We start from the raw sequence: 57,671 nt of genomic DNA on the forward strand, positions 1-57,671 counted from the left end.
AGGGAGGATAGAGCCCTATTCTCCCCGTACTTTTTTTCGATATTTTTTAAAACGAATTGTTCGTTTTGAAATGCCATGCTTTCACCTTCTACTTAATAATGCCTAATTCCTTTGCAACCTTTTCTATAGCAGCATAATTTTCATTTTTTGTTTCGATAAATTTATCTGTGGCAAATAAGTCAAGAATGTCCTTTTGCTCTTCATTCATTGAAAGAAGTGCTTCTTTTAGTTTATCTTTAGTACCTTCCCCGTATACTTCATCGACATTGCCTACAACCCAATGATAATCATAGTACGGTGGTGTTGTATAAAAAACTTTTACTTTATTCACATCAACTTTGCCTTCTGCTACAGCTGTTTCCCAAACTGCTTCATTTAACGCACCTGTTTGGAAAGCACCAGATTCAACTAATTTATATGTTTTATCATGTGATCCAGAATAGTTAGGCATACCATCAAGGTCTTGATTAGGATTTATTCCTGCTTCTTCCATAAAGTAACGTGGCATTAAATGACCAGATGTTGAACTCTCACTTCCAAACGTGAAGCTTAAACCTTTTAAATCGTCTAAGCTATCGATTTGTAGATCATTTTGAGCAATAAATACTGAATGGAATTGTTCATCACGTGGTCTTTGAACGATTGCTTCAGCCTCTGGTACAACATTTCGAACCTGAACACCAGTTAGTCCGCCAAACCAGCCTAATTGAATTTCGCCACGCTGAAAAGCGGTGATTAGTGCGGCATAATCAACGGATGGTACATATTCAACCTCAAGTCCCGTTTTTTCACTAAGATATTCCGCCATCGCACCAAAGCTTCTATTTAAATCTGAGGCATTTTGATCAGGGATTGCTCCAATTTTTAATACTTGTTTTTTGGCTGCAGTATTTGCTTCCGGAGTAGTTTTGCCTTCTTCATTTTTATCGCTGCCACCGTTTCCACCACATGCAGTTAAAGCTATCATTAATAATATGGAAAAAATAGCAAGTAATGTTTTTTTCATAGTTATTCGCTCCTCTATAAAAATAATTCATGGTGAATATCAAAAATTATTATAGAAGGAAGAAAAGAAAACGTAAAGTAATTAAACTTATAAGAATAGTATTAATATTTTTAAGTAGCACTTATAAATTTTAAATATAATGTTAGCTGTTACCTAAATTTTGATATAATTTCTGGTAAGTATTAAGATTGAAAAATCAATAGTTGGAGGAAAAAAAATGAACTTAAAAAAATGGCGCATTCAATTTGGAGTTTTATTAGTAGTATTTTCTTTAGTAGCATTGACCGCTTGTGGTCAACCAAAATTTGAAGCTACCTATGATTGGCCTATGGCGGATTTCTCTTTTACTAATCAAGATAATCAACAACTTGGCCTGTCAGATTTAAAAGGAAAGGTCTGGCTTGCGAACTTTGTTTTTACTAATTGTGATACTGTATGTCCGCCAATGACAGCCAATATGGCGAAGCTTCAAAAACAAATGGCCGATGAAAAAATCAATGCGGAAATAGTATCTTTTAGTGTGGATCCAACAAGAGATACTCCTGAAACATTAAAAGAATTTGCAAGTAAATTTCAAGCTGACCATTCAAACTGGAACTTTCTAACTGGGTATACAGAAGAGGAAATAAAAGCAATCGCCAAATCATCATTTAAAACATTAGCAGAAGCAGAACCAGGTACAGATCAATTCATTCACAGTACAAAAATCTTTTTAATTAATCAAGAAGGCATTGTCGTAAAAGGTTATAATGGACTAGAAGTTCCTTATGAGGAAATTATTTCTGACTTAAAAGCTATAACGAAATAATAAACAGTAGTAAATTTATTCACTGTTAGTAATATGATAAACCTTTATTTTATAACTAGTTTCCAAATGGAAGCTAGTTTTTTTATTTTCATAGAAAAATATTTTTTCAAGTAAATTTGATCAAATATTGAAGAGATTCTTGAAAAAATTTCGTCTTTTTTGTGAAGGAGATGTGAAAGAAATGTGAAATCTTGTCAATTTTTGATATTGTGTGATATTTATCACATGTTTTTTGTTTCTTTGGAATTAAGATAGGGTCGTAATCTTAACAAACATCCTGAAAGGGGGGGACAAGATGAAAAATGCAATTATAATCTTTTTTGTTTTCGCATTAGTGGGATTTGGTGGTGGCTATTTATTTAGTCAATCGGGTTCACAAGAACAAGCTACAGCACCAGATAATGCGGCAACCGAACAAACTCAAAATACAGCCGATGATGAAAAAGTGGAAGCACCTGCACCAGCTGTATCTCCAGAAGGAGAGATTTTCAATCAGAAAGGTTGCCTTGCTTGCCACTCTGTAGAAAATCTTGGTTTACAAGGTGGAGCTACAGGTCCTGACTTATCACAAGCATATGTGAATGTTGAAGGAAAGCATGGAAAACCAATTAATGAATTCTTAAAAGAACCAACATCAGCGGTAATGTCATCAGTGATCGGTGGTAACCCATTGACAGATGATGAAATAAATAAAGTTGTTGAAGCTTTAAAAATTGCTAGTGAAAAATAATAGGAGGTGCGTTTAATGAAAAAAGGTATTATCCCTGCCATAACTGGTTTAGTTGCCGGTGTATTGGCATCAACTGTTTTCTTCGCACAGACGGAAGTCGGTCCAAGACCGGTTGCCAACACATCTTCAACAGTAAAATCAAATGCTGAAAAGGTTTATGTGCCATTTGGTGAAAAAGACGAATATTATTTATTCGCATCTGGTGGTCACTCAGGACAATTGTTTGTTTACGGTGTACCATCAATGAGACATATTCGTACAGTACCTATCTTCTCTCAAGATTCAGCAACAGGATATGGCTGGTCTGAGGAATCGAAAAAGCTTATGGGGAACTATACATGGGGTGACTTCCACCATCCAGCGTTCTCAGAAACAAAAGGTGAATATGACGGTAAATATATGTTTGCAACTGACGTAGCAAATAGCCGTGCTGCAGTAATGGATCTTAAAACATTTACTGTAAAAGATATTATTGAAGTACCAAATACGAGTGGACCACACTGTGCGGCATTCGTTACTGATAATTCAGAGTATATCTTCTTACCAACACGTTTCTCTGTGCCGCTAGGCAGTGCTTATGCGTCATTAGACGAATACAGCCAAAAATATTATGGAGTTATGAGTGCTGTTCAATTTGATGAGCAAAAACAAAAACTCGGAGTTTCTTGGCAAGTTGCACTTCCACCATGGAGCTATGACTTATCAGATGCTGGTAAAGGTCCTTCACATGGTTGGGGTGTAATCACAACTTATAATACGGAAGAAGCAACAACTACAATGGAAATCAATGCGTCTCAAGCAGACCGTGACTTTATTGTGCTCTTCAACTGGCAGGAACTTGAAAAGATGGTTGCAGAGGGAAATTATGAAGAAGTTAATGGTGAAAAAATTGTCTTCCCTGATAAGAACAAAGGTGGAATCTACTTAGTACCAGTTGCTAAATCTCCACACGGAGTTGACGTAACACCAGATGGAACAAGATTTATCGCTTCAGGTAAACTTGCACCATCAATGACAGTATTTTCATTTGAAAAAGCATTTAAAGCTATCGAAAATAAAGATTTTTCTGGCGAAAAATATGGTATGCCTGTATTAAACTATGATTCTGTAATGGAACGCGAAGTAAACCCTGAAAATGCTCTTGGTCCGCTTCATACACAATTCGATGATAAAGGAATGGCTTACACAACAATGTTCATTTCTTCTGAAATCGTTAAGTGGGATCCTAACACAGGGGAAACATTAGACCGTGTACCTGTTCAATATTCACCAGGTCACTCAGTTGCTGCGGAAGGTGACTCAGCTTCACCAGATGGTAAGTATATTATTGCATTGAATAAGATTGCGAAGGATTCTTACTTATCTGTTGGTCCTTCACACCCTGAATCCATGCAGTTAATCGACTTAACTGGACCTAAGATGGAAATTATTCAATCTGCGCCAGTTAACCCAGAGCCACACTATGCACAAATGATTAAAGCAGATAAGATTAAAACAATTACAGTCTATGATAAAGATCCATCAAATCCTGATGCAGTATATAGCCAGGATCAAACAAGAATTGAACGTAACGGTAAAAAAGTGGATGTCTACGGTATTGCAATGCGTTCAAGATTTATCTTTGATGCAAAATCTGAGCGTCCAGACGTTATTGAAGTAAATGAAGGCGACGAAGTAACGATTCATTTAACAAATATCGACTTTGACCAAGATATTACACACGGCTTTGCTATTAACAAATATGATCTAAACTTCGAAGTACAGCCTGGACAAACAGAAACAATTAAATTTAAAGCTGACAAAGCTGGAACATATCCACTATATTGTACAAACTTCTGTTCAGCGCTACACCAAGAAATGAATGGTTATTTATTAGTTAAACCAAAAAATTAAACAGATAAGGGAGTACTTTATAGTACTCCCCTCTTTTTAAAATAAGTTATGGGGTGATGGGTATGTCTAAGAAGCTATCTGTACCTTCTATGGCATTATTAATTATTGCAGCAGGATTATTTGTTACTTCTATCTTCTTTCCGTGGTGGGGAATGAAATTTTTTGCGCCACAATATCCAGAGGGGCTCGATATTATTGTGTATCCATATAAATTAGAAGATGCAAACGATGTATCGATCATTAATGGTTTAAATCACTACATCGGCATGAAAGAATTTAGTGAAGAAAACTTTCCTGAATTAAGCTATTTATCTTACATTATCGGCGGATTAGCCTTATTAACATTAGTTGTTGGGATTTTACGTAACAAAAAATTATTAATGGGATTAATTGGTTTATTCGTCATCGGCGGCGCTTTAGGTGTTTATGATATTCATCGCTGGCTGAAAAGCTATGGAACAAATTTGGACCCAATGGCTCCAATTGATGTACCACCATTTGTTCCACCAATCATTGGAGAGAATACAATTGCTAATTTTGTAACTCATAGTTATTTTACAACAGGGTTTTTTATGATTGGGATTGCATTTATTCTAATGATTATTCCATTATGGAAGGATAGAGCGCAATGAAAATCCAAGCCTTTGTCATTGTTGGATTTTTATTCTTTTTACTTGGAAGCAATGCCGGTTATGCCGAAGAATCGCTTCAAGATCTAATTGATCAAACCCCTGAGAATGGTACGCTTCAACTTGAAGATAAAACCTATGAAGGGAATATTGTTATTTCTTCACCAATTACCATCATTGGCACGAAAGAAACCGTTATAAAAGGCGAGGGGAAAGGGAATGTCATCACTGTAAAAGCTTCTAATGTTACCTTGAAAAACTTTTCGGTTATAAATAGCGGACATGATCGAAATTCAGGGGAGGAATATGCAGGCATTAAGCTTATGAAAGATGGGAACATTGTTGATCAAATAAAAATCACCGATTGTTTTCATGGTGTTTATTTAAGCCAATCCCATCACAATAAAGTTAGTAATGTGACGGTTATTGGCAAAGAAAATGGTGAGATCGGTGGACAAGGGAATGGCATTCAACTTTATTATTCTCATCAAAATGAATTGGTAAATAATTATATTGAAGGAACACGTGATGGAATTTTCTTTGATTATTCCCATGAGAATATTTCAAAAGGAAATGAAATACAGCATACTAGATATGGGTTGCATTATATGTACTCAGATAGAAACAAATTTACAAAAAATAGATTCAGCTATAATATTGGTGGAGCAGCCATCATGGAATCTAGGGGAACGATTTTAGAAAACAACCAATTTATCTTAAATCAAGGAACACGTTCATACGGACTCTTGATGCAATCAACGAATGACACAGTTATAACTAAAAATCTCTTTTTTCAAAATCAACGAGGCATCTATTTTGACCAATCTCAAAAAGCGATTGTCAAAGATAATGAATTTTTACAAAACCAGATAGGTGTTGAAGTGTGGGCATCTTCTGCAGACCAAGTATTCAGCGGCAACAGATTTTCAAATAATATCGCTACCGTGCTGACATTTGGCGGGAAAGATAATAATCAATGGTCTGAAAATGGCAAAGGAAACTATTGGGGGAATTCTATTTCAGTGCTTGACCTCGATCAAAATGGAATCGGTGATTACCCTGTTGAATATAAATCCTCGCTTTATCAATTGGTAGAGGATAATGAATTAGCATATTTATTTTTAAAAAGTCCGGCGATAAAAGTTTATGAAAAAATGAATGAAGTGTTAAATAAAAAAGAAGTCATGGTTACCGATCAATTTCCTTTAGTGGAAAAGGGAACAATAAACGAAAATAATAATCTCTATATTATTATTTTGCTATTAATGGTTATATTAGGTAGTGTTTACTGGAAAAGAAAAAGGAGAAGAGCGTAATGAATTATATTTGGAAGGAATGGAAGGAGCAATCGAGGGGTAAAGGGATTTGGCTAGCACTTCTTATGGTCATTCTTTTATCAATTTTTATTTTACTAGAGGCACGTACATTACCGTCTGAGCATGGTTTTACTGTTTTTCTTCTTTCTTTATATGAAATGAATATCTTTATTTTACCGTTATTAAGTATTTTTATTGCATCCTTTTCGATCATACAAGAAAAAGAGTTAAAAACGTTAATGATCTTAACGACGAAAAAGGAATCGTTTTTAAGCTTTTTATTTAAAAAGAGTATAGCTGTTCAATCTGTCATTTTAGGCGTTTTTATTGCTTGGTACTTTGTGTTTGCGGTAGTTATGAAATTTTTCTTCTATTTTAATGTTAGTCATTTTATGGCTTTTCTAATGTCAGTGATATTTTTAATTATCATTTTTAATCAGATTGGCTTATTCTTGGGCAGTATTTGCAATACTAGAATGCAGTTGATCGGTGCTAATATTTTTACATGGTTTTTATTTGTGTACCTAGCAGATTTATTATTTTTATATCTTCTGCCATCCGTAACCTATGATAATGTACAACTATTTTCAGTCTTTTTCTTTTTAGATCCGATTCATGCCATTCCGTTCTATTTGGAAACATCATTAGGAGTATTTTCGACAGATCACATGTCTCGCCTAATGGAAAAAATGGTTTGGGCGTCTCCTGTCATGTTTATTGTTATTGATGTCATTGTCTGGGTGGCTCTTTCTTTCGTATTCAGTATTTTATTAAAAGGAAAGGGTGATAGAGTATGATCGAAATCCGTGATGTATCACATTCCTATCAGAAAAAAAAGGTTTTAGATTCAGTTAGTCTCATTGTCGAAAAAAATGAATTATGTGCATTAGTCGGCAGAAATGGTGCTGGGAAATCTACGCTGATTCATTTAATGCTGGATCTTTTGCCTTTAAAAACTGGGACGATTCAGTTGAATGGAATTCCGGTACAAAAGCCGGGTTGGAAAAAGACCGTTTCCTATTTACCTGAGAAATTTCAGCTTTATCCGAATTTAACTGGTGAAGAAAATTTGCGTTTCTTTGCTTCTTTAGAAGATGGTACAGTTGATGAGGACAAATTAGAGGAAAAGCTAAAGCTTGTTAGGTTGTGGGAAGATCGGAAGGAGCAAGTTTCCGGCTATTCCAAGGGGATGCTGCAGCGTCTTGGACTTGGGATTATGCTTTATTTTGATACAGAGCTATTAATACTAGATGAACCGACAAGTGGTTTGGATCCAATCGGCCGCATTGAGATTTTATCAATCTTAAAATCATTAGAAAATAAAACGATCTTGCTTTCTTCACACCATATTGATGAAATCAACCAAATTTGCTCCCATGTAGCCTATTTAAAAGATGGGAAAATGGAAAAATACACGGTAGAAGAATTTGAAACCAAAATCTTAAATGAAGGAGTTCTTGCATGAAAAAAATAGTAACGTTTTTAATGGGATTGTTTGTACTAGCGGGTTGTAGTGGCGGCGGAAATTATAATGTTGAGGTTGCCGAAGCACCGGTTTATAAACCAGATCACACTCCAGCGGCCGTTTCGTTTAAAATTTCAGAGGGAGAAAAAGCAGCTGAAGGTTTAGAGGTTAAGGCCTTATTTGAAATGGAAAAGATGGACCATGGTTCAATTGAAGTAACCCTACAAGATGAAGGGGAAGGTCTTTATGGTGGTGAAGTCGCGCTGCCTATGGGTGGAGACTGGCAGGCTTTATTAACGATAAAAAATGGAAATAAAACAGCGGAACAGCTTGTGAAATTTACGGTTGAAGAACCTGTTGCGACGGTGACAACATTACCGGAAGGTGTAGTTGCTACAGTAAACGGGGAAGAAATTAGTGATGAAGATATTAAATTTTATGAGGCTATTAATACGATTCAAATTGAAATGTATCGTGAAGCTGACAAAGCTAAATATCAAGGTAAAGAGTTAGAGGAAGCTATGAAGTACTGGGATGCCCAGGTCGCAGCGGCTAAAAACAAAAATACATTATTAACTCAAGTTATTCGTCTGCGAGCTATGGCCTTATTAGCAGAAGAAAAGGGTCACAAAGCCTCTTCTGATGAAATTCAAGCAAAATTAAATGAAACGAAAAATTCATACAGAAATAGCGAAGTAGCCGGGAAGTTGATCAAAGAATATGGGGAAGAAAAGTTTTGGTCTATCCAAGAAAAACAACAGAAATCGATCGTGCTAGTGTCAAAGGTTCAGCAGGATGTAATGAATAATGTGAAAGAAGCAAATCCTAAAGCGGAATCAAAAGAGATTAATATGTTAGCAGAAAAGAAATATGAAGAACTATTAGTTTCACAAGTTGGAACATTAGATATTAAATTGAATAAATCATAATCGGAAGCAGGTGATTCGACTTGCTTCCGATTTTTTTTGTGCCTGTCCCCACTTGCCAGTTGGTACAGTTTTATAAACGTTCATAATTAATAAAGAAAATTGTGAGATTTATCACGATATAAATACTGTGTAAACAGTAAAATTACAGAGAATTAGCCTATTTGAAACGGGGGAATAGACGAATGCAGTATTTTTTTGCACCAGGGACTTGGCTCATTAATAAGTTTAAGTATTCAGGGAAATTTTTCATTCTAGGTGTAATTGTTCTTATTCCGTTAGTATTACTTTCTTATTTTTTGTTTTCAGAAATAAATAATAGTATAGAGGCGGCAGAGGAAGCTGTCGATGGTGCAAAGTATAATAATGAATTAAAGACATTTTTACAATATATGCAGCAGCATCGTGGTACGGCGAATGGCTATTTAAATGGTGACCAATCCTTTAAAGAAAAACTAATTGAGATTCAAAAGAAAATAGATGATACGATAACAACTATTGACAATATTGATCAAGAGGTTGGAAGTAGGCTTAAAACTACCAAGGCATGGACTGATATTAAGAATAAGTGGATCAGTGTCTCCAAAAATGTATATAATATGAAGGCGCCTGAAAGCTTTGCTCTTCATACCGAGATTACATATGAAACAATGGAATTAATAAAAGATGTCGCTGATTCTTCAAAGCTTAAAGTTGTACCTCAGTTAGATGCAAGCTATTTAATGGAGTCAGTTGTAAATGAATTACCGCTTTTAACTGAAAATATGGGCCAGGCACGTGGAAAAGGTGCAGGTGCTGCTGCAAAAGGGGTATTGACTGATGAAGAAAAACTACAGTTTTCTTCATTTATAAGTTCGATCCGTAGTAATTCAGATAACTTTATAAGAGCATATAGTATTATCCTTAATGAAAATCCAGAGGTCGGAAATAAACTTAAGGAAAAGGTTGATTTCTCCCAGCAATCAATTTCAGAATTTCTTGATATCTTTGAAAATAGGATTATTAAGAAGGTCGATATTGAATCTGGACAGTTTTTTGATATCGGAACAAAGGCTATTGATGCAAGCTTCGCTTTATACGAAATAGAAACAAATATGTTAAATCAGCTTCTATTGGATCAGGTTTCGCAGTTAGAAATGGAAAAGTTGACTCTGACAATAATCGTTTCTGTTCTATTTTTATTAGCAGCCTATTTATGTATTTCATTTTTTATGTCTGTTAAGGATGCCGTTACTAATTTAGTAAAAACAACAAGTGAAATGGCTAATGGGAATTTGACAGTTAGAACAAATATTAAATCCCAGGATGAATTACTTGTTATCGGTGAAGCCTTTAATGGGATGGCTGACTCTTTTTCAATGATGATAAAGAAGAGTCAAGCGGCGGTAGAACAATTGGCAAGTTCATCTGAACAGCTTTCAGCAAGTGCTGATGAGACTGAACAGACCGCCATGCAAATTGCCGACACAATTAACGGTGTTGCAGCTGGAGCGACCAAGCAATCTGATCATACCGGTGCCATTCTTGAGATGATTAAAAATATGAAAGCACAGGTTGATATTGGAAACGCCAAAGTGGAACAATCATTCATTCAAGCCAAGGAATCTTCGCAATTTGCTAGTGTTGGTAATGCCGCGATTTCAGAAGCGATAAGCCACCTTGGCGATGTTACTCGAACTGTACAATTTGCGACAGATTCGATTCAAAAGCTTGGAAAACGATCAAATGAAATTGGCGGCATCATTAGCGTCATTACTAATATTGCTGATCAAACTAATTTGTTGGCATTAAATGCGGCAATCGAAGCTGCAAGAGCCGGTGAGCAAGGAAAAGGCTTTGCCGTAGTTGCTGAAGAAGTAAGGAAATTAGCAGAACAATCTAGTACGGCAGCCCGTCAAATCATAGAGTTAATTGAGTCCATCCAGTCTGAAACATCCGTAACAGTAAGAACGATGGAAAGTAATTTAACCGCTGTCCAAGGTCAAGTGAATATCATTCAAAAGGGCGGCGAATCTTTAAAAGAGATTGTTCGAAACGTTGAAAAAACGGAAATGAGTGTCCAGGAGCTTCAACAAGTTTTAGTGCAGCTTGAGGAAAATGCCGATGAGGTCCTAAAATCTGTTCAAGTAGTAGCAGCTGTAATCGAAGATACGGCCGCATCTGCGGAAGAAGTAGCTGCCTCTGCTGAAGAGCAATCTGCAACAGTGGAGGAAATGTCAGCTAGTTCCCTCGCATTGGCTAAATTAGCGGAGGAACTGCAGAGTGAAATTAATAGATTTACAGTGTAAGGAGTGGGGCAAATGTTGACAAAACAATTAATGGTTGAGGTAGATTGTCCATCCACCTCAACATCTTTACCAATATTACATCATTTAAGTAGGGAAGCATTACAAAATTTAGAAGAAGAGGATCAAATAAAAAAATGCTTTGCGATCAATGAAGGTTTAATTAATGCAATACAGTATTCAGATCGAACTAATGCTTCTATTTCATTTTCAATCATTAAAACAGAAGAGTATACAGATTTTATTATTAAAAACTATGGTGCACAGATTTCCGATATAGTATTAGAGAATCTCTCTACCCAAACATTTGATGATGTATTATGGGAGGAAAGCGGCAGAGGTCTATTAATCATTAACGAAATTGCAGATGAATGGTCATTTAGTAGGGATGAGCAGGGCCGAAACATATTGAAAATAAGAATGCGGGATGAATTATATGATTGAAAATAATAGTGTTGAGATTCGGTCGGAAATCCTTCATGGGTTTCAAAGGATCATGTTTTCAGGAGAGCTGGTATACGGTCAAACTGAAAAAATTCGCGAAGAAATATTTTCACTTCTAGTCGATTGTGACGGCTACATTTTGGATTTACAAAATGTAAAGACGATAGACAGTACAGGATTTGGCATTTTAGTAAGCATTGCTAAAAAGCTAAAGAATCAAAATCGGAATCGAATGGTAGTTGTAATTAACAAACCTTCGATCCTGCAACTATTTAAAATTACTAAACTCACATTAATATTTCCGGTCGTGGAAACAAAGGAAGAAGCCGTTGCACTGTTATCAAAGGATTTGGATACACCGTCGGGACTATCCATCGATGATTATTAAAAGAAACTGAATAGAGGGGACAGGCACTGCTGGTGACGCAACTGGCGCACCTACTGGAGGGTGGTGTCTGTCCCCATAGTCCGTTACGAAAACTTGATCTTATACTCGCAATCCTCATCACCGTTTACATTGCACTTCACTTCGCGAACATGAATTTCGCCCTCATAAATCGAGGATAACGCACCTTCTAAAATAGCTCCTTCTAGGTCGCAAACCATATTTCCTTCGTGGACGGGAAGGCCTTCACAGAAGCAGTCCTCAATAGCAATATGAATTTCATTATCGTTTTGCGAAAGTATTCGCGGAATGCCTATTCTCAATTGTTCAAACAACTCCAAGACTTCTTCGATTGAGGAAACCTGCATGCTTTCGCCAATTTTTCGACCCACCGTCATTGTTGTATTTTTCCCTTTCATCGGTAAACCTTGATACATGCCGATTAATCTTACAGAGCGAAATAGCTCTAACGGCACAGATTCTCCTAATATGTTTCGTTTAATTTTTTTCATATCTTCAAAGGTAAATAAATTCATCGTATTCATTTCGATCATTCAACTCCATTCTCTCACTGATAATCATTATCACAAAGCTTTAAAATAAAATCCTTGATTTAAATCAATTACTTCTATGAATTAGCGTAGTATCATAATCCATATAGCGGGATGGAACCGGAGGTGAGGGGTCTTTGCATCTTTATAAAGAAGCACTTCAACAATTACAGGATGGCGTACTGATCACAAATATGGACGGAACGATTCAATTTGCCAATTCAACTTTCCTTAAAAGGAGTGGCTATAGCGAGAGCGAAATTCTCAATCAAAAAGCCAATTGGTTGTTTAGCTATACCATTAATGCAACAAGGCAATGGCAAGGAGAGATCGAGCTAAAACTAAAAAATAACGGCACAAAAACACAATGGGTCAATGTGAGTCCAATCAAAGATGAAAATGGAATCACGCAACATACCGTTATTATGTTTTCAAACTATGAAAAAAGTGAGTTTGATCCATTAACGAAATTGCCTAATCGCTATTTATTACAAAAACAGCTGAAAAAGATTCTAGTCAATTCGCAAAAGAATGATAAGATCTTTGCTGTTTTATATATGGATCTTGATCGTTTCAAATTTGTAAATGATACATTAGGCCATTCTTATGGGGATTTATTATTGCAACAGGCCTCTGAAAGACTGAAAAACAGCATCGGAGAGAAACATATCTTAGCTCGAATGGGTGGAGACGAATTTGTTTGTGTTTTGCAAAATTTGCAGAATGAAGCAGATGCTGAAAATGTCGCCAAAAGTATCGTTTCTGGTTTTTCTCAACCTTTTACATTACATGATATTGAGATTCATATATCGACAAGTATTGGAATCAGTCTTTTTCCATACGATGGGGACGATGATGAAACTCTTCTTACAAACGCTGATTCAGCCATGTACAGGGCCAAGAAAAAGGGGAGAAATCAGTATGAAAAAGCAAATGTTGAGGTTAATGCCGGTTGCTTCGAGCGGCTTATTATTGAAAATAACCTCCGTAAAGCATTGGAGAAAAACGAATTATCGCTAAACTTCCAGCCGCAATTAGATATAAGAAAAGAAAAAGTGATCGGCTTTGAGGCCTTATTAAGATGGAATCATCCTGATCTGGGAAATATTCCACCTTCAGATTTTATTCCAATTGCTGAAGAAACAGGACTTATTCTTCCGATTGGAGACTGGGTTTTAAAAAATGCTTGTTTGAAATTAAAGGAATGGGAAAAAGCAGGGTTTTACTCACTGCGTATTGCCGTTAATTTGTCAGCCCAACAATTTTTGCAAAAAAATATGGTTGAAAAAATTAAAGCCATTATCAAAGAAACTTCCATTGAACCGGAATGTCTGGAGCTGGAAATCACTGAAGGAGTTGTGATCCATGATATTGATTCAGCTATTTCAGTACTGCAGCAGTTGAAGGAGGTCGGCGTTCAAATTTCGATTGATGACTTTGGAACAGGCTATTCCTCTTTAAATTATTTAAAAGAATTACCGGTTAATACGCTGAAAATTGATCGCTCATTTATCTTCGATATTGATACAAATCCAAGCAGCAAGGCGCTGACAGCAGCGATTACGACAATGGCCCATGATCTTAAACTTAATGTAGTGGCAGAAGGGGTCGAAACATATAAACAATTATCCTATGTAAAAAAATCATCATGTGATGTGATTCAAGGCTACTATTTTAGTAGACCATTACCATCCGATCATGTTGTTAACTTTTTAATAAATACTAGACAGGCGGTGCAGAAAGATGCTTGATGTTAAATTAGAAGGAAACAAAGCCATTATTGATGTACGTGAAAATATTAAAAGAGGGGAACATCCACGCGGTGAAATATTGGACTACGTAAAACAGACCCCTGCAGGGACCATTTTCGAAATTCATTTACCACTTTATGCGCAACCGTTAATCAATGCATTAAGTGCTCTTGGTATGAATGCGATTATTAACGAATTAGGGCCAGAGCATTATCGAATTATGGCGGTAAAAATTAACGAAGAAGCATAATCTTAAGCATTGATGCAATAATCACAAACCAGCTAAATCTTTTAGTGTATCCAAATTGAGCACCTGAATCACTCTGCGCTGCTTTACTGCAATAATTTCTTGTTCCGCAAACGATAGTAATTTGCGGCTCAGAGTTTCAGGTGTTGTTCCTATCAATGAAGCTAAATCCTTTTTTGGGATCGGTAACATAAACTCGTTATTCCTAACCTCAACCTTTTCGAAAAATAGCAGAATGACCCTCGCTAACCGTTTCTCAACCTCCATAAGGCTCAGTAGACTCATCCACTCATCAGCCAAAAACAAGCGATTATTTAAAGCGTTAATGAAGTGAAGCGCCATCGTCGGATTTTTGCCAAGCGTATCTAAAAAGGCTGCTTTTTCAATCGAGCAAATTGTTGTTTGTTCAAGTGCTTCTGCATTAGCATAATGGTTACTATTTTGCAGCAAGGCAAATTGTCCAAAAAAATCCCCGGGAAATAGGAGACGAATAATTTGCTCCTTCCCCTCTTCGTTCAGTTTTGAAAGCTTGATTAAACCTTCATGGACAACAAAAAGAGAGTCAGAATGCTCCCCTTCACGAAAAATATAGTCGCCCTTTTTATAACAACTGCTATTTGTCACAGATTGTATAGTTGCCAGCTCTTCATGATCCAACCCCTGAAAAACCGGAACAATGCGTAAACAAGATGATTGATGATTACAATTTTGAGTATAGTACATTGTGATATACCTTCCTTGAAAGTTAATGAAGTTGATTTTTGCCAACCATCATATGAAAGGAATCTTTAAATCCAATGAAAATTAATTTAAACTTGATTAAGGCCGTTAAAAATAAAAGTTCTAAGCTGCTTCGAAGTCCTAATTCTATCCTTGACTTTTCTTCTTCAATCAATTCGAAATAAATATCTTCAATCTTCTCGTTATTAAAAAAGTTTCTATCTTTCTTTTTCACCTTCAAGATACTTTCAATCTGAGAAACTAATTCGCGATTTGTTAATTTTCTAATCATCAAGAACATCACCTCGAAATTGAACATTTATTATAAATCCAATTATAGCGAACAATAGTGAATGATGGAGTTAATATTGTCACACAATTTGTAAAAAATAAAAGATAATAACGAAAAAAATTTTTACAAATCTAAGTATATTAATTTTATTGTTCTTAATATTCAATCACAATTTAATTGATAAATGAGTCCACGCTAATGGGTATAAACAATGGCACAATTCTTGCATATTTAGAAATAAAAGAACTAACCATAAAAAGGGGAGTTAAGTAATGAATATACCATTTCACCCGTTATTAGAAGGGGCAATAGAGCTACATGTTCATAGTGCCCCAAGTTTGTTCCCAAGAAAGCAAACGGATTGGGAGTTAATAGAGGATATAAAAGAAGCAAAAATGTCAGGCGTTGTGTTAAAAGCGCATGAGGCTCAAACTGTCGATAGAGCTGCGTTAATACGTGAAAAAGAACCACAACTTCGTGTATATGGAGGTATCGTATGTAATCACTTTACAGGTGGTCTGTCGCCAGCAACAGTTGATACCGCAATCCGGTTGGGGGCTAAAATCATTTGGATGCCAACATTTTCTGCGGAAGAACATCAACGTTACTTTGGGAAAAAGAAAACAAAGTTTTTTAATAGCAAAAAAAGTCTGAAACATAGTTACGGACTTGAAATATGGGATGAAAATAGGAGTATTCTTCCGGAGGTTCATGAAATATTAGATTTAATTGCGGAGGCAAATATAATCCTTGCAACAGGACATCTGGCGGCAAAGGAAGTTGATGTGTTAGTAGATGCTGCAATTGAACATAAGGTTGAAAAAATTTTAATCCAGCACACTGATCTAGGAATAGCACGTATTCCGCATGAATTGGAAAAGAAATTTGTAAAAAAAGGTTGTATTTTAGAAAAATGTTACTTAGCTTGTAGTGATGATTTTAATGATATTAGAACAGAGGAGATGGCAGAGACGATAAAAATTCTCGGTGCGGATTCTTGTGTGATGGTAACGGACTATGGACAAAGTCATAATATCCCTCCCGTTAGAGCCTTAAGTCGATTTGTGGATGATATGCTTCAGGCCGGTTTGTCAGATAAAGAGATTACTAAAATGATAGTAAGCAATCCAAAACAATTACTTGGACTCTAAAATGCTTCATAGGGGAGTGGAGGAAAATTGAATAAACAAATATTCCAAGCGATTAAAGAATTTATACCTGAAAATAGACTGTTTACTAAATTAGAGGATTTATATTCTTATAGTTATGATGCTTCATTCGGACAATATTTACCTGATCTGGCGGTTCAACCAATTGATGCAGAAGAAATCAGCAAAATTGTTAAACTAGCAAATACATTCCTTGTCCCAGTTTATCCACGGGGCTCGGCAACTTCCTTAAGTGGTGGTTCTCTACCTGTTGAAGGTGGAATCATCCTTGACATGTCCCAAATGAGTAAAAAACTTGTGATTGATAAAGAAAATTTACTAGCCATAGCATCACCTGGAGTGATAACAGCCAATATCCATCAAGAGGCCGAAAAAGTTGGATTATTTTATCCCCCGGATCCCAGTAGCTCCCATGTATCAACGATTGGCGGGAATTTGCTTGAAAATTCAAGTGGGCCTAAGGGGTTAAAATATGGAACAACAAAGGAATATGTAATCGGTCTCGAAGTCGTTACACCAACCGGAGATATTGTTAGAACAGGTGGAAAAACGGTAAAAAACGTTACTGGCTACGATTTAACGCGGTTAATCGTTGGTTCAGAAGGTACGCTGGGAATTGTAACCGAAGTAATCTTACGTTTAATCCCGAAGCCAAAGGCAAGGAAAACATTGCTAGCTACATTTGGACAACTTGTCGATTCGGGATATGCGATTACAAACATCTTGTCCAATGGAATATTACCCGCTGCAATGGAGTTAATGGATAATTCCTGTATAAGGGCTGTAGAAAATTATCAGCCAACAGGTTTACCACTTGATGCTGAAGCACTACTAGTTATAGAAGTAGACGGTCATCCTTTAGCTATTGACGAAGAGATAAAAGCTTGTGAAGAGATCTGCCTCTCAGTAGGGGCAACTACTGTCAAGGTTGCAAAAACAGATAAAGAGCGGGATGAAATTTGGAAGGCTAGAAAAATGGTGTCGCCCGCGATTACTCAATTGGGACCTACTAAAATTTCGGAGGATGCAACTGTACCACGAAGCCAAATTCCAGCGATGATGGAAAGACTAAAAGAAATTCGAGAAAAATATAATCTTACATTAGTAGTGTTTGGTCATGCCGGGGACGGTAATATGCATCCAAATATTATTACAGATAAACGAAATAAAGAGGAAATGAAGAGAGTAGAGAACGCAGTTAGTGAAATTTTTGAGGCAGCAGTTCAACTAGGCGGTACTTTGTCTGGTGAGCATGGAATTGGAATACTGAAAGCGCCTTATATGGAGATGGAGCTTGGCAAAGCGGGTCTTGAATTGATGAGATCTATTAAACAAGCTTGGGATCCTAATAACATCTTAAATCCTGGAAAAATTTTTCCGAAACCAGGAATAACAAAGGTGGTGCTAACGGATTGACAGTGGTAAAAAAAGAAATGAATCCAATACCAGATGATTTGCATTCCAAAAAGCTTTTTGAGTTAACGTATGAAGATACAAACAAATGTATTCAGTGTGGATATTGTTTGCCAGTATGCCCAACATACAAAATGATGGGAAAAGAAACGGCTTCACCTCGTGGTCGGATTAACTTGGTAAAAATGGCTGCAGAAAGAAAGATCGATATAGAGGAACATTTGGCTGAACCGATTGATTTATGTCTAGGCTGCAGGGCTTGTGAAGTAGCCTGCCCGGTTAATGTTCCATATGGTCATATTTTGGAATCGGCTAAAGAAGTCATAACGGAAAAACAAACGAAACAGAATCATATAAAAAGGCAAGGAAAAATTAAAAAGCTTGTGTTAACAAAATTATTTCCTTATCCAACAAGAATGAGAGCAGTTGGTAATATGTTCTGGCTCTATCAAGCGTTACGCGTAAACAAACTTGTCCAGAAAACAAAGATCATCGAGAAAATTTCTCCCTCTATGGCTCAATTTGAAAAAGTTCTTCCAAAATTGGAAAGTCCAACAAAACGAAACCAAATTGGTCAAGTCATTCCAGCAAAAGGCACAAAAAAAGCAAGAGTCGGCTTCTTTATCGGCTGTATAATGGATGGCTTAATGTATAAAATTAATCGCCAATCAATTGAACTATTATCCTTAGCCGGTTGTGAGGTGGTCGTTGTTCAAGAGCAACAATGCTGCGGTGCCCTACATTCTCATCAAGGTATGAATAAAGAGGCGAGGGGATTAGCAAAGGCGAATATTATTGCATTTGAAAAAAGTGGTGCTGATTACTATGTCAATAATGCTGGGGGGTGTGGGGCCATGCTCCATGAGTATGATCATTTACTTGATGATGAGCCTGAATGGAAGGAGCGGGCCCGACAATTTGTGTCAAAAACAAAGGATATTAGTCAACTGCTAGTTCAATTTGGTCCACTTCCATTTAAAAAAGACTGGGAGGGGATCATAACTTATCAGGACTCTTGTCACCTTCGTAATGTTCAAGGAATAATTGAGCCGCCAAGGCAGCTTTTAAAGTCAATTCCAGGTGCAATGTATATAGAACTTAAAAGTAGTCATATGTGCTGTGGTTCTGGAGGAATCTATAATCTTCTTCATTTTGAAGAATCGATGATGATCTTGGATGATAAAATAAAGGATATTTTAAGTACGAAAGCAAGAACCATTGTGACAACGAACCCCGGTTGCTTACTTCAAATGAATTTAGGTGTAGAAAGAACTCCAAGTGCCGTTCCGTTACGAAGTCTTCATTTAGTAGAAGTTCTTGCGGAAGCTTGTGGACTTTAAAAATAACTTTCATAAGGGAGTTTATGGAGGGAGTGTTTTAATGAACACGAATAATAATTCATTTAAGGTTGCTTGTATACAATTTAATCCGGTCTTAAATGAAAGGGAAAAAAATATAAAGGCTTTATTTGCTGTAATAGAAGAGGCTGCTCAACAAGGTGCAAAGCTTATCATTACACCTGAGATGGCAACAACAGGGTATTACTATAAAGATCGAAAGGCGATTGCTTCATTTGTAGACCTTATACCCGGACATACAACAGCCTTCTTTGAATCATTGGCTAAAAGCTATAAAACTTTTATCGTTATAGGCATGCCTGAACAAGATTCGGAAACAGGACTATATTACAACTCAGCGGCATTAATAGGTCCAGACGGATATATTGGTAAATATCGCAAAATCCATTTATGGGAAAGTGAAGCGCACTGGGCAGCGATTGGAGATTTAGGTGTTCCGGTATTTGAAACTGAAATTGGAAATATTGCAATCAATATTTGTATGGATTCCGTTTTCTTTGAATCAGCAAGATTAGCTGCTGTTCAAGGTGCTAATATTCTGGCATTTCCTACTAACTCTAGCTCCCAAACCATTTCATTACTACAGGATCGGGCTGAAACAAATGGTTTATATGTCGTAAGCGCAAATCGCTCAAATTGCGAAAATGGGCACCACATGGTTGGCGCAAGTGCCATCTGGTCACCTCTGGGTGAAAAGGTGGCGGAAGCCCCATACATTCCAACACCGGAACAGTCAGTTCATGAACCATTAATTTTATTTGGAACGATTAATAAAGATCTTTATCAAAATCCCGGAAAAGAACGGTTGCGTGAACGAAGGCCTGAAAACTATAGAGAGCTCATGCTGTACATTGCCCCTTGGGATTTTACAAAAAGTACGGTAACGGAAAAAATTACAGCTGCTATTTTTCAAACTGAAATCGTTCCTTTAGATAAAAAACAAAATCTTGCCAAACATAAGCAACTAATAGAGGAAACCGTCACTAATTTAAGACAAAAGGGGAACAAGCTAGATCTAGTTGTATTTCCGGAACTGGCAATGACTGGAACAGTTGCGGGGATTCCTATAGAAGAGATTATGGGATTAGCAGAAACGGTGAATGACATTTTTATAAAACAATATAGAGACTTAGCAAAAAGGTGGAACATCCATATTGTCTTAGGATTCTTAGAAAAAGAGAAATCATTGCTATACAATTCAGCAATCGTAATTGATGAATTTGGAGAGGTTATTGGACATTACCGGAAAATACATCTAAATGAGGAAGAGAAAAGGTGGGCAACACCGGGGGAGAAAATTGAGGTTTTTGACACCAACAGTATAGGCAGAATTGGAATAATGATAGGAAATGATGCTGCTTTTCCCGAAGTAAGTGGTATATTGGCCGTAAAGCGGGCGGATACAATCATCATTCCTTCTAATTGGTATGGAGAGTTTGGAAAGGAAAGAGAAATAAATAAAAATGTTTCAGTCAATCTCTACCCTGAAGGGGCCCTAACAACATGGGATGCGATTGCATTAGGTAATCAAGCCTATGTATTGGTAGCTAATTCAATAAAGAAGGAGGGAACTGTAGGTGGAAGAAGTGGCATGTACACGATTGACCCACTTTATGGATTAGACCAGCCCGTAATTGCTACAAACAATAACGAGGAGAGCCTCATCGTAAATTACGAAACTTTGCAATCTGATTGGTGGATTAATCAAGAAAAGGTAATTGCTCTTAGACAAACAAGGGATTACAAGCCCCTTGTATTATTCTAAATTATGAGGGGATGACATAATACAGTCATCCCTTTAAAGTTTGTAATATTAAAAAAGTTATAAAAGTATGCTAGTATTATAATTAACCTTATATGAATCTCCTTAACAAATTGGAGTGAAATAAATGAAACAATTTTTTCGTTCAAAAATTACAAAACGATATTTATTAATCACACTACTCCTTACTTTATGTGCACTTTCGCTTCTATATTTGATAACTACTCAGGTGATGAACAAATCTGTTAGTGAGGAAAAAAATTATAGGAATGAGTTGATGGCGCAGACGGTTGGAAAGAAAATGAATTATATTTTTTCTAATATAATAAACGAGTTGAGGGTTTTGTCTGAGTATGCTTTGAGGGTGCAGGAAGGAGAAGTAATAGATATTGAAGAGGCGGAAAAGATTATATCACGTAATCCATTATTTCTTCACAGCAAATTAGTGGATGAACACGGTGATACCTTATTTGCGATACCAAATGTTTATATCTCCGATTCCCCAAAGTCTGTTGATATATTTGACCGTTTATCATGGAGCAAAACATATTATATCTCAAATTTATTTTCATTAGAAAATGGAAAAAAAGTTATTGCAGTATCGGTTCCGATCATTGACGAACATGGTTTATTTAAAGGTGGAATTATTGCCTTTATTAATTTAGATGTTTTATCACAGTATTTAAATCAAGTGAAAATTGGAGTTGATGGTGTAAACGCTCTCATTGATCGTGACGGAAATGTTATAAGCCATAGTGATTCATCGTTTATTGGAACGAATATTGCAACACATCAGCTTGGAGACTACTTATATAAGAATAAATCAGGAATTTGGGAAGGGGATTTATTTAATAAAAGGATGTTTTTTGCTTATCAGCCAATCCAATTAGGTAATTTCGGTATTATTGTAGGGGAGCCGATTCAGCAAGCTTTAGCATCGACAAAAAATGTTCAGGAATTATTATTGAAAGGATTTTTAACAGTCACATTACTGACGTTGATTTTTACATTTTATGCAACGTCCAGATTTGTGGAACCAATTACACATTTGACGAAACAGGCAAGGGAATATAAGGATGGATTTCGTCAGAGCTTTCAAATCATCAAAACAGGAGATGAGCTCGAAACCTTATCTATAACAATGGATGAGATGGCTAGAGAATTATCAAAAAGGCAGAAAAAGTTAATTAATATTTTAGAATCCATACCTTATGCTGTTATTACAATTGATAAAGAAGGAAATATAGTAACTTTTAATAAAGGTGCAGAACAACTAACTTTATTCAGTAGGAAAGAAGCGATTGGGAAAAAAATCATAGATTTGCCAATAAAGAAATCGAAGGATGAATTTTTTGTATGGCAAACGGTTCAACTGGGGAAAGAATTTAATGAAGTGGAAAGTGAGATTTATGATAAACAGGGACAAACTCACATTATTAATATATATTCTTCCCTATTTTATGATGATAAGAATCAAAATATGGGAACCCTTCTTATTTTAAGAGATGTAAGTGAAATTAAAAGGATAGAAGCATATTTAAAACAATCGGAGCGTTTAGCTTCACTTGGACAGTTAACAGCCGGAATTGCGCATGAAATAAAAAATCCCTTAGGGATTATTACAGCAGCAGCCGAAGCAATAGAGTTGGAGTTGCAGGAGGAGAATATCGAAATAGACGTTTTAAAGGATATGACACAGGATATTATTGAAACTGCTGAACGAATGAATCTTCTATTAACTGATTTTCTTAAAATGTCAAAAGGAGAAAGTAAAGATTTAAAAGCTAAGGTCAATATGCTTTCTTTAATACAGGAGCTTTTATCATTATTACGAAATAAGCTTGATGAGCATCAAATAACGGTACAACTAAATAACACGGTGAATGAAGTGCCATTTGTAGGAATTGAGAAAAAATTAAATCAAGTATTTTTGAATATCTTCCTTAATAGTATCCAAGCAATGGAGAATGGTGGAGTTTTAACTATTTCAGTAACTGAAAGGATAAGGGATTGGAAAATAGAGATTGAGGATACAGGAAAAGGAATTCCTGAATCGGAAATTAACTGGATTTTTAATCCATTCTATACAACCAAAAAAGAAGGTACTGGTTTAGGGCTGGCAATTGCCTATGAGATTATAACAGAGCATAATGGGAAAATTGATGCTTTTAGTAAGGTAGGTGATGGGACTATAATCAGTATTTATTTACCAAAGGAAGGTGGAGCAATATGAAAAGTATTCTTATAGTAGATGACGAGACGAAGCTCTTAAAAATATTTCAAACCTCCCTATCGAAGAAAAATTATCATATTTTAACTGCGGCAAATGGTCAGGAGGCCAGACGTAAAGTAAGTGAATTCGAGGAAATTAATATTGTTTTCCTAGATTTGAAGCTGCCTGATTGTTCTGGGTTAGATTTATTAGAGGAATTTGTATCGCTATACCCTTCAAAAATTTTTGTAATGATGACTGCTTATGGAAATATCGAAAATGCAGTTTTGGCCATGAAGGCTGGTGCATTTGACTATATTGTTAAACCAGTAAAACTTCAAGAAATTATTGTCGTCATTGAAAGAGCAATAGAATGGTTAAAAATAAAAGAAGAAAATCAAATCCTTAAGGAAAAATTAGAAAAAGCAGAGCAATCTGGGGAGTTATTAGGAACAAGTAAGGCGATGAAACAAATTCATCTTCTCATTAATCGTGTTGCGGCAACTGATGCCAATGTTTTATTGGAAGGGGAAAGCGGTACGGGAAAAAGCTTGATTGCGGAAACCTTGCATAAATTGAGTGACCGCTCCCACTCTCCTTTTATACCTGTTAACTGCGCTTCGATTCCGGAACAACTATTGGAAAGTGAACTATTCGGGCATGAAAAAGGGGCGTTTACAGGGGCCGTTTCCGCTCGAAAAGGAAAATTCGAAGCAGCAAATGGTGGAACAATTTTTTTAGATGAAATTGGTGAAATAACGCCTTCTTTCCAGGCGAAGCTATTGCAAGTTACACAAAGCAAAACATTTATTCCTGTTGGAAGCGATTCTATTAAACAAGTAGATGTTAGAATTGTTGTGGCTACGAATCGTGATCTAAAAAAGATGGTAGAAGAAGGACAGTTTCGGGAAGATTTATTTTACAGATTGAATATAGTTGATATTTATGTTCCATCATTGCGGGAAAGGAAGGATGACATTCCTCTCCTTGTTGAAAAGTTTTTAGACCGACATCGAAAAAAATACGGTCGTAATTTCCTTGCCTCAAGTGAAATAATGAGGATTTTAATGAGCTACCATTGGCCTGGTAATGTTCGAGAGTTGGAAAATGCAATAGAACGTGCCGTGGTTTTATGTCAGGGAGAACATTTATCTTTGGATGATTTTCAAAGAGAAATTCGCGAGACAAACATAGAACCAAGTGTCTTTGGAAACATGAAAGAACAAAATAAAACATTGCCGGAACAAATGGAAGATATTGAAAAACAGTTAATATTAAAAGCACTTGATGAAGCATTAGGGCAGCAATCTGTTGCTGCGAAGAAACTAGGAATTTCTAGGCAAAGCTTGTTATATAAAATGAACAAGTTCTTTCCGCATGAATGATCAGTAAAAGAACTAAAAAGGAATCAGCACTACATGTTTGTGGTGCTGATTTTCTTTTATTTATGGACAGGATTCTATTTGTAAAAATTTTTTACCAATTCTATTTAACTTCTTTACAAAAAATTCAGTATTTTCCCCGTTTTATTGTTCTTTTAAGTTGGCACAAAAGTTGCATATATAAATTGGCAAGAAAACAAAAAATCTTGGGAGGTGGATGTATTGGATATTATTGATTTTATTCAAGGAAACTGGCCAACTCTTTTTCAATTAACCTTAGAGCATATAAAGCTTGTAGGCTTAGCTGTAGGAGTCGCCGTTTTAACGGGAGTCCCCTTTGGTATATACATTTCACAAAAGGATTCCTTAGCGAATTTAGTCTTAGCTGTCGCAGGAATTATTATGACCATTCCTAGTATAGCACTTTTTGGGATTATGATTCCGATTTTTTCTATTATTAACCAAGGGATTGGGTTTGTTCCAGCAATCGTTGCCTTAATTCTCTACTCCCAGTTACCAATTATAAGGAATACGTATATCGCAATTAAAAACGTTGATCCCAATATAAGAGATGCTGCAATTGGAATGGGAATGACCACCTGGCAAAGATTATTCAAGGTTGAACTACCATTAGCACTCCCCGTTATTATGGCAGGGGTTCGGATGGCAATCGTCCTCACGATCGGAATTGGGGCAATTGCTGCCTACATTGGAGCAGGAGGGTTAGGCGTTTATATAGCTAGAGGGATCTCTACAAGCTATACCACAATGGTACAGGTTGGAGCTTTAGCCGTATCAATTTTAGCCATCTCGGTAGATTTAATTCTTGGGAGAATCCAAAAAGTAATTAGTCCAAAAAGAGTTCACTTATAAAAGAGGAAGGTGATATATGTGATTAAATTTGATAAAGTAACAAAGATTTATGAAAGCGATTCAAAAAAGGTAACCGCAGTTGATTCAATTAGTTTTGAAGTAAATCCTGGTGAAATCTGTGTCTTTCTAGGTCCATCAGGATGTGGAAAAACAACATTACTGCGTATGGTAAACCGATTAATTCCGATTACAGGTGGAAAAATTGAAGTCAATGGGCAGGATACCCAATCCTTAGACTTAATTAAATTACGGAGATCAATAGGATATGTTATTCAGCAAAATGGTTTATTCCCAAACCTTACAATTGAGGAAAATATATGTGTTGTTCCTAAACTATTAGGATGGGATCGTGTAAAAATGAAAAAAAGATCAGATGAACTTCTTGATTTATTCGGGTTACAGCCTGACGAGTTTAGTAAGCGTTTTCCATGGGAGCTTTCGGGGGGACAGCAGCAACGAGTAGGAATTGCCAGAGCATTAGCTGCTGATCCACCGATTATGTTAATGGATGAACCTTTTGGTGCTCTTGATCCAATTATTCGAGAACATATTCAAAATGAGTTTTTAAAAATTCAGGAGAATGTTAAGAAAACCATTTTGTTTGTAAGCCATGATATCGATGAAGCAATCAGACTAGCAAACAAGATAGCAATATTTAAAGATGGTCATCTCATGCAATATGACACACCAGACGATATCCTTGCTAGCCCGAAAAATAAATTTGTCGAGGACTTTATAGGAAGTGACAGTTCGCTTAAACGTCTAACCTTACTGACAGTTAGGGATTTGTTGGAGAAATTAGGAAGGTTCAGAAAACAAACGAAATATGATCCACATCGAAGCCAGTCTACAATTCAGTTAAGTGATAATTTACGAACAGCATTATCTATTATTCTATCTTCTCATACAGGAGAAGCAGTTGTTCTAGGCCAAAATGGAGATAAATTGGGTGTATTAACTGTTTCTGATTTTGAATCTTTAACGTCAGTGCACCCGTCTGAAGTGACTGCAATACGTTGTTAGGAGGGATAATGTGAAAGGTAAAAAACTTGAAAAAATTATCCGCATATTACTTTTGTTTATCGTAATGGCAATTGTTGTTTGGGCTTTTAAGGCCGGCTCGTTTGATTTTATGATGAATAACCCGGGAGACCTTCTTTATTTAGGAGGGCAGCATATAAGATTAGTAGCAATATCTAGTTTGTTTGCTATCTTAATTGCAGTTCCATTAGGAATAATCATAACAAGACCAAAATACAAAAAATATGATTGGATTGTCATTAATTTTGCGAATGTAGGGCAGACGATCCCAACCCTTGCTATTTTAGCCTTAATCATGTCATATTTAGGCCTTGGCTGGCAAACTGCTGTATTTGCATTGTGGTTTAATTCCTTATTACCCATTTTGCGTAATACCGTTGCAGGCATTGAAAGCGTAAATCGCTCCATTCTTGATGCTGGGGAAGGAATGGGGATGACGAGAAAGCAAATTCTTTGGAAACTTGAAATTACGAATGCACTTCCCATTATTTTGGCTGGAATAAGAACATCAATTGTTATTAATGTAGGTTCCGCAGCTTTAGCATTTCTTATTGGAGGAGGTGGTTTAGGGGACTTAATCTTTACTGGGATCGCAATGTCTGATACAGGAATAATGCTTTCGGGTGCAATCCCTGTCATTTTCCTAGCAATCTTCTTGGACTTTATTTTAGGTATGTTTGAAAAAGTTGTTGTATCAAAAGGAATTCAACGTAATCTTGAAGCTGCATAACAAACAAAGGGGGATAAAGAATGAAGCGAATTTTCTTAGGATTTGTATTATGTATAGCAATGTTTGGTTTGGTTGCTTGTAGTAGTTCAAATAGCAGTAATAACGGTGAAGATCAAAAGGATCCATCTGTTGCTGCTAAACAATCAAAGGGAAAAATTACAATTGGTGGAAAGGACTTTACAGAGCAATTATTATTGTCAAAGATTTCTTCCATCTACTTAAAAGAGAATGGCTTTGATGTGGAAGAAGCTAGCAATATGGGAAGTACTGTTGTACGTACAGCGCTAGAAAACGGACAAGTTGATCTTTATTGGGAATACACTGGAACAGCCCTAGTAATTTATCAAAAGCAAGAGGTTGAGACAGACCCTGATAAAACATATCAAACTGTTAAAGAAATAGATGAGGGAAATGGATTGGTTTGGTTAGATAAAGCAGAAGTTAATAATACGTATGCACTATTAATGCGTAAGGATTTAGCCGATGAATTAGGAATCAACACGATTTCTGATCTTGCAAACTATGTTAATCATGATGCAAATGCATTAAAATTTGCGTCTAATGCTGAATTTTATGCCCGGGAGGATGGATTAAAAGGATTAGAAAAAAAGTATGGATTTAAATTCCCTGCAAAAAACGTAACACGTATGGATACCGGGTTACTGTATAATGCCTTAAATGATAAACAAGTAGATGTTTCTGTAGGATTTGCTACAGACGGCCGTATTAAAGGCTTTAATTTAGTGGCATTGGAGGATGATCAATATTTCTTCCCGGCTTATAATGCTGCACCTGTTATTCGTAAGGAAGTGGTAAACGATGAACTATCAAAGCTGTTAAATGAATTGTCAGCTAAATTGAATACTGAGACAATGATGACTTTAAATTATCAAGTTGATGTTGAACATAAAGAAATAGCAGAAGTAGCACGTCAATGGTTGACTGAAAATGGCTTGGTTAAATAAATATCCTTATCCATATAGGAAGGGGTTCATTAATCAGCTGGTGCAGCTTTTGTAAATGGGGTATTGGCTAATGCTCTTGATTTAGATGATGGACATAGATTAACCAAGGGCCATCCTGGTGCTGTCATTATCCCTGCAGTATTAGCTGCAGCAGAAGATGGGAGAAAAAAAGAGTGTCTTGTTACTAGAAAATATTGAACATATTGAGGAATTAGATTCTATTAATGATCTATTAAAAATTATAAATGACTAAAATATTTTTTAATATTGGAGGATGTTAACATGAAAGAACGTCAAATTAGCTTTTATAGTGAAGGATATAAATTAGAAGGAACTGTTTATTTACCTGATGATTATGTAGAAGGAGAAAAAAGACCAGCAATTATTCCGAATTCAGGGTATAACGGTTTTAACGAATTTTATCCACGTTTGTTTGCAAGAAATTTAACAGAGGCAGGTTTTGTTTGTTTAGGCTTTGATTACCGTGGTTTTGCCAATAGTGAGGGAGAAAACGGACGTGTTATCTTAGATGAACAAGTTGAGGATATTATGAATGCCATTACATTCTTACAGGTACAACCGGAGGTTGACTCTGAACGAATTGGATTAATTGGCTGGGGAATGGGTGGATCAAATGTTGTTCGGGTTGCTGCAAAAGACAAACGAGTAAAAGCGGTTGCTGCTCTAAACGGCTTCTATGATGGCGAACGTTGGTTAAAATCAATTCATTCTTATGTAGAATGGATGGAAATTGTAAAAACTGTAGAACAAGACCGTATAACTCGTGTTACAACAGGAAAGTCGGAGCTTGCAGACCCATTTATCCATTATCCATTGGACCCTGCAACAGATGATTATGTTCAAAAGGAATTAGCGCCACTTTCACCTTTTGGAAAACAAACTCAGATTCAATTTACTGATTCCATTATGAATATGAATGCGGAAAAAGTAGCTAAGGAAATTTCACCTATACCATTATTCGTTGGTCATGGAAAAGACAATTTACTTCATCCATTAGAAGAGTCAAAGGGACTATATGAAGCTGCCCAAGAACCAAAACAATTTTATTTAATTGATGGTAAACATAATGACTTTATGTATCATGAACATCCTGTTTTTCAGTCTCTAACTAGTGAATTAACGCTGTTCTTCAACACAAACCTAAATTTTTTAGCGAATAAGGTTGAGATTGCTTAATCATTTTGACGCTTTTAATTTTTTAGTCTAGAACAACAAGCCTGTAGAGAAAGCAAATTTTTCTCTGCAGGCTTTTCATGTTTTAGAAAAATTTTGTTTTTTTGTAATAAAAGGTTACGTATAATTTTTTGAATTGTATTACAATAAATGTGAGGTAAAAGCAGACAAGGAAGTGAGTGCTATTGAAAAACAGAGAAATAGTTTATATTGTTTCAGATTCAGTCGGAGAAACAGCTGAGCTAGTAGTGAAAGCAGTGGCAACACAATTTAACCGTGGTTATGTCGAAATCAAACGGCAGACATATGTTGAAAGCTTTGAAGATATTGAAGATGTGTTGGCGATGGCGATACACGGTTCTGCGATTATTGCCTATACAATCGTTATACCAACCTTAAAAGAATACTTAGATAAAAGAGCAAAAGATATAGGCATTCATGCGGTTGATTTATTGAATCCACTAATGGAAGCCTTTATCAACAAGTTTAATCAACAACCGAAATATCAGCCTAAATTAATGCGAAAGCTCGATGACGATTATTTTCGAAAAATCGAAGCAATTGAATTTGCGGTTAAATATGACGATGGCCGTGACCCGCGCGGAATCTTGAACGCCGATATTATTTTGATTGGTGTTTCACGAACGTCAAAAACACCACTTTCCATGTATTTAGCACATAAACGCTATAAAGTCGCAAATGTTCCAATTGTTCCCGAGATCAAGCCCCCAGACGAATTATTTAAAATGCCAAGAAATAAATGTGTTGGGTTGATCATCTCACCTGATAAATTAAATGCTATTCGCAAAGAACGCCTGAAAAATCTTGGATTAAAGTCCGAGGCCAATTACGCAAGCTTTGAACGTATTCTAGAAGAACTCGATTATGCAGAGAAGATTATGAAACGGATTGGCTGTCCAATCATTAATGTGTCTGACAAAGCCATTGAAGAAACAGCTGACTATATTTTAGATATTCTAAAAAAAGAGAGGAGTTCGTAAGATGAAAAAGTACGTTTATCTGTTTAATGAAGGAAACGCAAGTATGAAAGAGCTTTTAGGAGGAAAAGGCGCCAATTTGGCAGAAATGACCAACATTGGCCTCCCTGTTCCTTCCGGATTTACAATTACGACTGAAGCTTGTAATGCCTATTATGATTCAGGCAAAGCGATTTCCCCTGAAGTGAAAGAGCAAATTTTAATTGCACTTGAGAAGCTTGAACAACATACAGACAAACGTCTTGGAGATCCAACGAACCCACTCTTAGTATCCGTTCGTTCAGGCGCTGTTTTCTCAATGCCTGGCATGATGGATACAATTCTTAATCTTGGTATGAACGATGAAACGGCCCGGGGAATGGCAGAATTAACGAATAATCCTCGTTTTGCCTATGACTCTTATCGTCGTTTCATTCAAATGTTTTCAGATGTAGTTCTTGGTGTTGATGTTTATTTCTTTGAACAATTGTTAGAAGAATATAGAGAGGAGAAAGGTTATTCATCTGACCCGGAACTAACGGCCGAGGATTGGCAGGAAGTTATTAAAGGCTATAAGGAAATTGTAAAAAAACGGACGAAAAAAGATTTTCCACAGGATCCGCGGGAACAGCTCTTTCTTTCTATTAATTCCGTATTTGATTCTTGGAATAACCAGCGGGCGATTGTGTACCGCCGTTTAAATAAAATTCCTGGCCATTTGGGAACAGCTGTTAATATACAAATGATGGTATTTGGAAATATGGGTGATGATTCCGGAACAGGCGTTGCCTTTACACGTAATCCATCTACTGGAGAGGCTGTCCTTTATGGTGAATACTTAATCAATGCCCAAGGGGAAGACGTTGTGGCAGGTATACGGACACCAAAACCGATCCTTACTCTAAAAGATGAAATGCCTACGGTGTATCAACAATTTGCTGATACATGCCATCATCTTGAACAGCATTATAAAGATATGCAGGATATTGAATTTACGGTTGAGCGGGGCAAGCTCTTTATCCTTCAAACCCGTACAGGTAAAAGAACGGCCCAAGCGGCGATTCGCATTGCTGTTGAAATGGTTGCGGAAGGAATTATAGATAAAAAGAATGCCATCTTGCGTGTTGACCCAGATCAATTAAATCAATTGCTTCACCGCCGTCTTGATGATAAAGTGGAGCGGAATCTGTTAGCTAAAGGCTTGCCTGCTTCACCAGGTGCTGCAACCGGTGGCGTTGTTTTTGATGCTGATGAAGCTGAAACCTTAGGTAATGAAGGGAAGAAAGTCATTCTTGTCCGTCCTGAAACAACTCCAGATGATATTCATGGTATTGTCGCTGCCCAAGCGGTTGTAACAAGCCGTGGCGGCATGACAAGCCATGCGGCTGTTGTTGCAAGGGGGATGGGAAAAGCCTGTATTTGTGGATGCGAGGACTTGAAAATAGATTTGAGCAAAAAGCAGTTTATTGTTGGCGATACGGTTGTGAATCATGGTGATGTGATCACAATTGATGGTGGTACTGGGGAAATTATGCTCGGTGAAATTCCGATGATTGAACCAGAGCTGTCAGATGAATTCAAGCTACTATTAGAATGGGCAGATGAAACAAGAAAATTAGGAGTTCGGGCCAATGCCGATAATCCTGTAGATGCCTTGAGGGCATTTGAATTTGGTGCCGGAGGAATCGGGCTATGCCGGACAGAGCATATGTTTATGGATCCAAAACGAATCCCGATTGTTCAAAAAATGATCCTTGCAGAAACATACGAAGAGCGTAAGGAAGCACTTGACCTGTTATTGCCGATGCAGCAAGGAGATTTTGAAGGCATTTTTGAAGCGATGCAAGGCTTACCTGTTACAATCCGTTTACTAGATCCGCCACTTCATGAATTCTTACCTGACAAAGAAGAGCTTCTAGTCGAAGTGACGAAATTACAAATTACGGACCCAGATAATGAAGAACTCCAATACAAAGAAAAGTTATTGAAAAAGGTAAATCAGTTGGCTGAATTCAATCCAATGCTAGGTCTCCGCGGCTGCCGTCTTGGTTTGATGCATCCGGAAATTTACGAAATGCAGGCAAAAGCAATTTTCTACGCAATTGCTACACTAAATGACAAAGGCTTACCAGTCAAGCCGGAAATTATGATTCCGCTTGTAGGGCATGTAAATGAATTAAAGGAAATGCGCGAGCTCGTCATCAATGCGGCAAATGAAGTGCAACAGGAAACGGGCAAGGAATTTAATTACCTTATTGGCACAATGATTGAAATCCCTCGGGCTGCCTTAACAGCAGATCAAATTGCGGAAGAAGCGGATTTCTTCTCATTCGGTACAAACGATTTAACCCAAACAACATTCGGTTTCAGCCGCGATGATGCAGAAGGGAAATTTTTACAAGCCTATATTAACCATAAAGTTCTGCCTGAAAATCCATTTGTCGTTCTTGACCAAGAAGGAGTCGGAAAGCTGGTGGAAACAGGAGTCAAATTAGGACGTCAAACCAATCCAACCTTAAAAACAGGTATTTGTGGTGAACATGGTGGCGAAAAACATTCCATTGAATTCTGTTACAATACCGGTTTGGACTATGTCAGTTGTTCACCATACCGTGTACCACTTGCACGACTTGCAGCGGCGCAGGCGACGATTAGAAATGATAAGATAATAGGAGAAGAAAAGATATAGGTTCAGAAATAAATAAAAAAAGAAGCTGGCTTCTAACTTGGGGGGCAGCTTCTTTTCTGGTTATATTTATATTTTTTGAGAATATAGTAATTGATTCTATTGTAGATTTTGGTATAATAAAAACATCGACAAGGAAAGCGCTTAACTTTTGTGTTTCCTTTTGATCTAATAATGTAAGTATATAATTATAAAATTAATCGTTTAAGGAATAAATTAAGGTATACATTATAAGGACAGCTAATCCAATAAGGTCCAAGTTTGTCACTGGTATAAAAATATCAGTTAAACAAGGAGAGAAAAAAATGAAGGTTACAATTTATGATGTTGCAAAAGAAGCTAATGTTTCAATAGCAACTGTTTCAAAAGTTATTAACAATACTGGACGTATAAGTGAAAAAACAAAAAAAAAGGTCCTAAATGTTATGAAAAAGTTAGACTACCAACCTAATATTATGGCATCTGCATTAATGGGAAAACAAACAAAAACAATTGGTCTACTTATACCGGATTTGGCTAACCCTTTTTTTGCAGAGTTGGCAAGGAGTATAGAAGATCGCGGACATGAGTTTGGATATAATCTTGTCATTTGTAGTACTGATTATAAGGAAGAAAAGGAAAATAAATATATTTCTTTATTAAAAAGAAAGAGTGTGGATGGCTTTATTTTAGCCTCTGGATTTGAAAATCTAGGTAAAGTCGAACAATTGGTAAAAGAGGATTTTCCAGTAGCAATCGTCGCACGTGATTTTCCAATGTTTCCAGTAAACACTGTGGCACTTGATGATTTTATGGGAGGCTATTTGGCGGCATCATATCTCATTGATCTAGGCCATGAAAATATTGGCATCATCGCTCGTGATGTCTGGAGTAATAGGGAGAGGATACGTGGTTTCAAGCAAGCCTTAGATGAAAATCAACTTACCTTTCCAACAGACTTTGAATATATTGAAAAAATGAGTCATATCATACAAGGAAAAAATATGACCATTAAATACCTAAAAAGCCTAAATCCTCCTACGGCAATATTTGCATGCAATGATTTGCTTGCCATAGGTGCTATCCAGGCAATAAAGGAAATGGGAATGAATGTGCCAGAACATGTATCAGTTATTGGCTTTGATAATACTATAATTGCAACTATTGTGGAACCACCATTAACAACAATTGCACAACCAATCCAAAACATGGGTAAAGAAGTAATGGACTTGATGATTTCTCAAATAAATGGGGAAAAAAAAGAAAAAATACGAGTAACACTTCACCCTTCGCTAATTGTCAGAGAATCAACGGGAAAATTTAATATTGTGAATTAATCAAATTTTCCCTGAATTTCTCTTTGAAATGTATTGACTTGTGCATAATATTTGAATAAAATTAAATAAAAGTAAGCGCTTAACACTTTTGTGAAGGGTTCAATATTGGATGTCTAGGAGAAAAATAGATTAAAACTTTTTTGTAGAAAGATGTATGAACTTCAATAAACTATGAGAATACCAAAAAATCTCTCGTGTTTTATTTTTTTAATTAAAAGGTAAGCGCTTTAGCACCGACCGAGGTATTCTCAGATGCAATAAGGATAGGAAGATTAATATTTTTTATTCTTTTGAGTAAGCGCTTAACAATACGTTTTAAGGAGTGTGGAAAATGAAAGCGTTGTTAAAAACGGAGAAAGGTGTAGGGAACGTTAATTTACTCGAAGTTCCTGAACCTGATTGTTCAAAAGACAAAGTAAAGGTGAATGTAGCCTTCACTGGAATCTGCGGAACTGATTTACATATTTTTCATGACACATTCAAAAGTTATCCTCCAGTTATCATGGGCCACGAATTTTCTGGAGTTGTAACTGATGTTGGAGAAGAAGTGGAAAACGTAAAGGTTGGGGATAGAGTTGCTATTCTTGGATCACATGCGGTCACTTGCAAAACATGCTATTACTGTAAAACTGGTTACTACATGTTCTGTGAATCCCGCCGTGGAATGGGTCATGGAGTTGACGGAAGTTTTACAAAACAAGTAATTGTTCGAGAGGATATGATTTATAAAGTACCAGAAAGTGTAAGTCTTGAAGAGGCTGCGTTATCAGAACCGCTTGCATGTGCTGTTCAAGCAATAGAAGAATTAACAGATATTAAGTTAGGGGATACAGTTCTTCTCTCTGGTCCTGGACCTATAGGATTATTATGTTTATCTCTTTTAACTCTAAAAGGTTGCAAAATTATCGTTGCTGGAACATCCCAAGATTTAACAAGATTAGAAATAGCCAAACAGCTTGGGGCAGATATTATTGTCAATATTAATGAAGTGAAATTGCAAGATGTTGTTATGAAAGAAACGAAAGGCAGAGGTGTTGATGTAACAATTGAATGTGCGGGAGTAGCAGCATCTATCAATAGTTGTCTTAATGCTCTAAAAAAACTTGGAAGGCATATCCAAGTAGGGATTGCGGGTAAAGAGGTTACGTTGGATTATGATACTATTTTATATAAACAAATTCAATTATTTGGCTCCCTTGCCCATTCGATGAAAACCTGGGACAGGGTTATGCAAATATTAGAACAGAAGAAAATCAATCTTGAACCAATTATTACACATAAGTTGCCACTATCACAATGGAAGGAAGCCTTTAATATGTGTGAAGAAAAGTCTTGTGGAAAGATATTGTTAACCTATGACAATTAATCATTGGCCTCCCTATTACAAACGCCATCGAAAGGAGAATTGTATGATAAATCTAAGATTTAGAGCTAATGAACAAAATGAAATTATAATCCCTAAAACGATGAAAGCAGCATATTTGCAAAAGCCTTTGGAAGTTAGTGTAGAAAACATTGAAGTACCAAGTGTAAAAGGGAAAGAAGTCCTAGTTAAGATGATGGCCATAGGAATTTGTGGATCAGATGTTCATTATTATGCTCACGGCCGCATCGGTAATAGACTTGTTCAATACCCTCATATTCAAGGTCATGAATGTGCTGGTATAGTTGTCGCTGCTGGGGACGAGGTTACTCGTTTTAAAATCGGAGACAGGGTGGCTATAGAGCCTGGTGTTGCTTGCCTGTCTTGCGATTATTGCAAAGAAGGGAGATACAATCTTTGCCCAGATGTACAATTTTTATCAACACCACCTGTAAAAGGTGCCTTTGTACAATATTTAAAACATCATGAGAACTTTCTTTTTGAAATACCTGATAGCCTGTCCTATGAAATTGCAACACTAGCAGAACCTTTATCAGTCGGTATTCATGCGGTGAGACGTGGCAATCTAAAACCTGGAGCTACTGTTTTAATTACCGGAATGGGTCCGGTTGGTTTAATGACGGTTATCGCTGCAAAGGCATTTGGGGCTACAGAAATTATTGTCAGTGATATGGAGCCATTAAGACTTGTAGCTGCGAAACGATTAGGTGCAACTAGAGCCATTAATTTCACAGAGGTAGATACAAATGATGTAGTTAATAATGTAACCTCAGGTCAAGGAGTCGACATGATAATCGAGACTTCAGGCAATGCAAAAGCACTGCAATCCGCTATTAATATGGTACGGAGAGGAGGAACGATCGTTGCAATCGGATTTCCAGCAATGGAGGAAGTACCTCTTAATGTAACAAAGATGCTACAAAATGAAATTGATTTATTTACAGTATACCGCTATACCAATACGTACCCATTGGCTATTAAGATACTAGAATCGATGGGCAATGAGATAGGGCATGTTATTACTGATCGATATTCATTAGAAGATATCAATGAAGCTATGAAACAAGCTCATACAAACAGAAGTGGGAGTTTAAAGGTGATGGTTTATCCGAACTAACTTTCATTTTTGGGAATTAGAGTTTTTGGGAAAACAAGATTAGATTTCTATTAAAAAGCTCTTCCAATATAAAAATTCAAGGGGGATATTAAATGAAGAAATTTCTTAAGATGACTACATTAGCAACAGCTTTATCACTGGCTTTAGTAGGATGTGGAAGTGAAGAAAAAACCGAGCAAGTGTCAGCAACACCTAAAACTGAAGATGCGAAACAAATCGTACTTGATTTAAGTATTCCGGAACCGGAGGGTGCCAAATTTGATATTGCAGCCCAAGCCTTCAGGGAAGAATTAGAAAAGTTAACTGATCACCAAATGACAGTTAAAGTTCATTACAATAATTCTCTTGGTGGGGAAAGAGAAGTATTTGAATTAATGGGAATGGGATCTTTAGATATGGCAATACAATCTGCAGGACCAATGGGAAACTGGGTTAAAGAGTTTAACATGTTTGACCTACCATTCTTGTTTGATAATAAGGATCACGCTCATGCTGTACTAGATGGTGAAATTGGCAACGAACTAGCCCAAAAATTTGAGCAAGCAGCAAATGTAAAGATTCTTGGCTGGGTTGAAAATGGATTTGTTGCAACTTCTTCAAATGGAGCTATAAACAGTGTTGAAGACGTTAAAGGAATGAAAATCCGTGTTCAGGAAAATGAACTGCAAATTGATGCATGGAAATCATATGGTGCGGATGCAACACCTATGGCTTGGACAGAAGTATTTACAGGATTACAGCAAGGTGTTATTGACGGTCACTCGAACTCATTAGCAACAATTCAATCATCTAAGATTTATGAAGTACAAAGCCACGTAGCACTGCTTGAAGACAGATTTTCACCAGGACCAATTTCTATTAGTAAGTCTGTATTTGATGGCTTAACGCCTGAACAGCAGGAAGCTGTCGTTAAAGCTGCTGAATATGCAGAGCCTATCGGTAGACAGGCAAATGATGATAAAATTGCTGAAGCTGCTAAGTTCATTACAGAGAATGGTGTTGAAATAACTGAACCAGATAAAGAGTCATTCAAAGCTAAAACAGCGGCAGTATATGAAAAATGGGCTCCAATAATCGGAGAGGAAATTATTGAAAAAGTAAAAAATACAAAGTACTAGAAATTCCAAGGAGAAGTTGCTCTGATAAAACACCATAACCCTCCAGTTGAACATATCTGGAGGGTTGGTACCAATCAGATAATTTCTTCAAATTAAGGAGTTTAATCTATGAAAAACATAACCTTGAAATATATCAAACTTGTCGATTTCCTAAATAAGATTTTTGGATATGCTTTAGCCTTTTCCATGGCTTTTATGTCAGTCATTATTTTTTGGCAGGTTTTTTCTCGCTATGTAGTAGGTTCATCCTTGGCATGGTCAGAAGAATTGTCACGATTCCTGATGATTTATATGGTTGCAATCGGATCTGCGCTTGCGCTTAGGGATGGAAAATTAATAGCGGTAGAAATAATTCCAGAAATATTAAAAGGCAAAGTGAAAAGAATTTTAATTATCCTTGTGCATTTGATTTCTATTGTATTCTATATTATTTTAATGATTTACGGTTTAAAGGTTGCTGAAAGTTTTGGTAATCAAATAGCACCAGGCACACATATTTCGATGTATTTTATTTATCTCTCGTTGCCAATTGGAGGATTATTACTTCTTCTAAATTCCGTTACTTGTATTTTGGAACAATTTATAGAAGGGAAGGAGTGAAAGAATGTTACCAGTATTTTTTATCTCTCTGATGATTTTTATTTTTTTGAGTGTACCAATTGCTTTCTCTCTAGGATTGTCCACAGTTTTAGGGGTTTGGATGCACGAGACTATGCCTATGGAAATTATTCCCCAAAGGATTTTTGTTTCCCTTAACTCATTTCCCTTGATGGCTATTCCATTCTTCATCCTTGCAGGTAACTTGATGGGGGTTGGAGGGATATCAAGGCGATTGGTGAATTTTGCTAGTTCACTTGTTGGTCATTTCACAGGAGGGCTTGCGATGGTTGCCATTGTTACCTCGATGTTTTTTGCGGCTATATCAGGATCTGGAGCAGCGACAACGGCTGCCATCGGTTCGATTCTAATTCCTGCCATGGTTGCAAGAGGATATCATATTGAGTATGCAGCTGCTAACCAGGCTGTTTCTGGTGCATTAGGAATTATTATACCACCGAGTATTGCTATGATTTTATATGGTGTTGCTGCTGAAGTCTCAATTGGCGATCTCTTTGTAGCAGGTATTATTCCAGGTCTATTAATTACTTTCTCTCTATTAGTTAGTGCCCTTATTATTGCAAAACGCCGTGGCTATAAGGGTGAGGAAAAGAAAGACTTTCCAACAATTATGAAGGCGTTTAAAGAAGCAATTTTAGCAATTTTAATGCCATTAATCGTTTTAGGAGGAATCTATTCAGGGGTCTTTACTCCAACTGAAGCAGCGGTTGTTGCTGTTGTTTATTCCTTTATTGTTGGGTTTGTTATTTATCGTGAAATTAGTTTTCAACAATTAGTTGAAACACTTAAGGATTCAGCAGTGAGCAGTGCGATAATCATGATTGTTATTGGAACTGCTGGGTTATTCGGTTTCTTTATTGGTATTAATAGCGTACCAGATCTTATTTACAGCACCATTTCTGAGTTTGTTACAGATAAATATACATTCTTAATTATCGTAAATATTATTCTTTTCATTGCAGGGATGTTCTTGGATGGGGGAGCAGCAATTTTAATCTTTGTTCCACTATTAATGGGGACTGCGTTGAATTTAGGAATTGATCCTGTTCATTTTGGAGTAATTATGGTTTGTAACTTAGCGATTGGCTTAGTTACCCCTCCCGTTGGGATTGATTTGTTTGTCGTTTCACAACTAACTAAGCTTTCTATTGTAAAAATAGCTCGAGCGGTCATCCCGTTGATATTAGTATTTATTCTTGATGTATTGATTATTACCTATGTCCCTGTACTTTCCACATGGTTACCATCTATTATGAAATAAGCAAATAACAAGATAAGATGATAAATATCTTATCTTAATTATTGTATCATTTTGGTAAAGCGCTTAACTAAAATCTAGGAGGAATTAAAAGTGAGCCAAATTCTTAATGATGAAAAATTATTTTTATTAAAGCAAAAGTCTTCTGAGGCTAGACGTCTAATTATTGAAACCGTATATCTCGCTAATGCAGGGCACATTGGTGGGCCGATGTCTGCTACCGATCTACTAGTTAGTTTGTATTTTAATGAAATGAATATCTCACCAGAGAATCCAGAGGGCGAAAACCGTGATCGCTTTGTTTTATCAAAAGGGCATTCTGCTATTGCACTCTATTCTGTGCTGGCGTTAAAAGGCTATTTCCCAGTTGAGGAATTAAAAACATTTGATTCTATTAATTCAAGACTTCAGGCCCACCCAGATATGAAAGCACTCCCGGGGCTTGATATGTCTACTGGCTCCTTAGGGCAAGGGATTTCAGCTGCGGTTGGAATGGCATTAGGTGCAAGGCTTCAAAATAAGGATTTTCGAACGTATTGCATCTTAGGTGATGGAGAATCACAAGAAGGGCAAGTATGGGAGGCGGCAGATATGGCTGTTAAATACAGTCTAGATAATCTTGTTGTTATCCTTGACTATAACAAACTTCAACAATTTGGCTGGGCTGGGGAAAATGGAAAAAGGCAAACTCCAATAGTTGAGCCAGAAAAACGTTGGGAAGCATTCGGATGGCATGTTATTAGCATAGATGGTCATAACTACCAAGAAATAAGCGAAGCATTCGCTAAAGCTCGTTCTACAACTGGAAAGCCAACCGTTATCATTGCAAATACTGTAAAAGGAAAAGGCGTTAGTTTTATGGAGAATGAATATTCATGGCATTCACGTGTTCCGACAGATGAAGAATTTAATAGTGCGATTCAAGAACTTAAAGAGGAGGCGGGGGTTTAAAATGAAAACTACACTATCCAAAGAAAAGGTTTCTATGAGAGATGGGTTTGCAAAGAAATTACTGCAATTGTCAATAGATGACAAAAAAGTATATGCACTTGATGGTGATTTAGCTACCTCTACGAAGACAGATATAGTAGCGATAAATAATCCAGAAAAGTTTTTACAGACTGGTATAGCGGAACAAAATATGATGAGTGTTGCTGCGGGTCTTGCTACAACCGGTTTACAGCCTTGGGCTACCACATTCGCCGCATTTCTTTCGAAGCGTGCAATCGATCAAATTCAGGTACAAGTTGCACAACCTAAATTAGATGTAAAAATGATTGGCGCATACAGTGGCTTACTAACTGGCTTGACAGGAAAAACTCATCAAGCCCTAGAGGATATTGCAATTTTCCGTTCGTTGGCAAATATGGTTGTGCTTGCACCAGCAGATAGTATTGAGGTGGAGAAGGCGATGGAAGCTGCTCATCAATATAACGGTCCAGTATACATTCGTTTGGCTCGTGATAATTATCCAATTATTTTTTCAGAGGATTATGAATTTCAAATTGGGAAAGCTATTACCTTAAAAGAAGGTAATGATATTACAATCATTTCAACTGGAACAGAAACAAGCCGTTCCATAGAAGCAGCTGAATTACTTGAAGTAGAAGGAATATCTGCTGCAGTAATCCACATGCCATCAATAAAACCAATTGATAAAGAGGCAATCGTTAAAGCGGCTGAAGAAACAGGTGTGATCGTTACAGCTGAAGAACACAGCATTTATGGTGGACTAGGTAGTGCAGTTGCTGAAGTTCTTGTTGAAGAGAGGCCTGTACCTATGCTTCGTGTAGGTGTAAAGGATCGAAATTCTGAGTCAGGTCCAAATGAAGAGATGCTAGAAAAATATGAAATCTCAACTAATCATATTATCAATGTCGTTAAAAAAGCATTGAAGAAGAAAAAATATTAGTAGAAAGAATAAGAAAAAAAGAATAGGAGAAAAGACATATGAATAGCAGTGTCGTAAAAGAAAAACTTTTTATAAATGGCCAATGGGTTGAAACAAAAAATACACAAAAAATCTATAATAAATATACTGGCGAACTTTTTGCAGAAGTGTGTGTTGCAGATGAGAGTTTAGTAGATCAAGCGATTGGGGCAGCAGTACATGCATATAAGCAAACTGTTTTTGCACCTGATTACCGCTATACAGTTTTAATGCGAACAGCGGAACTATTAAAAGAAAATATTGAGGAATTTGCAAGAATAATTGCTCAAGAAGGCGGGAAACCAATTACTGATGCTAAAGCTGAAGTAAATCGATCAGTTTCTACTATTCAAATGGCTGCAGACGAAACGAAAAAACTCGTGGGTGAAATTATTCCAAATTATAACCACCAAGGTCGGTTCCTTTACACAGTTAAGAAACCAATTGGTGTAATTGCTGCCATAACACCTTTTAACTTTCCATTAAACCTTGTAGTGCATAAAGTTGCACCTGCCTTAGCAGCTGGAAATCCAGTTATATTAAAGCCCGCTTCTACAACGGCAACGATTGCTGTTAAGTTATGTGAATTGTTAGAGAAGGCTGGGGTACCAAAAGGCTACGTGCAATGTGTAGTTGGTAGTGGCAGTACAGTGGGTGAGCAGTTACTTAAAGATGAACGAATTGCCCACTATACTTTCACAGGGTCACCTGAAGTAGGGAAACATATTAACCGAACAATTGGACTAAGAAAGGCGACATTAGAGCTTGGTTCAAACTCAGCTACGATTGTTCATAGTGATGCAGATGTTGAAAAGGCTGCTTCAAAACTTGCAAAAATGGCGTTTGCTCATGCGGGTCAAATATGTATTTCTGTCCAACGAATTTTTGTTCAAGAGTCTGTTAAAGAGAAATTTATGGAGAAATTTTTACATGAAGTTTCTTTATTAAAAGTAGGAGATCCATTAAATCCTGAAACTAATGTAGGTCCGATGATTAGTGAAAAAGAAGCGGAACGTATTGAACTATGGGTGAAGGAGGCATTAGATGGCGGTGCCGAAATATTATCAGGTGGTAAACGCGAGAAGAACGTTTACTATCCTACTGTAATTACAAATGCCAGAAAAGGAATGAAGGTTGTTGACGAGGAAGCATTTGCTCCTATTGTTGTTGTCTCAACCTATGAAACTATTAATGAGGCAATAGAGCTTGTTAATGATTCTAAATATGGACTTCAGGCAGGTATTTATACCTCTGATTTAAATTTATCCTACAAAATTCCTTATCTGCTTGAGGTTGGAGGTATCATTGTGAATGATACCTGCTGCTTTCGTACAGACCAAATGCCTTATGGCGGTGTAAAAGAAAGCGGAAATGGTAAAGAGGGTCCATCCTACGCGATTCAAGAACTAGTTGAAACTGTTACAGTAGTAGTGAATTTGGAAGGGTAAAATTCCTTTTTAACAACATACAATTATTAAAAGAGAGAGATGGTTAGATGAAGATATATAAAATTGCCGTCATTGCAGGAGATGGAATTGGCCCAGAAGTGGTTGACGAAGGAATAAAAGTAATGAAAAAGGTCGCAGAATTAGATGACAGGTTTCAGTTCGAATTTACGTACTTTCCATGGGGCTGTGAATATTATTCAAAATATAACAAAATGATGGATGAGGACGGTCTTGAGAAACTAAAGAATTTTGATGCTATTTATTTAGGGGCTGTGGGCTTCCCAGGAGTGCCGGATCATATTTCTCTTTGGGACCTGCTGCTGCGAATTCGCAAAGAATTTGATCAATATGTTAATATTCGTCCAATTAAATTATTAAACGGTGCTCCATGTCCTTTAGTTGATGGCAGTAGGGATACAATTGATATGTTGTTTATTCGTGAAAATAGTGAAGGCGAGTATGCTGGTGCGGGCGACTGGCTATTCAAGGGGAAACCGGAAGAGGTAGTGTTACAAACTGGTGTGTTTTCACGTAAAGGGACAGAACGAATTATTCGTTATGCCTTTGAAATTGCTTCGAAAGAAGAAAAAACTTTAACAAGCATTAGTAAAGGAAATGCTCTGAATTATTCAATGGTATTTTGGGATGAAGTGTTTAACGAGGTAAAAGAGGAATATCCAGATGTGAAGACGTACTCTTATTTAGTAGATGCAGCAGCAATGCTCATGGTAAAAGATCCTGGCCGCTTTGAAGTTGTTGTAACTTCTAATTTATTTGGAGATATCTTAACGGATCTTGGTGCAGCCCTTGCAGGTGGAATGGGATTGGCCGCTGGTGCAAATATCAATCCGGAAAGATCATATCCATCGATGTTTGAACCAATCCATGGATCAGCCCCTGATATTGCAGGCAAAGGGATTGCCAATCCACTTGCTGCGATTTGGTCCGTCAGCCAAATATTTGACTTTTTAGGTTACGAAGAAATCGGAGAAAGAATTCTAAAAGCTATTGAATTTCTAGTGGAAGAGAGTGCGGTACTTACTCCGGACCTAGGTGGTATCGCATCGACAGCAGAAGTAGGAGACCGTGTTGTTGAGATATTAAATCAAAATGTACAGCAAGTGATTTAATTAGTAGGGAGATTTAATCTCCCTATATAGTTTTATCTATAATTAGCAGGATTAATGATGGAAGATATTGAGGTACCAAAGCATGAAAGCTGGGAGTATATGAGAAAGCAACTGCTATATGTACAATTGTTATTTGTGATGATGGTATGGGGATTTAATGTTATTGCTATTAAAATTATTGTAGAGCAATTTTTTGCAGTTACGATTACTTCTCTACGAATCTTCTTAGCTGCTATTGTTGTATGGCTATTGTTACGGATACAAAAGAAAATTCGATTGCCGCAAAAAAGAGAGATCTTATTTATTTTAGTGGCAATGTTCGTAGGAATTGTGGGCCACCACTACTTTTTGTCCGTTGGATTAACAGGAACTACTGCAGCAAATGCAGGGTTAATTTTTGGAATTGTCCCCTTATTAACATCAATACTTGCAGCATTGATGTTGAAGGAACGACTAACATTTATAAGAATAATAGGAATTATTATTGGGATAATAGGTGTTTCTATCATTGTTTTAGCAGGAAATCAAGGAATTCATTTAAGTTACGGTGATATATACATCTTCATTGCCGTTATTTTTCAAGCGATAAGTTTCATTTATATTAAAAAAGCAACAGAAACAATGGATGCGGTTTTAACAACAGCCTACATGCTTATTATGGGATCGTTTTTCCTGTTTGTGATCAGTTTTATAATAGAACCAGAGGGATTAAGTAGTTTGAAAAATGGAACAGTTTTAGGATGGAGTGTTTTTCTGGGTTCTGCAATTATTGCCACTGCTCTCGGACAAATACTTTATAACCACGCAATTCAATATATTGGGGCAGGTAAAACAGCCGTTTTTCTAAATATACCACCTTTCTTTTCATTAGTAGGATCGTACCTATTTTTGGGAGAACTTATCAGTTTATCACATATTTTTGGATTTATTTTGATCGTTGGTAGTGTTATTTTAGGCTCTGGTTTAGCAGACTATTATATTTACAAGCGGACACATCCAATGATCACAGGAAAAGGCTGATTTTTTTGTTGCATAGTAACATAAGAAAGATTGGTGGTAATCATGAAGAAGATTGCGGTCTTAACGAGTGGCGGCGATGCACCCGGTATGAATGCTGCCATTCGTGCAGTTGTAAGACGCGGAATTTATTGTGGACTTGAGGTTTATGGTGTAAGACATGGATATGAGGGTTTAATAAATGGAGACTTTCAAAAGATGGACCTTGGAAGTGTTGGTGATATTATACACCGTGGTGGCACTATATTAAGAAGTGCTCGAAGTGAATTATTCAAAACAGTCGAAGGACAACATCTTGCTTTAAAGTCGTTAAATAAAGTGGATATTGAAGGTTTAATTGTAATTGGGGGAGATGGATCGTTTAAAGGTGCAGGGAAATTAGTAGAACAGGGTTTTCCTACAATCGGTATCCCCGGAACAATTGATAATGATATTGCGGGAACCGAGTATTCGATTGGATTTGACACAGCTGTTAATACCGTTATGGAGGCAATTGATAAAATAAGAGACACTGCTTATTCACATGAACGTATTTGCATTATTGAAGTGATGGGACGAGAGGCAGGAGATATTGCTTTGTGGTCGGGTTTATGTTCTGGTGCTGAATCAATAATAATTCCGGAAGCCCCTCAAAATGTTGAGGATATTATTATTCGTATTCAACAAGGTCAAAAACGAGGAAAAATGCATAGCATTATTGTTGTTGCTGAAGGTGTATGCAGTGGTGAAGATCTTAAAACAATCATAAAGGAAAAGTTTAATCTTGAAACAAGGGTTATTGTCCTTGGGCATCTTCAACGCGGAGGGTCACCAACTGCTTATGACAGAATGATGGCCAGTCGAATGGGAGCCAAAGCAGTTGACATGTTAGTTGATGGTGAAAAAGGGGTAATGGTTGGGTGGAGAAAATGCCAATTAGTCCATGTCCCTTTTGATAAAGCATATGAAGATAAGCATAAAGTAAATATGGCTGACTTTTATTTAGCACGAAGTTTATCTATATAAGGTATTTCTAGGAGGAATTCATTATGGCACTAGTTTCAATGAAAGAAATGTTAGATAAAGCATTAAAAGAAAAATATGCTGTTGGTCAGTTTAATATAAATAATTTGGAATGGACGCAAGCAATTTTAGGCGCGGCTGAGGAAGAGAAATCACCAGTGATTTTAGGGGTTTCGGAAGGGGCCGCTCGTTATATGGGTGGCTTCAGCGTTGTAACCGCAATGGTTAAAGCTCTTATTGAAGAAATGGAAATTTCGGTACCAGTTGCAATTCATTTGGATCACGGATCAAGCTTTGAAAAATGCAAGGCCGCCATAGATGCGGGATTTACATCTGTTATGATCGATGCATCCCATCATTCTTTTGAAGAAAACGTAAAAATAACAAAGCAAGTTGTAGAGTATGCCCATGAAAGAGGGGTTTCAGTAGAAGCGGAATTAGGAACTGTAGGTGGCCAAGAGGACGATGTAGTCGCCGATGGTGTAATTTACGCGGATCCGAAGGAATGTGAGGAATTAGTAAGACTAACAGGAATTGACTGTTTAGCACCAGCTTTAGGCTCTGTTCATGGACCTTATAAAGGTGAGCCCAAATTAGGCTTTGAAGAAATGGAAGAGATATGTACAATGATTGGATTGCCATTAGTATTACATGGTGGAACGGGGATTCCAACTGAACAAATTAAGAAATCAATATCATTAGGGACGTCAAAAATTAATGTGAATACAGAAAATCAAATTGAATTCACAAAAGTTGTTCGTGAAATACTAAATACTGATTCAAAAGTGTATGATCCTCGAAAGTTTATTGGACCAGGACGGGAAGCGATAAAAGAAACGGTAATCGTTAAAATACGTGAATTTGGTTCTTCAGGAAAGGCTCTATAGGTATTCAAAATCAATCTTTTTATTATCTACAATTTCACAAAATCGTAATATCCTAAACCAAAATTGTCAATCGGTACAAAAATCGATTGGCTTTTTTGTTTTTTATGACCGTATGAAACAAAAAACAATGAATCTATAATGAAACTATAAATCAAATGTGAATCTATTCACAATTAAACAAACCAAGATTTCGAACGAAAGCTGAAAATTGGAGGTGTAAGAAATGCAGATGATAGATCAAAAAGTTGATACTCAGCTTGATACCGAACAAATTGAAATACACATGGCAAGAAAAAGTTTTTATCAACTATTTCATTTATTACTGTCAAAACCATTCACGCTTGAAACGTATAAAGAAATTCAGGAGGGAGGTAACATTGAGGGTTTACTAGATTTGGATCAAGGTGGAAAGCTGCTATATGACTTCTTCAAATCTGAACATATAGAGGAATCATTACAATTGGCAAGAGACGACTATTTCCGGTTATTTATCGGACCGTATTCATTGCCTGCCCCACCTTGGGAATCTGTTTATAGAGGGAAGGAACACGCTTTATTCGATTTTCCGACCTTTGAAGTAAGACAGCTATTTCAGCAATTTGGTCTTGAAATTGAAAAAAAACCAAACCAACATGTCGAGGCGGAAGACCATATCGCGTTTGAACTAGAATTTATGATTCTTTTAATAGAAAAAACACTTCAAGAGAAAAACGAAAAAACAAGAAGAACTCTATTAATGGGGCAAAAAGATATGGTTGATAAACATCTGGCATTATGGATGCCGCAATTTACAGGGGATATAAAAAATAATGCAAGCTCAACTTTATTTTTAGGAATTGCAGATTTGTTGGATGGCTTTATTAAGTTTGATTCACAGGTTCTAAATGAGTTACTTTCATAAATTAGGTTTTTATTAAGGAGGTAGGTTAAAATGAGTGGTCAATTATTTGACAAGATAATTGGTAAATCAATGTCACGGAGAAGTTTTCTTAAATGGTCTGGTGCGGTAACAGCGCCAGTAGTCGTTGGAGGGTTTGTTGGAAAATCACAGATTGCTTCAAAAGTAATGGCGGCTTCTAAGGAAAATGAATTAATGAACGAACAAATATTAACGACCTGTTCAACGATTAACTGTGGAGGTAGATGCTTAATCAAAGCCCACATTAAAGACGGCGTCATCACAAGACTAAGTACTGATGCAAAAGAAGATAAATTCGAAATGCCACAACTGCGTGGCTGTATCAGAGGTCGCGGCTACCGCCAATTTGTATATAACCCTGACCGTTTAAAATATCCAATGAAGCGAGTTGGCAAGCGTGGTGAAGGGAAATTCGAACAAATTTCTTGGGAAGAAGCTATCGATTATATTGCAAATGAATTAACAAGAATCACAAAACAATATGGTCCCGCGAGCCGTTATAGCAACTATGCATCAGGCCATTCAGGAAGTATTATTGGGGCAGGAAATATGATTCAAAGGTTATTTGCATTAACTGGGGGATATCTCGGATATTACAATTCCTATAGCTCTGCACAAGTTACACATGCAACAAATTATACGTATGGCACAACACAAACAGGAAATAGTTTAGATACATTATCTGACTCTAAGCTAATTATTTTATGGGGTCATAATCCGGTTGAAACGCGTTTTGGTTTAACAGACTATTATTTAAGGAAAGCAAAAGAAGCGGGCGTAAAAATCGTTGTTATTGATCCAAGACAATCAGATACAGCCGTTACATTAGCAGATGAATGGATTGCAATTGCCCCAACTACAGATGCAGCGATGATGGACGGAATGATGTATGTTATTATCTCAGAAAACTTACATGATCAAACATTCTTAGATAAATACTGTATTGGGTTTGATGAAGAACATATGCCGGAAGGAATTCCAACTGGAGAATCCTTAAAGAGTTATATTTTAGGAGACAAAGATGGAGTACCCAAAACACCGGAGTGGGCTGAAAAAATTTGTAAAGTGCCAGCGGATATTATTCGGAAGCTTGCTCGTGAATATGCAACCAATAAACCATCAGCCTTAATGACAGGCTGGGGGCCGCAAAGACAAGCATATGGCGAACAATATGTTCGGGGTGGAACGGCGCTTGCAGCAATAACAGGTAATGTAGGTATTAAAGGCGGTTGGGCATCAGGAACAGGCTATATAAGTCTTGTTAAGACTACAGCTGTTCCCAAAGGAAAAAACCCACTGGGGGATCTTTCTATTCCATGTTTCTTATGGACAGATGCGGTTGTCCGTGGAACTGAAATGGGAGCCAAAGATGGTGTGAACGGCCTTCCAGAAGGTCATGAGACACTTCCTACCAGTATTAAAGCAATCTTTAATTTAGCTGGAAATACATTAATTAACCAACATTCAGATTGCAATAGAACAGCTGAAATTTTGAAGGATGAAAGTTTAGCAGAATTAATTGTTGTTAGTGACGTGTTTATGACACCAAGCGCCAAGTTTGCAGATATATTATTACCTTCTAACACGTTTATGGAAAGATGGGATATAGGTACAACATGGGCCCCATCACAGCATGCGATACTTTCGCAACAATGTATCGAAAGTATGTATGAATCTAAAGCTGACTATGAGTGGTTAACAATGCTCGCTAAAAAGTTAGGGATTGAGCAAGAATTTACAGAAGGAAAAACACAAATGGATTGGATCAAGTGGTCTATCGAAGAATCTAGAAAGAAAGATCCAAATTTCCCGACATTTGAAGAGTTTCAAAAGATGGGAGTTTATCAAGTATCTTTAGACAAATCGTATATTGCTTTTGAAGACCAAATCAAAGATCCTGCAAATAATAAATTTGAAACACCATCAGGTAAAATTGAAATTTTCTCTAAAGATTTATGGGATATGAACGACCATGAAGAAATTCCAGCCATTGCAAAATACATCCCATCATGGGAAGGTCCACAAGATCCTTTAATCAAAAAGTATCCATTACAGCTGATTGGCTGGCATTACAAACGCCGCTGCCACTCAACCTTTGATAATAACAAATGGCTGGAAGAAGCAGGCCCGCAAGTGATGTGGATGAACAAGAAAGATGCAATGGAAAGAAACATTAAAGATGGGGACAAAGCAAGTGTATTTAATGATCGAGGTGAAGTGCATATTCCTGTAAAACTAACTAATCGAGTAATTCCAGGAACAGTTGCCATTCCTCAAGGGGCATGGTGGGCTCCAGATAAAAATGGTATTGATCAACGCGGAGCTATTAATACCCTTACTAGTCAACGTCCGTCGCCGTTAGCGAAGGGGAATCCACAGCATACTAATTTAGTTGAAGTAAAAAAAGCATAGATTTATAGAAAGGAGTGAAAAAAATGACACAGTTAGGTTTTTATATAAATAATAATTATTGTTCAGGATGTAAAGCATGTGTTGTCTCATGTAAAGATAAAAACGATTTAGATGTAGGAATTAACTATCGAAGAGTTTATGAATTCTCGGAAGGTGATTATGTCGAAAGAAAGGATTCAGTTATTCAGCACATCGAAACCTTTTTTACATCCATTTCTTGTAATCACTGTGAACACCCTAAATGTGTGGAAAACTGTCCAACACAGGCTATGCACAAAAGAGAAGAAGACGGGGTAGTCGTTATTGATCACGATAAATGTGTGGGCTGTAAGTATTGCATGTGGAATTGTCCATATGGGGCACCGCAATATAATGAAACTCTTGGAAAAATGACAAAATGTGATTTCTGTATTGATTTAATTGCCAAAGGTGAAGACCCTGTTTGCGTAGGTTCATGCCCAATGCGCGCGCTTGAATACGGCCCACTTGAAGAACTGCAAAAGAAATATGGAAATACAAAAGATATCAAAGGTCTGCCAAGTTCATCGATTACAAATCCGAGCATTGTAATTGGTGCCCATAAGGCAGCAAAATAAAGGAGGTTCCTACCATGCATGAATGGCCATTATTAATTTTCACAGTCTGTATGCAGGCAGCGATTGGCGGAATGCTAATGCTCTGGTTGTTTTACAAGAAAATATCCGATAGTGGTAAGGAGAAGACATATGCGGCAATGCGCATGCCACTCTTTATCATTGCCGGGTTATCATTAATCGGATTAATTGCATCTTTTGCACATTTAGGGACACCAACGAATGCGTTTAATACGATTCGAAATATCGGCTCTTCTTGGATGAGTCGTGAGATTCTTGTAACAGGTATGTTTATTGCTGCAGTATTTATTACAGCAGGCTTAGCTATTGTACAGAAAAAGGTAAATCCGAATCTACTATTAGTCTCAACCTTGATCGGTTTAGTCGATATTTACTGTATGGCTGCGATTTATGCCAAAACCTTAGTAAGTGGCTGGAATTCAATCAATACCTTTACGTCTTTTTACGGTACGGCTTTAGTGCTAGGTCCAGTATTAGCAGTAAGCTTTATTGCACCTGCACTTAAAGAAAAAGCACAAAGCTTGATTAAATACTCATTTTACATCGCAATGGCTGGAATCGCGATTCAATTAATTGGATTGGCTTTGTTTGGAACAGTAATGCCTGAGGTTAATATGATTACTGGTGTGAATGCAATGACTGAATTAGCGGGATATCAAGGTACGGTTGCATTACGCTGGATTATCGAAGTCATTGGTGTAGGTGTCTTGGGCTTTATGGCAATGGCAACGAACAAAAAGGTTTCTCTATCCTTTGCTTACCTTGCTTTAGCAGCAATAATTTTAGCTGAAGGCATGAGTAGATATGTGTTTTATGTTCTTGGTTCATAATTTGTTAAGTTAATGGTCTTTAGCAGGGCTGTAAGTTCCCCTCCCTTTTTCTTACAGCCCTTTTTCTAGTCTTCGTTATTTAAAAAATATCTCTTTCTAGTTTTAACGGAATAGAATGCAATCGAAGGTTTAGTAATTTGAATATGGGGAAAGCCTTCAATGGTCGGTACGGCATTATCATCGTAAAAGTTATTCAAATCAATAATGTTTAAAGACTTTGTTGTGCAGGCCTCTACGCATGCCGGTAGCAAACCTTTATCTTGTCTTGGGTAGCACATTTGGCATTTGCTAACCTTTTGGGTCTCAGGATCAAATTGCGGCGCCTCATACGGGCAAGCACTGACGCATAATTGACAGCCTGTACATAGGTTTTGGTCAATTTGCACGATGCCGTCATGCCGTTTCGTAAAAGCGCGTTCAGGGCAGACACGGAAGCATTCTGGACTGTCACAATGATTGCAAGAAACGGACAAGAACATATCAGGAGAAATTCGTTTCACCTTCCGCCAATTTACAGAAACAGGTGTTTGATTTTCATTTTTGCATGCTATTTCACACGCTTTACAACCTATACAATCATCGGCATTGAATAGGAATCCAAGCTGTTTAAACATGGGCTTCCCCCCATTTCCTAATCTTAACTCTGCTGTCATAAAAGAATACACTAGATTCACTCTGGTCATTTTCATTTTTCACGTAGATTAATTGATTAATAGGGTCATGGCCTGCCTGTGGGGCAAGGACTATATTTTTGGGTAAAAGCTTATTAATTCTTACCCTACCGGTTATCATCCCGTGCTCGTTAAATACCTCTACTTTCATCTTGTCTTGAAGGTTGTGGCTTCGTGCAATATCATCAGAAATCTCAATCATCATTTCCTGATCACCTGAATGTAGCCATGGGTTCATTTCATATTGAGAATGAATTTTAAGCAATTTTTGTGGTGTAAGCAGTTGATATGGAAATTCATTCTCCTTGGCAAATGCATCATGAAATTGCTCTCCTTCTGCTATCTTTTCAGGTGACAATAAACGAATCTGTTCTTCCTGCTCCAAAAAAATATTACTTTTCTTTTTTTGATGTGGGCCTTCTAGTAAATCTTTATAGCTTTCGATGTTATAAAGTTCCATCATTTCAGGTGTCAATTCTTCCTTAATCCAATCGATCGGCTCTTTATCTGCAGGGAAATTGGAAAAACCAGGCGATAGTTCATTAAGCTTAGTAGTCAGTTCACGCGCAATTGTTAAATCACTTTTTGCTTCATAAAAAGGAGGTATTGCCTTTTGGTTGATCGATAACCAATAGTGCCAATAACCTACATGTAAGTCTTCTTCTTCAAAATGACTTGCAGCCGGCAAGACAATATCAGATTGTTCAGCCGTCTTTGTCATGAAAAGGTCCACGGTGACAATGAGTTCCATTTGTTTATTTAACTCTTCCCACGCTTTAAGATTTTGATCCTGGCTAACGATGTTTCTTGATGCAATCCATAGTAATTTTAATGGGGGATTTTGTAGTGAAAGTGCACTCTCTGAAAAGTCGCTGATGTCAATTTCCCGTGAATATGGAATAGCAGGATGGTCAGGCCCACGATGGTTTAACAACGTTAAAGGAAATTGTTCAACATCAAAGTGTACGAAATAAAGACCCCCATTAGGTATGGAAAGATTTCCGGTCATGGCTGCTAAACTATTAATAGCTTCTATGCCACTTTTTCCAAAATGGCTCCGTTGCAGTCCTAATCCAATCCATGTGACTGTTGGTTTAATTGAGTAATATAGGGAAGTCAATTCTTCGATTGCTTTCAATGGTACTCCTGTCTTTTCGATAACTTCGGTAATTGTTAAATTCTTTTCAAGAAAGGTTTTAAAGGCATCCCATCCAAGGGCTTGCTTTTCGATAAAACCTTCCTCATATTTTCCACTTTCTATAAGGATTTTTGCAATTCCTAGCGCTAACCACATATCTGTACCAGGCTTTATTTGAATATATAAATCGGCTTTTTTAGCTGTTTCCGTATAGATAGGGTCAATGACAACAAGCTTGGCCCCTTTTCTTCGCGCTTCATAAATAAATTTCATTTGGTGAACATTGGTAACAGCCGGGTTGGAACCCCAGATGACTATTAAACTAGCATTTGCCATATTTTCCGGGACAGAAGAATAGTTATCCCCGAATGAATTCTTGATAGCAAGTCTGCCTGTTTGTGCACAGGGGTTCCCGAATGTTTTCGTATGTGGTCCAAAACTGTTGAACATCCCTTCTGTTGCATAATGAAGGATACCAAGATTGCCGGAAAATTTGTTATAGCCTAAAGCTAGATTGGAACCGTATCTTTGATTTAATTCAATCATTTTATTGGCTATGATTGTGTAGGCTTCATCCCAGGAAATTCTAGTCCAATTTCCTGAGCCTCTTGGTTTTTGGATCATTGGGAATTTGAGGCGATCAGGATGGTAGACATATTGGGTATAGGCGTATCCTTTTGCGCATAATCTGCCTTGATTAAAGCCATGGTTCGGATCACCGGTAACCTTAATAAGTTTGCCATTATCAACATAGGAAAGAATTCCACATGTTCCGTAACAGTTTCGGGGACATGTATTTCTAATAATTTGAAGTTTCAAAGTTAAGGCATCTCCTTTTACAATTGATGCAGCTGCTTAATTTTAAAAGCGGCGGAAATATCAAGTTTTATATTGAAATCCTCCAGCTTTATATTTAGAATTTCCTCAATTCTTTTGAGACGGTAGCGCAATGTATTACGGTGAAGAAATAAAGCCTTTGCCGTTTGGGTAATGTCAAAATGATTGGCGGCAAATGCCTCTAATGTTTCCATTAAATCCCCGTCATTAACAGCATCATATTTTTCCAAATCTCCTAAAATCGTTTCATAATATTCCTTTAAATCCTGAAGATCATGTTTATAAAGAATTCTTTCTAATCCTAATTCAGAAAAGAAAGGGATGTCGATGTTTAGTAATATCCCTAAATCATAGGCAACTTTTGCCTCTTGGAAGCTTCGAAACAATTCAGTTGGGTTACTATAAACCTTGCCAATTCCACAGACTACTTTATACTCCGGATATATCGAATGGATATAATTAATGACTGAATGAGAAAATTGCTTAACTTCATCCCTGCTGTTAACCGGGTCATCGATCGTTTGGAGTGGATAAATCACAATAACCTGATTTTGTTTAATCAAAGTGATCGGGATTTTCCCACAATCGGACAGTATTTTTCCTATATAGCTGTGTATTCTGTTTAAGATTTGTTTTTCTGCAGAAAAGTGATTAAAATCCGTTAATGAAAAAACGATCGTTTGATGAGGGTTATTAAAATTCCATCCCCATATATTTCCGTATTCAATAATATCTTCTCTTTGTTTCATATTTCCATAAAGCAGATCAAATAAAAAGGCGACTTTATATTTAACCTTTTCCTGGTTCATTTCCCGCTGTTTTTGCATCTGAATAGCACATAATGATGCAGTAAATTTTGCGATTTCGCTATATTGGTAGATTTCAATAGGGTCTTCGCCAAGGATAAACAGAAAACCAAAGGTTGTATTCTTAGAAATGATAGGGGCGGCCAATCCTACCATTTTGTTGTCTATCGTTTGAATCTGATACATTCTAGCATTGTTATGATTGGTCGTATTCATCTCTTCAAAGACAGAGGAAGAAAAGGTCTCAGAATTTATAGTGACATCGGATGAAAATAATACATTATAAAGAGGATCCGTAATGGTGATTGGAAGAGAAAGTAGAGACTTTAGCTTTTGTAGAAGTTGGTCAATACCTATACTTGATGCAACTAATAGCTCATTTGCATAATCAGGGATATCTTGGTAGTCTTTCATGATTTTATCCTGCCTTTCTCTTATTTTCATGTTGTTTATTCCGCTTCTAAATTATCTTACCGTACTAATTTTGGAAGAACAATCAATGTCACAATTCCGTAAGAAAATAGTTGTAGGTTTGTACAAAAAAACTTTCAATAATTCGTTTAGATTGACCATACTTTTCGAAGTTAAAAGAATTTATAATGTATAGTAAGAAATGAATTTGTGAAATAATTAACAAGAATAAAGTGGGGGATATGTATGGGATTGCTAAGTTTGTGGGCAGAGAGTTTAACATATGAATATGAAATTTTAAAATCTTGCACGCACCACAAAAGCCCCCGTTCAAAGTGCAAAAAATGTGTGGAAAGCTGCAAAAGTAATGCGATTTCCTTTGTGAAGGGAATTCCTTCTATTAACTCGGAACAATGTACACAATGCGGGGACTGTATTGCCGCTTGTTCTGTTCAGGCAGTTGCCGGGATTTTTCCGGAAAGGACTGTTAAGAATCATCGATTGGTGATTACAGGGGACCAAGTGCCATCAATAAAGGAATTATTAGTTTATTATAAAAAGGGCATAACAGAAATAGCCTATGATGGTGAATTATCCGTGCATTGGCGGAAATCAATTGAGGATACGAATGAGATTCTACACCTTCTAGGCGAGCCTCCTTTTACTTTCATGAATGAAAAAATGGAGGAAGCGACCATTGAAATGACAAGAAGAGAATTATTTTTCAGCTGGAAAAAAGAAGCGAAGTCGCTCGTGGTTAAGATGGCACCGGCTAAATGGCGCTTCAATCAAGAGGATTTACAACTAGCAAAATATTACCCTAGTCATCAATTTGCTGAAATTACATTGGATACTAGTAAATGTACATTATGTAAAGCATGTGAATTTCTTTGTCATCATAAATGCTTAAATATATCAGATGATAGTTTTATCTTAAATGCCCAAAGCTGTTCAGCCTGTCATTTGTGCGAGGATATTTGCCCGGAAAAAGCATTAACCGTGATTGAAAAAGTATCTGCCCATAAAATTTTGAATTTACCTGTAGTAACAAAGGTATGTAGTACATGTGGTCAAAACTTCAAAACATTAATTGAATCCGATGAAGTATGTGTGCCTTGTGAGAAAAGGAAAAATTTATTAGATATTCACTAATACAGAAATCCCGCCTGGTATTTAAAGGCGGGATTCTTGGTTTACTTCCATATAAAGTACTTGAATGAACTTCTTAATGTTAATTCTTGCATGTCCATTTTCCTCTGGTTGTTTCCCTTCAAGCTCCAACATTTTCATCCGTACTTGCGGGAAATCAAAATAAGTGGAGGCATAATGCCCAAACGTTGGGTTTGAAAAATCATTGATTCCTAAAGAAGCAATATGTTCAAGGGATTGATGAAGGGCCCGTCTTACTCTTTGCTCTGAAGCTTTTGCCTCTTTTTGATCTTTAATCCCGAGCCTTTTTAGTGCAACCTCTTCAAAAAGTTCTTTTAAAGGAGGAATTTCATGTTTCCCTTCAAGTTCTTGTTGTTTCAACACTTCCAAAATGTCTAAGAGATCCTTATGGCCCCCTTCACATAGGATGCCTAAGTCTAATAGTTTAT

53 protein-coding genes and 1 pseudogene (2 of these 54 running past the window's edge) are annotated in these 57,671 nt (G+C 36.8%); 45 read left to right on the top strand and 9 right to left on the bottom strand.

From position 1 onward, the window contains the following. Positions 1–77, bottom strand: partial view of a phosphonate ABC transporter ATP-binding protein gene (locus BAZO_RS17910; RefSeq protein WP_003332836.1) — the start only. It extends 682 nt beyond the left edge of the window; only the first 77 of its 759 coding nucleotides appear in the window; the start codon lies at positions 75–77; its stop codon lies off the left edge, out of view. 11 nt (positions 78–88) lie between these two features. Then, positions 89–1,006 carry a putative selenate ABC transporter substrate-binding protein gene (locus tag BAZO_RS17915; RefSeq protein ID WP_003332837.1) on the bottom strand — a complete coding sequence of 306 codons (918 nt, stop codon included), beginning with the start codon at positions 1,004–1,006 and terminating at the stop codon, positions 89–91. A 217-nt stretch (positions 1,007–1,223) separates the two neighbouring features. On the opposite strand from BAZO_RS17915, the gene BAZO_RS17920 reads away from it, so the two are divergent. The 11 genes from BAZO_RS17920 (at position 1,224) to BAZO_RS17970 (ending at position 11,890) form a co-directional block, all read left to right on the top strand. Beyond that, complete coding sequence (locus BAZO_RS17920) at positions 1,224–1,814, top strand: SCO family protein (RefSeq protein ID WP_003332839.1); 591 nt, start codon at positions 1,224–1,226, stop codon at positions 1,812–1,814. 295 nt (positions 1,815–2,109) lie between these two features. After that, positions 2,110–2,544, top strand: a complete 435-nt coding sequence (locus BAZO_RS17925) for a cytochrome c family protein (protein ID WP_003332840.1) — start codon at positions 2,110–2,112, stop codon at positions 2,542–2,544. A 15-nt stretch (positions 2,545–2,559) separates the two neighbouring features. Further along, positions 2,560–4,437 (top strand): Sec-dependent nitrous-oxide reductase, encoded by a 1,878-nt coding sequence (gene nosZ, locus BAZO_RS17930; protein WP_003332841.1) that lies wholly within the window; start codon positions 2,560–2,562, stop codon positions 4,435–4,437. Between the two features lie 62 nt (positions 4,438–4,499). After that, positions 4,500–5,069 (top strand): hypothetical protein, encoded by a 570-nt coding sequence (locus BAZO_RS17935; RefSeq protein WP_003332842.1) that lies wholly within the window; start codon positions 4,500–4,502, stop codon positions 5,067–5,069. Beyond that, complete coding sequence (gene nosD / locus BAZO_RS17940) at positions 5,066–6,382, top strand: nitrous oxide reductase family maturation protein NosD (RefSeq protein ID WP_003332843.1); 1,317 nt, start codon at positions 5,066–5,068, stop codon at positions 6,380–6,382. The genes BAZO_RS17935 and nosD overlap by 4 nt, the downstream gene beginning before the upstream one ends. Next, a complete protein-coding gene (locus BAZO_RS17945) occupies positions 6,382–7,179 on the top strand; it encodes an ABC transporter permease (RefSeq protein ID WP_003332844.1) in 798 nt (265 codons plus the stop codon). Before nosD ends, BAZO_RS17945 begins: the two co-directional genes overlap by 1 nt. Then, the gene (locus BAZO_RS17950) at positions 7,176–7,847 is read left to right on the top strand and encodes an ABC transporter ATP-binding protein (protein ID WP_003332845.1); all 672 of its coding nucleotides are present in this window, start codon (positions 7,176–7,178) and stop codon (positions 7,845–7,847) included. The genes BAZO_RS17945 and BAZO_RS17950 overlap by 4 nt, the downstream gene beginning before the upstream one ends. Continuing rightward, positions 7,844–8,776, top strand: coding sequence for a FixH family protein (locus tag BAZO_RS17955; protein ID WP_003332846.1), 933 nt, complete (start codon positions 7,844–7,846; stop codon positions 8,774–8,776). Before BAZO_RS17950 ends, BAZO_RS17955 begins: the two co-directional genes overlap by 4 nt. 182 nt (positions 8,777–8,958) lie before the next feature. After that, positions 8,959–11,061, top strand: coding sequence for a methyl-accepting chemotaxis protein (locus BAZO_RS17960; protein WP_003332848.1), 2,103 nt, complete (start codon positions 8,959–8,961; stop codon positions 11,059–11,061). Positions 11,062–11,073: 12 nt separating this feature from the next. Continuing rightward, positions 11,074–11,502, top strand: a complete 429-nt coding sequence (locus tag BAZO_RS17965; RefSeq protein WP_003332849.1) for an ATP-binding protein — start codon at positions 11,074–11,076, stop codon at positions 11,500–11,502. Continuing rightward, positions 11,495–11,890 carry an STAS domain-containing protein gene (locus tag BAZO_RS17970; protein WP_003332850.1) on the top strand — a complete coding sequence of 132 codons (396 nt, stop codon included), beginning with the start codon at positions 11,495–11,497 and terminating at the stop codon, positions 11,888–11,890. The genes BAZO_RS17965 and BAZO_RS17970 overlap by 8 nt, the downstream gene beginning before the upstream one ends. Before the next feature lie 83 nt (positions 11,891–11,973). Here the strand turns inward: BAZO_RS17970 and BAZO_RS17975 are convergent, their stop codons facing one another. After that, a complete protein-coding gene (locus BAZO_RS17975) occupies positions 11,974–12,441 on the bottom strand; it encodes a V4R domain-containing protein (protein ID WP_003332851.1) in 468 nt (155 codons plus the stop codon). A gap of 134 nt (positions 12,442–12,575) precedes the next feature. Here BAZO_RS17975 and BAZO_RS17980 point away from each other — a divergent pair, with 134 nt between their 5' ends. Together BAZO_RS17980 and BAZO_RS17985 are read left to right on the top strand one after the other, a co-directional pair. Then, the gene (locus BAZO_RS17980; RefSeq protein ID WP_003332852.1) at positions 12,576–14,189 is read left to right on the top strand and encodes a sensor domain-containing protein; all 1,614 of its coding nucleotides are present in this window, start codon (positions 12,576–12,578) and stop codon (positions 14,187–14,189) included. After that, entirely contained in the window at positions 14,182–14,439 is a 258-nt protein-coding gene (locus tag BAZO_RS17985) for a hypothetical protein (protein ID WP_003332853.1), read from the top strand. Before BAZO_RS17980 ends, BAZO_RS17985 begins: the two co-directional genes overlap by 8 nt. 21 nt (positions 14,440–14,460) lie before the next feature. On the opposite strand, the gene BAZO_RS17990 is transcribed toward BAZO_RS17985, so the two are convergent. Together BAZO_RS17990 and BAZO_RS17995 are read right to left on the bottom strand one after the other, a co-directional pair. Further along, positions 14,461–15,159, bottom strand: a complete 699-nt coding sequence (locus tag BAZO_RS17990; RefSeq protein WP_003332854.1) for a Crp/Fnr family transcriptional regulator — start codon at positions 15,157–15,159, stop codon at positions 14,461–14,463. Between the two features lie 22 nt (positions 15,160–15,181). Further along, positions 15,182–15,448 (bottom strand): hypothetical protein, encoded by a 267-nt coding sequence (locus BAZO_RS17995; protein ID WP_003332856.1) that lies wholly within the window; start codon positions 15,446–15,448, stop codon positions 15,182–15,184. A 272-nt stretch (positions 15,449–15,720) separates the two neighbouring features. Between BAZO_RS17995 and BAZO_RS18000 the strand changes: the two genes are divergently transcribed. The 31 genes and pseudogenes from BAZO_RS18000 (at position 15,721) to BAZO_RS18150 (ending at position 52,210) form a co-directional block, all read left to right on the top strand. Then, positions 15,721–16,599, top strand: a complete 879-nt coding sequence (locus BAZO_RS18000) for a DUF6282 family protein (protein WP_003332857.1) — start codon at positions 15,721–15,723, stop codon at positions 16,597–16,599. Between the two features lie 27 nt (positions 16,600–16,626). Beyond that, positions 16,627–18,033, top strand: a complete 1,407-nt coding sequence (locus BAZO_RS18005; protein WP_003332858.1) for an FAD-binding oxidoreductase — start codon at positions 16,627–16,629, stop codon at positions 18,031–18,033. Then, on the top strand, positions 18,030–19,370 hold the full coding sequence (locus tag BAZO_RS18010) for a (Fe-S)-binding protein (protein WP_003332859.1): 1,341 nt from the start codon (positions 18,030–18,032) through the stop codon (positions 19,368–19,370). Before BAZO_RS18005 ends, BAZO_RS18010 begins: the two co-directional genes overlap by 4 nt. Before the next feature lie 40 nt (positions 19,371–19,410). Beyond that, positions 19,411–21,153: a nitrilase-related carbon-nitrogen hydrolase gene (locus BAZO_RS18015; RefSeq protein WP_003332860.1), complete on the top strand. Its 1,743-nt coding sequence runs from the start codon at positions 19,411–19,413 to the stop codon at positions 21,151–21,153. Between the two features lie 124 nt (positions 21,154–21,277). Beyond that, positions 21,278–23,383, top strand: coding sequence for a sensor histidine kinase (locus tag BAZO_RS18020; protein WP_003332861.1), 2,106 nt, complete (start codon positions 21,278–21,280; stop codon positions 23,381–23,383). Further along, on the top strand, positions 23,380–24,747 hold the full coding sequence (locus BAZO_RS18025) for a sigma-54-dependent transcriptional regulator (protein ID WP_003332862.1): 1,368 nt from the start codon (positions 23,380–23,382) through the stop codon (positions 24,745–24,747). Before BAZO_RS18020 ends, BAZO_RS18025 begins: the two co-directional genes overlap by 4 nt. Positions 24,748–24,957: 210 nt before the next feature. Beyond that, entirely contained in the window at positions 24,958–25,617 is a 660-nt protein-coding gene (locus tag BAZO_RS18035; protein ID WP_275450126.1) for an ABC transporter permease, read from the top strand. An 18-nt stretch (positions 25,618–25,635) separates the two neighbouring features. After that, the gene (locus BAZO_RS18040; RefSeq protein ID WP_003332866.1) at positions 25,636–26,640 is read left to right on the top strand and encodes an ABC transporter ATP-binding protein; all 1,005 of its coding nucleotides are present in this window, start codon (positions 25,636–25,638) and stop codon (positions 26,638–26,640) included. Between the two features lie 10 nt (positions 26,641–26,650). Continuing rightward, the gene (locus tag BAZO_RS18045) at positions 26,651–27,388 is read left to right on the top strand and encodes an ABC transporter permease (RefSeq protein ID WP_003332867.1); all 738 of its coding nucleotides are present in this window, start codon (positions 26,651–26,653) and stop codon (positions 27,386–27,388) included. A gap of 20 nt (positions 27,389–27,408) precedes the next feature. Then, positions 27,409–28,353 carry a glycine betaine ABC transporter substrate-binding protein gene (locus BAZO_RS18050; protein ID WP_003332868.1) on the top strand — a complete coding sequence of 315 codons (945 nt, stop codon included), beginning with the start codon at positions 27,409–27,411 and terminating at the stop codon, positions 28,351–28,353. A gap of 51 nt (positions 28,354–28,404) precedes the next feature. Beyond that, a pseudogene (locus BAZO_RS21925) lies at positions 28,405–28,551 on the top strand (MmgE/PrpD family protein); the annotation flags it as partial. A gap of 84 nt (positions 28,552–28,635) precedes the next feature. After that, positions 28,636–29,550, top strand: coding sequence for an alpha/beta hydrolase (locus BAZO_RS18055; RefSeq protein WP_003332870.1), 915 nt, complete (start codon positions 28,636–28,638; stop codon positions 29,548–29,550). Between the two features lie 182 nt (positions 29,551–29,732). After that, positions 29,733–30,548, top strand: coding sequence for a pyruvate, water dikinase regulatory protein (locus tag BAZO_RS18060; RefSeq protein ID WP_003332871.1), 816 nt, complete (start codon positions 29,733–29,735; stop codon positions 30,546–30,548). Position 30,549: 1 nt separating this feature from the next. After that, positions 30,550–33,213: a pyruvate, phosphate dikinase gene (gene ppdK, locus BAZO_RS18065; protein ID WP_003332872.1), complete on the top strand. Its 2,664-nt coding sequence runs from the start codon at positions 30,550–30,552 to the stop codon at positions 33,211–33,213. 302 nt (positions 33,214–33,515) lie between these two features. Then, positions 33,516–34,526, top strand: a complete 1,011-nt coding sequence (locus tag BAZO_RS18070; RefSeq protein ID WP_003332873.1) for a LacI family DNA-binding transcriptional regulator — start codon at positions 33,516–33,518, stop codon at positions 34,524–34,526. A 331-nt stretch (positions 34,527–34,857) separates the two neighbouring features. Continuing rightward, the gene (locus BAZO_RS18075) at positions 34,858–35,892 is read left to right on the top strand and encodes a zinc-dependent alcohol dehydrogenase (RefSeq protein ID WP_003332874.1); all 1,035 of its coding nucleotides are present in this window, start codon (positions 34,858–34,860) and stop codon (positions 35,890–35,892) included. 43 nt (positions 35,893–35,935) lie between these two features. Beyond that, a complete protein-coding gene (locus tag BAZO_RS18080) occupies positions 35,936–37,027 on the top strand; it encodes an NAD(P)-dependent alcohol dehydrogenase (protein WP_003332876.1) in 1,092 nt (363 codons plus the stop codon). Between the two features lie 92 nt (positions 37,028–37,119). Next, positions 37,120–38,145, top strand: a complete 1,026-nt coding sequence (locus tag BAZO_RS18085; protein ID WP_003332877.1) for a TRAP transporter substrate-binding protein — start codon at positions 37,120–37,122, stop codon at positions 38,143–38,145. 108 nt (positions 38,146–38,253) lie between these two features. Then, a complete protein-coding gene (locus BAZO_RS18090; RefSeq protein WP_003332878.1) occupies positions 38,254–38,745 on the top strand; it encodes a TRAP transporter small permease in 492 nt (163 codons plus the stop codon). A gap of 4 nt (positions 38,746–38,749) precedes the next feature. After that, positions 38,750–40,024 (top strand): TRAP transporter large permease, encoded by a 1,275-nt coding sequence (locus BAZO_RS18095; protein ID WP_003332879.1) that lies wholly within the window; start codon positions 38,750–38,752, stop codon positions 40,022–40,024. 90 nt (positions 40,025–40,114) lie between these two features. Then, complete coding sequence (locus BAZO_RS18100; RefSeq protein WP_003332880.1) at positions 40,115–40,972, top strand: transketolase; 858 nt, start codon at positions 40,115–40,117, stop codon at positions 40,970–40,972. Position 40,973: 1 nt separating this feature from the next. Next, positions 40,974–41,933: a transketolase family protein gene (locus tag BAZO_RS18105; RefSeq protein ID WP_003332881.1), complete on the top strand. Its 960-nt coding sequence runs from the start codon at positions 40,974–40,976 to the stop codon at positions 41,931–41,933. A gap of 38 nt (positions 41,934–41,971) precedes the next feature. Beyond that, on the top strand, positions 41,972–43,399 hold the full coding sequence (locus tag BAZO_RS18110; RefSeq protein ID WP_003332882.1) for an aldehyde dehydrogenase family protein: 1,428 nt from the start codon (positions 41,972–41,974) through the stop codon (positions 43,397–43,399). 47 nt (positions 43,400–43,446) lie between these two features. Next, positions 43,447–44,529 (top strand): tartrate dehydrogenase, encoded by a 1,083-nt coding sequence (locus BAZO_RS18115; protein ID WP_003332883.1) that lies wholly within the window; start codon positions 43,447–43,449, stop codon positions 44,527–44,529. Positions 44,530–44,586: 57 nt separating this feature from the next. After that, the gene (locus tag BAZO_RS18120) at positions 44,587–45,549 is read left to right on the top strand and encodes a DMT family transporter (protein WP_003332884.1); all 963 of its coding nucleotides are present in this window, start codon (positions 44,587–44,589) and stop codon (positions 45,547–45,549) included. A 42-nt stretch (positions 45,550–45,591) separates the two neighbouring features. Next, positions 45,592–46,551 carry a 6-phosphofructokinase gene (pfkA, locus tag BAZO_RS18125; RefSeq protein WP_003332886.1) on the top strand — a complete coding sequence of 320 codons (960 nt, stop codon included), beginning with the start codon at positions 45,592–45,594 and terminating at the stop codon, positions 46,549–46,551. Between the two features lie 23 nt (positions 46,552–46,574). After that, a complete protein-coding gene (locus BAZO_RS18130) occupies positions 46,575–47,435 on the top strand; it encodes a class II fructose-bisphosphate aldolase (RefSeq protein ID WP_003332887.1) in 861 nt (286 codons plus the stop codon). A 223-nt stretch (positions 47,436–47,658) separates the two neighbouring features. Continuing rightward, on the top strand, positions 47,659–48,336 hold the full coding sequence (locus tag BAZO_RS18135) for a TorD/DmsD family molecular chaperone (RefSeq protein ID WP_003332888.1): 678 nt from the start codon (positions 47,659–47,661) through the stop codon (positions 48,334–48,336). Between the two features lie 30 nt (positions 48,337–48,366). Beyond that, complete coding sequence (locus tag BAZO_RS18140) at positions 48,367–50,766, top strand: DMSO/selenate family reductase complex A subunit (protein ID WP_003332889.1); 2,400 nt, start codon at positions 48,367–48,369, stop codon at positions 50,764–50,766. A 23-nt stretch (positions 50,767–50,789) separates the two neighbouring features. Continuing rightward, entirely contained in the window at positions 50,790–51,362 is a 573-nt protein-coding gene (locus BAZO_RS18145; protein WP_003332890.1) for a DMSO/selenate family reductase complex B subunit, read from the top strand. A gap of 14 nt (positions 51,363–51,376) precedes the next feature. Then, complete coding sequence (locus BAZO_RS18150) at positions 51,377–52,210, top strand: dimethyl sulfoxide reductase anchor subunit family protein (RefSeq protein ID WP_003332891.1); 834 nt, start codon at positions 51,377–51,379, stop codon at positions 52,208–52,210. A gap of 65 nt (positions 52,211–52,275) precedes the next feature. Here BAZO_RS18150 and BAZO_RS18155 read toward each other — a convergent pair whose 3' ends face one another. Genes BAZO_RS18155 through BAZO_RS18165 form a run of 3 tightly spaced genes read right to left on the bottom strand, consistent with a single transcriptional unit; the run spans position 52,276 to position 56,106 of the window. Next, entirely contained in the window at positions 52,276–52,824 is a 549-nt protein-coding gene (locus BAZO_RS18155) for a 4Fe-4S dicluster domain-containing protein (protein WP_003332892.1), read from the bottom strand. Next, the gene (locus BAZO_RS18160) at positions 52,817–54,838 is read right to left on the bottom strand and encodes a molybdopterin-dependent oxidoreductase (RefSeq protein WP_003332893.1); all 2,022 of its coding nucleotides are present in this window, start codon (positions 54,836–54,838) and stop codon (positions 52,817–52,819) included. Before BAZO_RS18160 ends, BAZO_RS18155 begins: the two co-directional genes overlap by 8 nt. Before the next feature lie 17 nt (positions 54,839–54,855). Then, the gene (locus BAZO_RS18165; protein ID WP_003332894.1) at positions 54,856–56,106 is read right to left on the bottom strand and encodes a PucR family transcriptional regulator; all 1,251 of its coding nucleotides are present in this window, start codon (positions 56,104–56,106) and stop codon (positions 54,856–54,858) included. A 213-nt stretch (positions 56,107–56,319) separates the two neighbouring features. On the opposite strand from BAZO_RS18165, the gene BAZO_RS18170 reads away from it, so the two are divergent. Beyond that, positions 56,320–57,225 carry a 4Fe-4S dicluster domain-containing protein gene (locus BAZO_RS18170; protein ID WP_003332895.1) on the top strand — a complete coding sequence of 302 codons (906 nt, stop codon included), beginning with the start codon at positions 56,320–56,322 and terminating at the stop codon, positions 57,223–57,225. Positions 57,226–57,246: 21 nt separating this feature from the next. Here BAZO_RS18170 and BAZO_RS18175 read toward each other — a convergent pair whose 3' ends face one another. After that, positions 57,247–57,671, bottom strand: the 3' end of a protein-coding gene (locus BAZO_RS18175; RefSeq protein ID WP_003332897.1) for a response regulator. 487 nt of this gene lie beyond the right edge of the window; 425 of the gene's 912 nt are visible here — the last part of the coding sequence; the start codon falls outside the window, past its right edge — the gene reads right to left on this strand; its stop codon occupies positions 57,247–57,249.

The sequence above is a fragment of the Schinkia azotoformans LMG 9581 genome, from assembly GCF_000307855.1.
Taxonomy (GTDB): domain Bacteria; phylum Bacillota; class Bacilli; order Bacillales; family Bacillaceae_J; genus Schinkia; species Schinkia azotoformans.

Bases quoted from the DNA above. Each gene is read 5' to 3' on its own strand.
- BAZO_RS17950 (WP_003332845.1), top strand. From the start codon at position 7,176: ATGATCGAAATCCGTGATGTATCACATTCCTATCAGAAAAAAAAGGTT.
- BAZO_RS18055 (WP_003332870.1), top strand. From the start codon at position 28,636: ATGAAAGAACGTCAAATTAGCTTTTATAGTGAAGGATATAAATTAGAA.
- BAZO_RS18075 (WP_003332874.1), top strand. From the start codon at position 34,858: ATGAAAGCGTTGTTAAAAACGGAGAAAGGTGTAGGGAACGTTAATTTA.
- BAZO_RS18165 (WP_003332894.1), bottom strand. From the start codon at position 56,106: ATGAAAATAAGAGAAAGGCAGGATAAAATCATGAAAGACTACCAAGAT.
- BAZO_RS18090 (WP_003332878.1), top strand. From the start codon at position 38,254: ATGAAAAACATAACCTTGAAATATATCAAACTTGTCGATTTCCTAAAT.
- BAZO_RS18130 (WP_003332887.1), top strand. From the start codon at position 46,575: ATGGCACTAGTTTCAATGAAAGAAATGTTAGATAAAGCATTAAAAGAA.
- BAZO_RS18140 (WP_003332889.1), top strand. From the start codon at position 48,367: ATGAGTGGTCAATTATTTGACAAGATAATTGGTAAATCAATGTCACGG.
- BAZO_RS17955 (WP_003332846.1), top strand. From the start codon at position 7,844: ATGAAAAAAATAGTAACGTTTTTAATGGGATTGTTTGTACTAGCGGGT.
- nosD (WP_003332843.1), top strand. From the start codon at position 5,066: ATGAAAATCCAAGCCTTTGTCATTGTTGGATTTTTATTCTTTTTACTT.
- BAZO_RS17985 (WP_003332853.1), top strand. From the start codon at position 14,182: ATGCTTGATGTTAAATTAGAAGGAAACAAAGCCATTATTGATGTACGT.
- BAZO_RS17915 (WP_003332837.1), bottom strand. From the start codon at position 1,006: ATGAAAAAAACATTACTTGCTATTTTTTCCATATTATTAATGATAGCT.
- BAZO_RS18025 (WP_003332862.1), top strand. From the start codon at position 23,380: ATGAAAAGTATTCTTATAGTAGATGACGAGACGAAGCTCTTAAAAATA.
- pfkA (WP_003332886.1), top strand. From the start codon at position 45,592: ATGAAGAAGATTGCGGTCTTAACGAGTGGCGGCGATGCACCCGGTATG.
- BAZO_RS18080 (WP_003332876.1), top strand. From the start codon at position 35,936: ATGATAAATCTAAGATTTAGAGCTAATGAACAAAATGAAATTATAATC.
- BAZO_RS17935 (WP_003332842.1), top strand. From the start codon at position 4,500: ATGTCTAAGAAGCTATCTGTACCTTCTATGGCATTATTAATTATTGCA.
- BAZO_RS18115 (WP_003332883.1), top strand. From the start codon at position 43,447: ATGAAGATATATAAAATTGCCGTCATTGCAGGAGATGGAATTGGCCCA.
- nosZ (WP_003332841.1), top strand. From the start codon at position 2,560: ATGAAAAAAGGTATTATCCCTGCCATAACTGGTTTAGTTGCCGGTGTA.
- BAZO_RS18155 (WP_003332892.1), bottom strand. From the start codon at position 52,824: ATGTTTAAACAGCTTGGATTCCTATTCAATGCCGATGATTGTATAGGT.
- BAZO_RS17965 (WP_003332849.1), top strand. From the start codon at position 11,074: ATGTTGACAAAACAATTAATGGTTGAGGTAGATTGTCCATCCACCTCA.
- BAZO_RS18000 (WP_003332857.1), top strand. From the start codon at position 15,721: ATGAATATACCATTTCACCCGTTATTAGAAGGGGCAATAGAGCTACAT.
- BAZO_RS18135 (WP_003332888.1), top strand. From the start codon at position 47,659: ATGCAGATGATAGATCAAAAAGTTGATACTCAGCTTGATACCGAACAA.
- BAZO_RS18170 (WP_003332895.1), top strand. From the start codon at position 56,320: ATGGGATTGCTAAGTTTGTGGGCAGAGAGTTTAACATATGAATATGAA.
- BAZO_RS17960 (WP_003332848.1), top strand. From the start codon at position 8,959: ATGCAGTATTTTTTTGCACCAGGGACTTGGCTCATTAATAAGTTTAAG.
- BAZO_RS18150 (WP_003332891.1), top strand. From the start codon at position 51,377: ATGCATGAATGGCCATTATTAATTTTCACAGTCTGTATGCAGGCAGCG.
- BAZO_RS18050 (WP_003332868.1), top strand. From the start codon at position 27,409: ATGAAGCGAATTTTCTTAGGATTTGTATTATGTATAGCAATGTTTGGT.
- BAZO_RS18070 (WP_003332873.1), top strand. From the start codon at position 33,516: ATGAAGGTTACAATTTATGATGTTGCAAAAGAAGCTAATGTTTCAATA.
- BAZO_RS17995 (WP_003332856.1), bottom strand. From the start codon at position 15,448: ATGATTAGAAAATTAACAAATCGCGAATTAGTTTCTCAGATTGAAAGT.
- ppdK (WP_003332872.1), top strand. From the start codon at position 30,550: ATGAAAAAGTACGTTTATCTGTTTAATGAAGGAAACGCAAGTATGAAA.
- BAZO_RS18085 (WP_003332877.1), top strand. From the start codon at position 37,120: ATGAAGAAATTTCTTAAGATGACTACATTAGCAACAGCTTTATCACTG.
- BAZO_RS18110 (WP_003332882.1), top strand. From the start codon at position 41,972: ATGAATAGCAGTGTCGTAAAAGAAAAACTTTTTATAAATGGCCAATGG.
- BAZO_RS18120 (WP_003332884.1), top strand. From the start codon at position 44,587: ATGGAAGATATTGAGGTACCAAAGCATGAAAGCTGGGAGTATATGAGA.
- BAZO_RS18105 (WP_003332881.1), top strand. From the start codon at position 40,974: ATGAAAACTACACTATCCAAAGAAAAGGTTTCTATGAGAGATGGGTTT.
- BAZO_RS18020 (WP_003332861.1), top strand. From the start codon at position 21,278: ATGAAACAATTTTTTCGTTCAAAAATTACAAAACGATATTTATTAATC.
- BAZO_RS18145 (WP_003332890.1), top strand. From the start codon at position 50,790: ATGACACAGTTAGGTTTTTATATAAATAATAATTATTGTTCAGGATGT.
- BAZO_RS17990 (WP_003332854.1), bottom strand. From the start codon at position 15,159: ATGTACTATACTCAAAATTGTAATCATCAATCATCTTGTTTACGCATT.
- BAZO_RS17975 (WP_003332851.1), bottom strand. From the start codon at position 12,441: ATGATCGAAATGAATACGATGAATTTATTTACCTTTGAAGATATGAAA.
- BAZO_RS17945 (WP_003332844.1), top strand. From the start codon at position 6,382: ATGAATTATATTTGGAAGGAATGGAAGGAGCAATCGAGGGGTAAAGGG.
- BAZO_RS18095 (WP_003332879.1), top strand. From the start codon at position 38,750: ATGTTACCAGTATTTTTTATCTCTCTGATGATTTTTATTTTTTTGAGT.
- BAZO_RS18015 (WP_003332860.1), top strand. From the start codon at position 19,411: ATGAACACGAATAATAATTCATTTAAGGTTGCTTGTATACAATTTAAT.
- BAZO_RS17925 (WP_003332840.1), top strand. From the start codon at position 2,110: ATGAAAAATGCAATTATAATCTTTTTTGTTTTCGCATTAGTGGGATTT.
- BAZO_RS17920 (WP_003332839.1), top strand. From the start codon at position 1,224: ATGAACTTAAAAAAATGGCGCATTCAATTTGGAGTTTTATTAGTAGTA.
- BAZO_RS17970 (WP_003332850.1), top strand. From the start codon at position 11,495: ATGATTGAAAATAATAGTGTTGAGATTCGGTCGGAAATCCTTCATGGG.